This is a genomic window from Xanthomonas sp. 3498 (assembly GCF_014199795.1).
GTDB classification, from domain to species: Bacteria; Pseudomonadota; Gammaproteobacteria; order Xanthomonadales; family Xanthomonadaceae; genus Xanthomonas_A; species Xanthomonas_A rydalmerensis.
On record NZ_JACHOH010000005.1, the window covers coordinates 1 to 55,087 of the forward strand.

Here is a 55,087-nt window from a genome sequence, read left to right on the forward strand (position 1 = left end):
TTTTTCGCCGGCACATGGATGTGCCGTCGAAAAATGCCCGTCGTGGCTGCGAACCCGGAGCGCGTAGCGCGGAGGGCGCGCTGCGGGGTGTGCTTGACCAGCCTTCGGCTGTGGTGAAGCGCTTCTTTTGGTTACTTTTCTTTGCACAAGCAAAGAAAAGTGACTCGCCGCCAGGCGAAAGCCTTTGTTGTTGCTTTCAAGCTTCCAAACGCAGCAACCACATCAACGACAACAGCAGAAGCAAAGCTTTCGCCCTTGCGGGCGAGTTACTTTTCTTTGCTCGCGCAAAGAAAAGTAACCAAAAGAAAGCGCGCCCTGCCTTCGCGCCCTCCGCGCTGCGCGCTCCGGGTCCGCGTCCATCACGGGGATCCGCGGAAGGGGCATCCTGCCCCTGCCGCGGACGGCGTACATCCATGTACGCCGCCCTTCGGGTTTTTCCCCGCGATGGCCGCCGCTACGGAAGGGAACCGGCAAGTCAAAAGCAACAGCCAAGGCCAAAGCAACAGCAACAGCAACAGCAACAGCAGCGGCAGCGGCAGCGGCAGCGGCAGCGGCAAGCATGGAGCTGCAAGCCTCGCATGGAATGCTAGCCCCTCTCCCCTCGGGAGAGGGGTTGGGGTGAGGGTGCGGAGCGAAGCCCTCAGCTTCAGCCGCGATAGACGACGCCGAAAATCACAAGAGCACCGACAACGTCTCGGCTCGGTCAACACCGATCTGCAAGCCCGAACGACGCGTCCAGCTCACAGGAGGCGCCTCTCGGTGTCGAACGCAGCGCGCCATTACCCCAGCGCCGCGTCGATCGCCGCGCGCAGGCGCGGATCCTCGGCGGTGACGTCCGGGGCGAAGCGGCCCAGCACCTCGCCGTCGCGGCCGATCAGGAACTTCTCGAAGTTCCACAGCACGCCCGGCGCCGGATTCGGCTCGATACCGTAGCCGGCCAGCTTCTCGCGCATCGGGCCCTCGCCCTCGGTCTGCGGCTGCGCGGCGATCAGCGCGCGGTACAGCGGATGCGTGTCCTCGCCGGTGACGGCGATCTTGGCGAACATCGGGAAGGTGACGTCGTAGGTGAGCTGGCAGAACTGCTGGATCTCCGCCTCGCTGCCCGGCTCCTGGCCCTTGAAATCGTTGGCGGGGAAACCGAGCACTTCCAGTCCCGCGGCCTGCTTCTCGCGGTACAGCGCTTCCAGGCCGGCGTACTGCGCGGTGAGGCCGCACTTGGAGGCGACGTTGACGATCAGCAACACCTTGCCGGCGAACTCGGCGAGGGTGGCCGGCTGGCCGTCGATGCGGGTCAGCGGGATGGCGGTCAGCGACTCGGACATGGGGCATTACCTCGGTCGAAAGGGAGCGCCAGCATAGTCGCTGCCGATACCGCCGACAGGGCATCGCCCGCCCTCCGCTCAGCCCGCCGACAGCCGGATGCGTGCCTGCCTCTGGCGGCGTGGTAGGGGTGGCAACGCGCACGCGGCAGACGTTCGCGTCGCGACAGCGCAGGCCCAGGATGCGTCTCCCACATGCCGCGCGCTCTGCGACACGCTTCGATGCGTCTGCGCGACGCTGGCTGCACCCGCGCCGGCGACGCTTAGCCTGCCGGAAAGCCTCCCTGGTCGGCGCGAGCACCATCAAGGCGCGCAGTGCTGGCTCCGCGAATCCCCGGCCTGTCAGCAGCAGAATGACTGATCATCCCCAATCCCGAATGCCCGATACCGGCCGCGCAACGCGCGGCCCTCACCCCTGCTCGTCGCGCGACGACTCCTCCACGTCGGTGTCGGCCTCGGCATCGTCCAGCGGCAGCGACAGGTCCAGCAGCGGCGCGGCCTGCGCGTCGGCCAGGGTCTCGACGCCGCGCAGGCGGCGTTCGATGGTGCGGGTCTTGCGGCTGGCCTCGCCCAGGCTCTTGCCGACGGTGCTGATCTGCTTCTCGGCCTTCTCCAGGATGCCGGCGAACTTGCCGAACTCGCTCTTGACCGCCGCCAGCACGCCCCATACCTCGCTGGACCGCTTCTCGATGGCCAGGGTGCGAAAGCCCATCTGCAGGCTGTTGAGCAGGGCGGTGATCGTGGTCGGTCCGGCGACGACGATGCGGTGTTCGCGCTGCAGCAGGTCGGCCAGGCCGGGGCGGCGCAGGGTCTCGGCGTACAGGCCCTCGGTGGGCAGGAACATCACCGCGAAGTCGGTGGTGTGCGGCGGGGCGATGTACTTGTCGCCGATCGACTTGGCCTGCACCCGGATCGCGCGCTCCAGCTGCACGCCCATCGCCTGCACCAGCTCCGGATCGCCCTGCTCCTGCGCGTCGAGCAGGCGCTCGTAGTCCTCGCGCGGGAACTTGGCGTCGATCGGCAGCCATACCGGCGTGTCCTCGTGGCCGCGGCCGGGCAGGCGCACGGCGAAATCGACCATCTCGTTGCGCTCCGGGCGCACCCGCACGCCGCGTGCGTACTGCTCCTGGGTCAGGGTCTGCTCAAGGATGTTCTCCAGCTGCACCTCGCCCCAGCCGCCGCGGTTCTTGACGTTGCTCAGGACGCGCTTGAGGTCGCCGACACCGGTGGCGAGCTGCTGCATCTCGCCCAGTCCTCGCTGGACCTGCTCGAGCCGTTCGGAGACCAGCTTGAACGAGGCGTCCAGGCGCGTGTTGAGGGTGGTCTGCAGCTTCTCGTCGACGGTGCCGCGCATCTGCTCGAGCTTGGCCGCGTTATCGGCCTGCAGCTCCTTCAGCCGCTCTTCCAGGGTGCCGCGCATCTCACCCAGGCGCTGCTCGTTGCGCTGGACCAACTCGCTCAGGCGCTGGCCGAGCGCGTCGGCGAAGCGCTGCTGCGCGTCCGCGCCTTCCTGGCGGCCCTTGCGCGTGTCCTCGAGCAGGGCCTCGCGCAACGCGCCCAGTTGCGCGTCGATGCGCGCGATCAGTTCGGCCTGCTGCTGGCCGAACTGGGCCATGCGCGCGTCCTGCTGCTGGCCGAAGGCATCCAGCTGGCCGCGGATCTCGACCAGGCGCTGGCTCAGCAGTTCGGCCATGCGCTGCTGCGCGGCGCCGGCCTCGACCCGGCCACGCCGTGCGTCCTCGGTCAGCGCTTCGCGCAGCAGGTCCAGGCGCTGGTCGGTGCGGGTGGAAAGATCCGCCAGGTTGCGGGCGAAGCCTTCGCTGCGCGCGTCCTGCTGGCGGGCGAGGCTGTCGAGTTGCTCGCGCAGTTCGCCGCGGCCGCTGCGCTGCTCATCGCGCAGGGCCGCCTCCAGCGCGGCGTGGTTGCTCCGCCGCAGCAGCACGGCCAGCAACAGGACGATGACGGCGCACAACAGGCCGGCGAGGATCAGGAAATGGGCATCGTTTTGCATGCGGCCAGTGTAGCCGGCCGCGTCTCAGTCGCTGCGCCACGCGCCGGTAGGCGGACGGGGCCGGGATATACCTTGGTATCGCCGCCATGGCCTCATGCAGGCTGGTGCGCCCAGATGCCCCATGCCAAGCTTTGCGCCACCCGCTCCTGGCCCGGCCAGTGGGCGGCGCCGCGGCATCAGGCCGCGCCAGACCGTCGCGTACCGCGCGATCCGTTCCCCTGACACCGGAGGCGAGCATGGACCCCGATCCGCATCGACGCGGCGTCAGCGCCGCATTCCACTGCCATTCCCCCCGCCTGGTCGCTGCCTGGCGCTGAGCCGGAAGACGCCCGCCGCCCGCACGCCGCGACGTCCTTGCCGGCCACGCGCCGCAAGGAGGTCGTCATGTTCGCGTTCTCGCTGTTTTCCCGCCGTTTCCGTCTGCAGCGCGGCCTGCAGCGCGCGCTGCGCGCCGCGGTCGCCATGCGCCGCACCGAGGCGCTGCGGCATCTGCTCGCCGCCCACGGCCCCCGCGCCTTCGCCCTGGCGCTGTCCGCACAATCGCCGCGGGTGATGGCCGACGCGCTGTCGCAGCTGCCGGTCGCAGACCGCATCCGCGTCCGCGCGCGCCTGCCGCATGCGGCGCAGCGGCGCCTGCACGAGGCCGGGGCCAGCGCCCCGGCTGCACACTGGCTGCATGTCGCGCTCGCGTGGTGGCCCGGGGTGCGCTGAGCCGCGCGCGCCTGAGCCGCGGTGTTGGATGCCATCTTGCCCCGGCATCATGCGCTCCCCTGCATCCGCTCACTCCCTTTCCTGGAGCCGCCATGATCGCTCCCCTCGCCTACCGGAACGCGCCCTGATGGAAGCACTGCGCCTGTTCAATCTCGGCTCGCTGCTCGACACCCTGGTGAGCCTGACCGCCGCCTTCGTGCTCGGCGCGATCATCGGCTTCGAGCGCCAGGTGCGCCAGCGCACCGCCGGGCTGCGCACCAACACCCTGGTCGCGGTCGGCGCGGCGATCTTCGTCTCGCTCGGCGACCGCCTGTTCGAAATCCACGGTGGCACCCAGGGCGCGGTGCAGGTGGTGGCCTACGTCGTCTCCGGCATCGGCTTCCTCGGCGCCGGCGCGATCATGAAGGAAGGCGCCAACGTCACCGGGCTCAACACTGCGGCCACGCTGTGGGGATCGGGCGCGGTCGGCGCCTGCGCCGGTGCCGGGCTGGTCGCCGAGGCGGTGCTGGCGGCCATGTTCGTGCTGCTCAGCAATACCCTGCTGCGACCGATGGTGAACCGGATCAACCGGCATCCGCTGAAGGAATCCTCGCTGGAAGCCACCTACATGTTCTACGCGATCTGCGCGCGCGAGGTGCACGGCGACGTGCGCGAGCGCCTGATCGAGCTGCTGGAGGAAGCGCATTACCCGGCGCGCGAAGTCGAGCAGCATCCGTTCGGACAGAAGGACGTGGAGATCGCCGCCACCCTGTACGCCACCGCGGTGCGCGCCGAGGAACTGGATGCGGTGGTGCAGCGCCTGGAGGGCGAACCCGGTGTACAACAGGCGTTCTGGAACGCCGGCGTCGAAGGCTGAGCCGGCCATGTCCCTCCCCGCGTCCTCCCTCACCCTGCGCCGCCGATGATCGTCTGGTTCAAGCCGCTGCCACCGCACCGCCGCCTGCTCGGCCTGACCGCGCTGGGCCTGGCGCTGGGCGCGATCTTCGTCGCCGACACGGTCACCGACTACGCGGTGGCCGCGGCGCTGTTCTACACCGTGGCGATCCTGGGCGCGGTGCGGTTGCTGGCGCCGGCCGGGCTGGGCGTGCTGGCCGGCATCTGCGTGGTGCTGGTGGTGCTCAGCTTCCATCTCACCCACGCCGGGGCCTATCACGTGGGCGTGATCAACTCGGCGATCAGCATCGTGGTGGTGGCGGTGACCGCCTCCATCGCGGTGCGCATGGAGCGCGCCAAGGCCGCCGCGCACGCGGCGCAGGCGCAGTTGCTGCGGCTGGCGCGGGTGCGCAGCCTGGGCAGCCTGACCGCGTCGATCGCGCATGAGGTCAACCAGCCGCTGGCGGCCATCGTCACCAGCGGCAACGCCTGCCAGCGCTGGCTCGACCAGCAGCCGCCGAACCTGGACAAGGCGCGCGCGGCGCTGGCGCGCATCCTCGCCGACGCCGAACGCGCCGGCGAGGTGATCGCGCGGGTGCGCAGCCTGACCCGGGGCGAAGCGCCGCAGCAGCGCGTCTTCGATCTCAACGCCGCGGTGAACGAAGTCCTGGCGCTGTCGCAGGGCGAACTGGAACGCAGCGCGGTCAGCGTGCACACCGAGCTGTCGGCGCTGCTGCCGCCGGTGTCGGCCGACCCAGTGCAGATCCAGCAGGTGATCGGCAATCTGTTGCTCAACGCGATCGAAGCGATGGCCGCCACGCCGCCGGCGCAGCGCACGCTACGCATCGTCACCGCGCGCGAGGACACGCGCTCGGTCCGGCTGAGCGTGGCCGACAGCGGCGAAGGCCTGTCCGCGCAGGCGCAGGCGCATCTGTTCGATGCGTTCTGGACCACCAAGCAGGGCGGCATCGGCATCGGCCTGAGCATCAGCCGCAGCATCGTCGAGGCCGGCGGCGGGCGGATCTGGGCCGAACCCGGGCGGCCGCGCGGCGCGGTGTTCTGCGTGTGCCTGCCCACCGCCGGCGGAGCCAAGTCATGAACGCCGACGCGACCGCGCGCCCGGTGGTGTACCTGATCGACGACGACGCCTCGATCCGCGCCGCCCTGGAAGACCTGTTCGCCTCGGTGGACCTGCAGGTGCACGCCTTCGCCTCGACCCGCGACTTCCTGGCGCATCCGCGCGCCGATGCGCCGAGCTGCCTGGTACTGGACATCCGCATGCCCGGGCAGAGCGGCATGGATTTCCACCGCAACATGCACGAGGCCGGGCTGGCGCTGCCGACCATCTTCATCACCGGCCACGGCGACATCCCGATGAGCGTGGAGGCGATGAAGAACGGTGCCATCGAGTTCCTGACCAAGCCGTTCCGCGACCAGGACCTGCTCGACGCGATCGGCCAGGGCATCGCCCGCGACCGCGCGCGGCGCGCCGCCGATGCGGCGCAGGCGGAACTGCAGGCGCGCTGGGCGCGACTCAGTGGCGGCGAACGCGAGGTGGTGGAGCTGGTGGTGCAGGGCCTGTTGAACAAGCAGGTGGCAGCGCGGCTGCAGCTCAGCGAGATCACGGTGAAGGTGCGCCGCGGCAATGCGATGCGCAAGCTGGAGGTCGGCTCGCTGGCCGAGCTGGTGCGACTGGCGGAGCGGTTGGGGCGGTAGTCGGTTGCAAGAACCCACGGTTGCCGCGCGCGGCGCAACACGTTCTGACGCACCGGTATTTCATAGAAACGGCTTCAGCCGCGACGGGCGTCATCGGGAACGCTCGTCGCGGCTGAAGCCGCTCCTACGAGAGAGCGGTCTCGGCTCGATATCGCCGAACGCGCGCTTCGCTGGGCTGGCCGCGACCCGCACGAGCGCCGCGCCGCAGGCATAGCTTTGCTGCACCGCATTCGGCGACACTGCCGGGCTTGTCATTCCAGCACCCGAGGCCCGCATGTCGTTCCTGTTCCGGCGCAAGTCGCTCGACCTGGTCACCGTCCACGAGGCCGGCCGCCGGCTGGTGCCGTCGCTGAGCTGGCCGCATCTGGTGGCGCTGGGCATCGGCGCGATCGTCGGCACCGGCATCTACACCCTGATCGGCGTCGGCGCGCAGCTGGCCGGTCCGGCGGTGCTGGTGTCGTTCGCAGTGGCCGGGGCGATCTGCGCCTGCGCGGCGCTGGCCTATGCGGAGATGGCGACGATGATGCCCGCCGCCGGCAGCGCCTACACCTACAGCTACGTCGCGCTGGGCGAGGCGATCGCCTGGGTGGTGGGCTGGAGCCTGATCCTGGAGTACTCGCTGGTGGTCAGCACGGTGGCGGTGGGCTGGTCCGGCTACTTCGTCGGCTTCCTGCACTGGGCCAGCGCGCAGACCGGCATGGACCTGAACCTGCCGGCGGCGCTGACCGCCGGGCCGCACGCCGGCGGCATCGTCAACCTGCCGGCGGTGCTGATCACCTTCGCCGTGGCCGGCCTGCTGATGGCCGGCACCAAGGAGAGCGCCACGCTCAACGCGGTGCTGGTGGTGTTGAAGCTGATCGCGCTGGGCATCTTCGTGGCGGTGGCGCTGCCGGCGTTCAACAGCGCCAACCTGCATCCGTTCATGCCCTACGGCTTCCCCAAGACGGTCGGCGCCGATGGCGCCGCGCACGGGGTGATGGCGGCGGCGGCGATCATCTTCTTCGCCTTCTACGGCTTCGATGCGATTTCCACCGCCGCCGAGGAAACCAAGAACCCCAAGCGCGACCTGGCGATCGGCATCGTCGGCTCGATGATCGGCTGCACCCTGATCTACATCCTGGTGGCGCTGGCCGCGGTCGGCGCGATGCGCTACGACGTGTTCGGCGCCAGCGCCGAGCCGCTGGCGCTGATCCTGCGCGAGCTCGGTCACGGCAAGGCGGCGGCGGCGATCGGCGTGGTGGCGGTGATCGCGCTGCCCACGGTGCTGCTGGCGTTCCTATACGGGCAGAGCCGGATCTTCTTCGTGATGTCGCGCGACGGCCTGCTGCCGCGCGGACTGTCCAAGGTCAACGCACGCACCGGCACGCCGGTGGCCACCACCCTGTTCACCGCGGCGCTGGTGGCGGCGCTGGCCGGCGTGGCGCGGCTGGACGAGATCGCCGCACTGGCCAATGCCGGTACCCTGGCCGCCTTCATCGCGGTGGCCGCGTGCATGCTGGTCCTGCGCCGCCGCGAACCCGGCCGCACCCGCACCTTCCGCACGCCGCTGGCGTGGGTGGTCGGGCCGCTGGCGATCGGCGGCTGCCTGTACCTGTTCTGGAGCCTGCCGCATACCACGCAGATCTGGTTCGCACTGTGGAACGCGCTGGGCGTGGTCGCCTACCTGCTGTACGGCCGCCGCAACAGCCTGCTGCAGCGCGCGCCGCAGACGCCGCGATGAGTCCGGCCTTCCAGGCGGCGCTGGCACAGCACATCGGCAGCGCCTACGCCCGCCAGCAGGCGCTGGCCGACGTGCTGGGCGAGCGCGACTGGCGCGTGGACCTGGGCGACGGCCGGGTGCGCTTCGGCGAGGATCTGTCGTTTCCGATGCAGCTGCTGGGCACCGCCGCCGAGGCCAGCGCCAGCTGGCTGTGGGCCTGGGCCAATACCGCCAGCAACCTGCCGCCGGCCTTGCTGACCGAAGCGCAAGCGCTGCGCATGCACGGCGAGCGCGAAGGCATCGAAGAACTGGCCACGCCGTCCTCGGCGCTGGACGAGGACGGCGGCCACCACATCGCCCTGCTTGCCGGCGCCCTGCGCGGGCGCTGCTACTACCGCGCGCCGTACGATGGCGGCGCGCTGTTCTTCCTGCTCGAGGACGTGCCGGCCACGGTGTTCGCGCCTTGCGACGACGCCCGCGTGCTACGCCTGCTCGGGGAACTGCCGATGCAGTTCACGCTCAACCACCGCGTCATGAGCGAAGGCCTGCTCGGCGATCAGGGCTATGCGCTGCAACGCGACGCCGCGCAGACCGTGGCGACCCGCGGCAACACCCGCATCGTGCTGGAGTTCGATGCGCAGGCACGGCTGACCCGCGTGCAAGGCCAGCTGGCCCCGCCGCCGGCCACCGCCGTGGTCACGCCAACGCCGGTACCGGCCTGGCAGTTCTGGAAACGCAAGCGCTGAACGCGGCGGCGGCGCATCGCACCTGCGCGCCGCCGCGCCCGGCCATTACCACCAACGCACGCCTTCGAACGGGTTCCAGCTGACGCTGCCCTTGCGCTGGTCGAGGTAATAGGCGTAGTTGGCGGCCATGCCGACCAGCACCGAGTAGGCGAATCCCAGGCCGCGACCGACTGCGTCGGGCAGGAACGCCGCGATGATGCCCACCGCCAGCGAGATGCAGATCAGTCCCAGCGCCTTGCGCCACATGCCGAGGATGAAGAAGTAGATGAAGCCGAAGAACAGCGCGAAGAAATTCATGTTGATCTTCAGCCGTTCCATGAACGGCAGCGCCTTGAACGCGGCCTTGTACTCGGGCGTGGACGGTCCGCCGTAACGATCGAAGAAATCGAAGCGGAACTGCCACTTCGGGCTGAGCGGGGCGCGTTGCGGGAGATTGGGCGTTTCCATGGTTATGAGCATCCGTGTTGTAAACGTTTTCAGTTTACCTGAACGGGGCAGCGCGCGCCAAATGGGCGCGGACTGGAGCACCAGTTTGGTGCAGGCACGATTGCCCGGGATTCGGGATTCGGGATTCGGGATTGGCAATAGCGGGCTGGCGCTGCCATGCCTGGCCCGGGGACCTGCTTCTCTGCGCGCATTGGGCCGCCGCCTGTCATCGCGTCGGGACTGAACCTCCCACAAGGCTTGCCCGCGCGTGATGCATCCGCTGGCGGGGACCCACGTGTGGGAGCGCTTCAGCCGCGACGCGCGGGGCAACAGCCGCGCGGGGGCCCTGCGGCAATCACCGGTCATCGGGTCGGGACTGAAGTCCCTCCCACAGGGGCTGACGTACCGCGAGCCAACGCCGCGGATTCCAGCGCGCCGCCAAGCCGAGCCTATTGCGCAGGCCGCTATTGCGCCCGGGAGCCGCCCAAGCGCTGGCCCAGCGCGATCGCCGCGGCCACGTTGCGCGCCGCCTGACGTAGCGCATCCGAGGCGTCGGCCAGGGCGGCCTCGCGCGTGGCCACCCGCTGCACCGCGCCGAACAGCGCGTCGATCCCCTGCGCATGCAGGTCCGCCGCGCCCTCGCCCAGGCCGCCGGCGATGGCCAGCACCGGCACGCCATGGCGCCGGGCGATGCGGGCGAGGCCGACCGGGACCTTGCCCTGCGCGCTCTGCCCGTCCAGACGGCCCTCGCCGGTGACCAGCAGGTCGGCGCCGTCCAGGTGCGCTTCCAGGCCCAGTGCCTGCGCGACGATCTCCACGCCCGGCCGCAGGCGCGCGCCGAGAAAGGCGACCAGGGCCGCGCCGATACCGCCGCCCGCGCCGGCCCCGGGCAGCTGCGCCATCGCCACGCCCAGGGTGCGTTCGATCGCCGCGGCGTAGTGCAGCAGCCCGGCGTCGAGCTGGGCGACCATCGCCGGCGTCGCGCCCTTCTGCGGCCCGAACACCGCCGAGGCGCCGGTCGGCCCGGTCAGCGGGTTGTCGACATCGCAGGCGACTTCGATGGTGCAGTCGCGCAGCCGCGGGTCCAGCCCTCCCATCTCGATGCGCGCCAGCGCACCCAGCGCCGCGCCGCCAGCCGCAAGGTCGCGGCCATGCGCGTCCAGCAGGCGCACGCCCAGCGCCTGCACCATGCCGGCGCCGCCATCGTTGCTGGCGCTGCCGCCGATGCCGATCAGCAGCCGGCGCGCGCCGGCATCCAGGGCGGCCAGGATCAGTTCGCCGACACCGCGGGTGCCGGTCAGGCGCGGATCGCGCTGCGGCGGCGGCACCAGCATCAGCCCGCTGGCCGCCGCCATCTCGATCAACGCGGTGCCGCCATCCTCGCTGAGGCCGAACTGCGCCGCGACCGGCGTGCCCAGCGGACCGGTCACCGTACAGGCGACCCGGCGTCCACCGCCGCCGGCGACCAGCGCGTCCACGGTGCCCTCGCCGCCGTCGGCGAACGGCAGCAGCACGTACTGCGCCTCCGGGAACACGCTGCGGAAGCCGGTCGCGATCTGCGCGGCCGCCTGCGCCGCGGACAGGCTTTCCTTGAACGCGTCCGGGGCGATGACGATTTTCATGCGCGGCGCGCGGTCGTCAGCGTCGCGCGCACCCGCACCGGTGCGCTGCGCAGGAACCGCCGCTCGGCCCGGCACATGCGCCGCGCGCTAGTCCAGCACGCGGCAGAACACCGCCTTGAGGTAGCGCGATTCCTGCACGTGGGCCATGAACGGGTGGTCGGCGCCGGCGCCGGCCACCTTCAGGATCTGGATGGTGCGGCCGGAGAAATAGGCGGCGCGGCGCAGCATGTCCAGGAACTCGTGCTCGGCGACCAGGCCGGTGCAGGAGAAGGTGGCGAACAGCCCGCCCGGCGCGACCACGCCCAGCGCCAGCTTGTTCATGTCCAGGTATTTCTTCAGCGCCGGGATCACCTGATCGCGGTCGCGGGTCATCTTGGCCGGGTCCAGGATCACCACGTCGTACCGGTCGCCGCGCGCGGCGGCATCGCGCAGGTACGGGAAGATGTCGGCCTGCACGAACTTGGGCCGCACGTCGTTGAGGCGGGCGTTGCCCTTGGCGATCTCGATCACGTCCTCGTCGATGTCCACGCCGACCACCTCGGTGGCGCCGCGGACCTTGGCGTAGACCGCGAAGCCGCCGGTGTTGCAGCACAGGTCGAGCACGCGCTTGCCCTCGACCTGCTGGCTCAGCCACTGGCGGTTCTCGCGCTGGTCGGCGAAGAAACCGGTCTTGTGCGCGCCGGCCGGATCGGCGCGGAAGCGCACGCCGTATTCGCTGATGATCGCCGGCTCCGGGCGCTCGCCGCTGCTGGAGACGGGCCGGTAATCGAAGCTCTCCTGCTTCTGCACGTGCTCTTCGGCGAAGCTGTAGAAGCGCGCGCCGGGGAATTGCGCGCGCAGCGCGGCGTAGATCCACTCGCGGTGGCGGAACATGCCGGCGCTGAAGAACTCCACCACCAGCAGGTCGCCGTAGCGGTCCACCACCAGCCCGGACAGGCCGTCGCCCTCGGCATGCACCACGCGCCAGGCATCGCTGACCGCGTCCAGCTTGAGCACGTCACGGCGCAGCGACACCGCCTCGGCGATCTTGCGCGCGAACCAGGACTCGTCGACGGCGATGTCAGGATTGGTCTCGAGGATGCGCACGGCGATGCGCGAGTGGCCGTTGTAGAAGCCGCGGCCGATCCACTCACCGTCCACCCCGACCACGTCCACCAGCGCGCCCGGCTTGGGCTTGGCGGCGGGTTTTTCGACCAGTTTCTGGAAGATCCAAGGGTGGCTGGAGCGCCAGGCGTTCTTGAGGCGGACAACGGGCAGGGGACTATTCATGAATGCCATTGTAGCCGCCCCGATTGACGGCACCGCCGGCAGCGGCAAGAATGCGCGCAGAAGGGGAGTAGCTCCCGACGTTGTCGCCGTCAATTCGAGCCCGCGGGCTCCGGTGCAACGGCAGCCGGTTCATCGGCTGCGAGCGAGACCTTCGCCGCAGTGGCGAAGGCACCCTCTGGACGACATCCGTCGTCTCCGTCCGGAACGCCTCCGCCACCGCGGCCCCGAGGTTCCCTGTTCACTGACGGAAAATTCCCAATGGAAACGATAGGCAACGTGTGGTTGTGGGGCGGTTTCGCGATCGTGGTGGTCGTGGCGCTGCTGGCGGACCTGGTGCTGATGCGCCACGGCGGTCCGCACAAGGTCACCTTCAAGGAAGCGCTGTGGTGGAGCATCGGCTGGATCGCGCTGGCGCTGGCGTTCAATGGCGGCCTGTGGTGGTACCTGCGCGAGACCATCGACGTGGCCGCGGGCAACCGTCTGGGGCTTGAGTTCCTGACCGGCTACCTGGTCGAGAAGTCGCTGGCGGTCGACAACATCTTCGTGTTCCTGATGATCATGAGCTACTTCGCGGTGCCGGAGGAGCAGCGCCAGCGCGTGCTGGTGATCGGCGTACTCGGCGCGATCGTGCTGCGCGCGGTGATGATCTTCGCCGGCTCGGTGCTGCTGACCAAGTTCCACTGGCTGCTGTACGTGTTCGGCGCGTTCCTGCTGCTGACCGGCATCAAGATGTGGTTCTCGGCGGGCAAGGAGCCTGACCTGGAAGCCAACCCGGTGCTGCGCTTCATGCGCAAGCATCTGCGCCTGACCCCGCAGTACCACGGCAACGCGCTGAGCGTGACCCAGGAAGGCAAGCGCTGGTTCACTCCGCTGTTCGCGGTGCTGATGCTGATCGCGATCACCGACGTGATCTTCGCGGTGGACAGCATCCCGGCGATCTTCGCGATCACCACCGACCCGTTCATCGTGCTGACCTCCAACGTGTTCGCGGTGCTGGGCTTGCGCGCGATGTTCTTCCTGCTGGCGGGCATGGCCGACCGCTTCCACCTGCTGCCCTACGGCCTGGCGATCGTGCTGGTGTTCATCGGCACCAAGATGCTGATCATCGACCTGTACAAGATCCCGGTGCTGGTGTCGTTGCTGGCGGTGGCGGTGGTGATCGGCGCGACCATCGTGCTGAGCCTGCTGCGCCCGGCCAAGCCGGCGCACTGACCCGGCGCTGGCGCCGCGGCCGCGGATTGTCCCGCGGCTGCGGCCAGTCCCTCCCATCGGCGGCGCCTTGCCTTGCAGGCCGGGCGCCGCCATCCAGGGAGCATGGACACCTCTTCGCTCCCCTCGCCCGCGCCCGAGTCCGATGCGCAGGGCCGCTTCGACCGCGCGCGGATCCTGCGTGCGTTCAATGCCAGCCTGGCCTTTGTGGCGGTACTGGTGGCGGTGTTCGCCAGCCAGGGCCTGTTCGACTGGCGGCCCTGGGCGGTCGCGCCGCACACGGCCGCCGGCCTGCTCGGCGTGCTCACCGCGCCGCTGCTGCACGGCTCGCCGGAGCACCTGGGGGCCAACGCCGGCGCGCTGCTGATCCTGGGCACCCTGGCCGGCAGCGTGTATCCGCGCGCCACCCTGGCCGGGCTGCCCTTGCTGTGGCTGGGGTCGGGCCTGGGCGCCTGGTGGCTCGGCGACCCCGGCAGCCATCACCTGGGCGCCAGCGGCGTCGCCCACGGCCTGCTGTTCCTGGTGTTCGTGCTCGCGTTGCTGCGCCGCGACCGCGCCGCGATCGCCGCCAGCATGATCGCCTTCCTGTTCTACGGCGGCATGCTGGTGACGGTATTGCCGCACGAGGACGGGGTGTCGTGGCAATCGCACCTGGGCGGTGCGGTGGGCGGCGTGGTCGCCGCGCTGCTGCTGCGCCATCGCGATCCGCTGCCGCCACGCAAGCGCTACAGCTGGGAGGACGAGGACGACGCGGACGAGATCCTCGTCGCCGACGACGAACTGGAACCGCCGCCCCCGACCCAGGTGCCGGTGCTGTGGCAACCGCCGCAGGCTTCGCGCGGAGTGGTGCTGCGCTTCCCGCCGCGCGAGGAGCGTGACGGGGGATGAGCATGACAATGCATAGGAGCGGCTTCAGCCGCGACCGGACTTGCCGCGTGGAACCCGGTCGCGGCTGAAGCCGCTCCTACAGCAAAGCGCGTCCAGCGAAGGACACCGTCGCAGGCGACGCTCGCCCCGCCACGCGCCGTACACTGACCGGTCCGCCGTCGCTGTCCGAGTTCGCATGCCCGTGTCGCCCGCCTGTCGTGTCCGCTTCGCCGCTACCGTGCTGGCGCTCGCCCTGGCCGCGTGCAGCGGCCCCGCGCTGCGTGCGCCATCGCCTGCAGCGGACAAGGCCGTGGGCTATCTGCCGGCCACCGCGGTCCCGGACAGCCTGCAGCTACTGCCGGCGCCGCCGGCGGCCGGCTCGCCAGGCGAGGCGCTGGACCTGGGGGTCAACCGCGAGGCGCTGGCCCTGCGCGGCAGCGCGCGCTGGCAGCAGGCCGCGCGCGATGCCGATCTGAGCTTCCCGAACGGCGCCGGCCAGTTCGCCTGCGCGCTGGGCGTGGCGATCGATGCGCAGCACACCCCGCACCTGTACACCCTACTGGAGCGCAGCCGCATCGACGCCAGCGCCGCCACCAAGGCGGCCAAGCGCCAATACCAGCGCGCGCGGCCGTTCCTGCGCAACCAGCAGGCGGTGTGCACCCCGGGCGATCTCGACGACCTGCGCCAGAGCGGCTCCTATCCGTCGGGACACAGCGCCATCGGCTGGGCCTGGGCGCTGATCCTGAGCGAGATCGCGCCCGAACGCGCCGATGCGCTGATCGCGCGCGGCCGCAACTACGGCGAGAGCCGGCTGGTGTGCAACGTGCACTGGCAAAGCGACGTGCTCGCCGGCCGCTTCATGGGCGCAGCCACGGTGGCGCGGCTGCACGACGACCCGGACTTCCGCGCCGACCTGGCCGCGGCACGCGGCGAGATCGCCGCCGCGCGCGCGGCCGGGCGCGCGCCGGCCAGCGACTGCGCCGCGGAGGCCGACGTCCTGCAGGTGCGCCCGGCCAGCGCGCTGTAGCAACGCCTATCGGTGCGCGCCCGCGCGCCGAAGACGCATCCATGGACGATCCGCCTGACAGGCAGCGTGTGCATCCGGCCACCGCGTCGAGGTGACGCTTGCCCCACGCCTGCGCCCGCAGCGGCCACCGGGCGCTGCCTGCGCGGAGCCACGCTGCCTGCGCCGCGCCGCTGCGGCCCCCTGCCTTTGGACAGATGCGAACGGTCCGGGACGGCAGGCTAGACTCGCCGCCACTACCCGCCAAGGACCTGCACCCATGACCCAGTGGTACTTCCTGACCGGCAGCGAACAGACCCGCTCCGGCCCGTTCGACGATGCCGACGCAGTCGCCTTCGCCCGCAACAACCCCACGGCGCTGGCCTGGTGCCAGGGCCAGAGCGGCTGGCTCCCGGTGGCGCAGATCGCCGCGCTGCAGGGCGGCGCGGCATTCCTGCCGCCGGGCCTGCCGCCGCCGCCGGCCGCGGGCGGCCGCGCCGACGAGATCGACTACCGCATCGTCGGCCACGAGATGCAGTTCGTGGAGATCGAGCTGGACCCGGGCGAGAGCGCGGTGGCCGAGGCCGGCGCACTGATGTTCAAGGACGCGGCGGTGCAGATGGACACCGTGTTCGGCGACGGCTCCGGCGGCAACCAGAGCGGCCTGATGGGCAAGCTGTTGTCGGCGGGCAAACGCCTGGTCACCGGCGAGAGCCTGTTCACCACCGTGTTCACCCACCAGGGCCAGGGCAAGGCCAAGGTCGCCTTCGCCGCGCCCTACCCCGGCACGGTGCTGGCGATGAAGCTGGACCAGCACGGCGGCCGCCTGATCTGCCAGAAGGACAGCTTCCTGGCCGGCGCGCGCGGGGTGTCGCTGGGCATCCACTTCCAACGCAAGATCATGACCGGCCTGTTCGGCGGCGAAGGTTTCATCATGCAGAAGCTCGAGGGCGACGGCTGGGTGTTCGTGCACGCCGGCGGCTGCGTGATCGAGCGCGAGCTGGCTGCCGGCGAGCGGCTGGACGTGGACACCGGCTGCGTGGTCGCGTTCCACTCCTCGGTGGACATGGACGTGCGCCCGGTCAGCGGCATCAAGAGCATGTTCTTCGGCGGCGAAGGCATGTTCCTGGCCACCCTGACCGGCCCCGGCAAGGTATGGCTGCAATCGCTGCCGTTCTCGCGCCTGGCCGGGCGCATGTTCGCCGCCGCGCCGCAAGGCGGCGGGCAGAACCGCGGCGAAGGCTCGGTGCTGGGCGGCTTCGGCCGGATCCTGGACGGCGACAACAACTTCTGAGGCGGCACACTTAGCCCCTCTCCCCCCGGGAGAGGGGTTGGGGTGAGGGTACGGGCGCGAAGCGCCTCGCAGCATCAGGAGCACAGGCGCCCACACCTCCGCTGAAGCGCAAGAAGCACCCGGGCATGACCTCCGGTCGTGGGCGGTGCAGGAGGATGCGGCTATGCTCGCGCCGGCTCCTTCCTCCTGTCCGCGACGCTTCCATGACCGTGTTCCGTTCCCCGCGCCTGTTGCTGTCCCTGTCCCTGTTCGGCCTGCTTGCCGCCTGCGGCGGCGAACCCAAGCCGGCGCCGCCGGCCCCGGTGGTGAACGGACCGGCCCCGTCGCCAGCGGCCAAGCCGCTGCGCATCGGCATCGCCCTGGGCGGCGGCGCGGCCAAGGGTTTCGCCCACATCGGCGTGATCAAGATGCTGCAGGCCAACGGCCTGGAGCCGACGGTGGTGTCCGGCACCAGTGCCGGCAGCGTGGTCGGCGCGCTGTACGCCAGCGGCATGGACGCGTTCCAGATGCAGCAGGCGGCGGTGGCGCTGGACGAGAGCAGCATCCGCGACATGCGCCTGTTCTCCGGCGGCCTGGTGCAGGGCCAGGCGCTGCAGGACTATGTCAACGCGCAGCTCAAGGGCAAGCCGATCGAGAAGCTAGCCAAGCCGTTCGCCGCGGTCGCCACCCGCCTGGAAGACGGCGAGCGCACCGTGTTCGTGCGCGGCAACGCCGGCCAGGCGGTGCGCGCGTCCAGCAGCATTCCCGGCGTGTTCGAGCCGGTGGCCATCGGCAAGTTCCACTACGTGGACGGCGGCGTGGTCAGCCCGGTACCGGTGGACGCGGCGCGCCAGCTCGGCGCCGACTTCGTCATCGCCGTGGACATCTCCAGCAAGGCCAGCGGCAAGAATCCAGGCAGCATGCTCGGCACCGTCAACCAGTCGATCGCGATCATGGGCCAGCGCCTGGGCCAGCAGGAACTGGGCCGTGCCGACATCGTGATCCGGCCCAAGGTCAACGACATCGGCGCGGCCGACTTCGCCCAGCGCAACGCCGCGATCCTGGAAGGCGAGAAGGCCGCACTGGCGGCGATGCCGCAGATCAAGGCCAAGCTGGCGCAACTGCAGCAGCAGCACGCGGCCGCCGCAGCCGCGGCGGCAAAGGCCGCGCAACCGGCGCCACCACCGTGCGAACCGCCATCGCGCCTGGGCCGCCTGCTGCGCCGCGACGATCCCTGCAAGCCGAAGGACTGAGGCTTCGCTCCCCTCTCCCACCGGGAGAGGGGCCGGGGGTGAGGGTCCGGGCGCCAGGGGCCTCTACACGAACGCCCCTCGCCGGCTCATCCAACCTGGGGCTCATGTCGAGGCCACAGGTACCTTCAGCCAACCGCGCTGCGGACCTGATCGCAGCGCCACAGGGTTCGCTTCGCTCAGATCCGCGGCACCGCCGCACTCTGCCGCTGCGCGTCCTGCTGGTGTACATCCTGCTGCATCGCGACTTGCTGCGCCTGGACCAACGCCTGCTGCCGATCGAACTCGGCAAGCCGCTCAAAGGACTGCGCTACCGGCGTGCGGATCGCTTCTTCGGTGGACATGTGGGCGCGCACGTGCGCCGGATCCTTCGGATCGCCCTGCACGACGAACACCCGCTCGCCCGGCTGCGCCGTGCGCCCTTGCTCGCTCAACAGCACGTGATCCACTCGCTGCAGACCGTTGCGTGCGGCCAGGTCGGTGACGCTGGCCGCCATGCAGGCGCTGTCCGCATCGGGGCTGCGTCCCAACTGCCGGTCCAGCGCCTGGGTGCCGGCGGCACACTGCTGGTACAGCGCATGGCGCGGATGGCCCGGCTCGGTGGGATCGGACATGTGCGCGGCCTGCGCGACCGCCGGACCCGCCTGGACCGGATCGGCCTCGGCCAGCGTCTGCGGGCTGCGCAGGATCGGCTGGTGGCGATACGGATCCTCGGGATGGAACTGCTCGCGCAATTGCTGGCGCTCCAGGCGCAGCGCACGGGTCTCGTCGAGTTCCCGGATCTGCTGCGGGTCGCGCACCGGCTGGGCGATGGTCTGCTCGCCACCGGACACCCAATTGGTCCACTGCCCGGTTCGCGCATCGCGCTCGTAATAGAAGCTCTGTGCACCGATCCGGTCCGGATCGGTGATCGGCCGCGCTTCGTGCGCGAGTAGGCGCGCGGCGGTCATGCGTGTGGTGTAGGACACCACATCGAGTTGCGCGTCGTCGTACTTGCGTACGTCGTTCAACGTGGCGCCTGCACGATCCAGGCCCAGCGCGGAGTTGTCGAGCATCATCGACCAGACCTTTTCCGCCTCGGGCTCACCGCCATGGCGGCGCGCGGCGTCGAGCAGCTCGCGTGGCGTCCAGCCGTTGGGATTGATGTGGTGCTTCTGAAAGGTGGCGTCGTGGACGGCTTCGACGTCCTTGACTGGAAGATTCAGTGCTTGTGCGGGCTGGTCATTGTCAAAGTAGCTTCGCCGACTCTCGAAGTCGCGCTTCATCAGATCCACGCCGAATTCGTTCCACTGCCGTTCGCTCATTGCGACGCCATCGCTGCGTGCCTGGCTTTCGGCGAACGCGTTTGCGGTGGCGCCTGGCGCGTTATCGTTACGGACTACGCCGAGCGCGAGCAACCCATAGCCATCGTTGCCTTGCTTGTTTGCAAGGTAGTTCCAGTAAAGCTCCCGATTCCCCTGCCCGGCGTAGTAACCGAGAACCTCGATATCGCGCTTGTCCAGACCATTCATTTCCAGAGCTCCTTTGCCCTACGCCTGCAGAACTACCTGTTCTGCGTCTTATCCCGTGTCACCATGAACTTATCTAGATAGCTGCGGGCTGCATCCTCTATTCGTTTCCAGTCCGGCAATGCGGCGCGCACGTAGCGCACCTCCACGAGCGTACTGATCTCGGGAAGCGCGAAGATATGATGGCACTCTGGAAGTTCGGCGTCCTTGCTGCGCACCAGCTTGCCGTCTCGATACTCGACACCGGTTTCGGCGACCACATGCGAGGTACAGTTGATGAAGGTACGGATTTCGCCATCCGCATCCCGTTCGACATACCAATCGTCGTGTTCCTCCGCTTTGAACACGGGCGCCGACGCCTGGTATCCCTTTGCCTGGTAGTAGGCAAACACTTTCGGCAGGTCCGCATAGTAGGGGGTCAGCCCATACACCGGTCTTTGTTCGAGACGGCTTTCCAGATGCTCTGCCGGATTGTCCTTGTCTGCGGAATAGCCTGTATAGCGCCTGCGTAGCGCCTCATGGACATTCACCCGATCCAGATAGTGATACCCGATATCGACCGTCCGCGTCGACACATCCAGGCGCAGATGCGTGCGTTCGCCCGGCGCGAACGGCTGCAGCGACGGGTATTCCAGGTACAGGCCGAAACTGTCGTCGAAGTTCGGCCCCATCTGGTCGCCGAAGTAGTTGGCCGGAATGCGTAGCTTGTACGGACCCAGGCATGCCTCCATCAGTGGCGGCGGCGTCTTGAACGGATCCTGTGGGCCGAGCTGGCGCTTTCGCACGCAGCCCTGGGCATTGGTGGAGGTGGACGCCGGCGTGTCGGCAGAGCCAGACTGGGCGCACCCCGCCAGGGGCAGGATGCCGGCAAGCAACAAGCACTGGGCCAAGCGCGTGGCGGGTCGCATCTGCATCCTCCGATAATGGCGGCGGCAGTATAGACGCGCGGTGCCGGCCATCGGCACGCATCGCCACAGCGGCCACCGCCGCAGCCATATCAGGCTGTGCGACGGGCGTCCTTGCCCGCCATGCGCCGGCGCTCAGTACCGCCAGCGCAACGTAAAGCTGACGAAGCGCGGTTCGCCGTAGTTCTGGTAGTCCAGGTTGGCCCAGTACTTCTTGTTCAGCGCGTTGGTCACCGCCAGGGTCGCGGTCCACTGCGTGCTGAGCTGGTAGTTGGCATTGAAATGCACCAGCGCGTAGGGATCCTGCACCACGGTGACCGGGCGCGTGGCGGCGCTGCCGTCGCCGACCGGACGCTGGATGTTGTAGCCGCGCACCGCGCTCTGCCAGCTCACGCCGCCGCCCAGGCTCAGGCGCTGCCAGGCGCCGGGCAGGCGCACCTGGGTGGACAGCTGCAGATAGTCCTCCGGCAGGTTGGCGTAGATCGCGTCGGTGGGCGCGCGGGTGACCTTGGCGTGGGTGTAGCCGGCATTGAGCGTCCAGCCCGGGCGCAATTCGCCGTTGTACTCCAGTTCCCAGCCACGGCTCTTGGTGCCGTCGACGCCGATGTAGGCCGAGCTACCGTCGGGCAGCGAGGCTTCGGGCTGGGTCATGTCGCGCACCGCGTAGTTGTCCTGCTTGGCCTCGAACACCGCGGCGCTGAATAGCCCTCGGCCGTCGGCCAGCTGCGCCTTGATGCCGGCTTCCAGGTTGGAACCCTGCACCGGCGCCAGCAGGTTGTTGTCCTTGTCCTTGTAGTTCTGCGGATTGAAGATCTCGGTGTAGCTGGCGTAGGTGGAGATGGCCGGGGTGATGTCGTAGACCAGGCCGACGTAGGGCGTGACCTCGTCGCTGACCCGGTAGCGGCCGCTGGTGCCGGTGTAGCTGCCGTCGGCGGCGAAGGCCTGGGTGCGGGTCTGCCAGGAACTCAGGCGCGCGCCGGCGATCAGCGACAGCGGCTCGGCCAGGCGCAGCCGGGTCGAGGCGTACACGCCGCGCTGGGTGGTGCGCGCCTCGCGCCGCGCACCGGTGCGGGCCGTGGTGATCTGGCCCACATCGCCCTGCCAGTCGTAGACGTTGGGGATGTAGTAGCAGCGCTCGCGGCCGCAGGTGGTCCAGTCGCCCGGATAGCGCAGCGCCAGGGTCGGCGTGTTCGACTGCAGGTCCTGCCAGCTGCCGCCGACGACCACATCGTGGTCGCGGCCGAACAGCGGGAAGCTGCCGGACAGGTACACGTCCAGGCCGTCGCGGGTGTCGGTGGTCTGCCCGGCGGCGGCGCGCAGGTAGATGCCGCTGCCGTCGCGTTGGGGATAGCCGCTGCCGTAGACGCGCAGGTTTTCGACCTCGCCCTCGGTACGCGCCAGGTTGACCTTCAGCAGCCAGTTCTCGCCGAAGCGCTGTTCCAGGTTGGCGAAGGTGGTGCGGGTGTTGCGCTGCCAGCGCGCCCACTTCGGCGCCAGGTTGGTGGAGCTGGGCAGGTCGGCGAAGCCGCCGTCGGCGAAGAAGTACGGCACCGTGCCCCAGGTCGAGCCGACCGGGTCGTTGTCCTGGCGCTGGTAGCCGACGGTGACCGTGGTGGTGTCGGTCAGGTCGCCTTCCAGCACCGCCATGCCCGACATCTTCTGCTCGGTGTAGTGTTCGTAGTAGTAGCCGCGGTCCTGCCAGGCGGCGACGAAGCGGCTGCGGAAGCGGCCGTCGGCGGTCAGCGGCGCGGTGACGTCGGCCTGGGTGCGGCGGAAGTCCCACGTGCCCAGCGAGGCCGCGAACGACGCATCGAAGGTCTTGCCGGGGCGCTTGCGCAGCAGGTTGACCGTGGCCGAGGGAATGCCGGCGCCGCTGAGCAGGCCGTTGGCGCCGCGGATCACCTCGACGCGGTCGTAGAAGACCATGTCGTATTCCTGGTTGGTGGAGCCGCTGTAGGTGGGCAGGCCGTCGACCTGGAAGTCGGTGATCTGGAAGCCGCGCGCGAAGTACAGCGGACGCTGGGTGTCGAAGAAGGACACGTTGACGCCGGTGACGTTGCGCATCACGTCGTTGATGCTGAACAGCGATTCCTCTTCCAGCCGCTGCTGGCCCAGCACGCTTACCGATTGCGGCGTCTCCTGCAGCGTCAGCGGCAGGCGGGTGGTCGTCGACGGCTGCGCACGGCTCGGGCTGCCGCTGACCTCGACCTTGTCCAGCGTGGTCGGCTGCACGTCGGCGGCGACCTCGGCCTCGGCGGCGAACAACGGGGCCGAAGCGGCGGAGAGCGCGGACAGCACGGCGAGGGACAGCAGGCGGCGTGGAGCGGAGGGAAGCATGGATCGATCTCGCGGGGTGGGCGCGGCGGCGACACGGTCGCGCCGCGGGTGGAGGAAAGGACAGGCGCAGCCGCGCTCCACGGCGGGGAATCCGGCGTGGCTGGCCCAAGAGGGCTGGCGGAGGGGCTGTGGCCATGGATGGCCGTCGCAGAACGCAAATGTAAATCGTTAGCAACAACTTAACAAGGGCTGCCATGCGCCGACACGCAGTGGCACACCCGGGTTCGGTCGCTAGCCGCGCGGCAACGGCAGGCCGGCGAAGTCCTTGACGGTACGCAGCACGAAGCTGGAATTGACGTCGGCGACGCCAGCGGCGTTCAGCAACTTGTCCAGCAGAAACGCGGAGAAGTGCGCCAGATCGCGGACGTAGACGTGCAGCAGGTAGTCCATGTCGCCGGTCAGCGCATGGCAGGCGACGACCTCGTCCCAGCCCTGCACGCTGTCGGCGAAATGGGCGATGCCGCTCTGGCCGTGCTTCTCCAGCTGCACGCGGACGAAGGCCTGCAGGCCCAGGCCGATCGCCGCCGGCACCAGCCGCGCGGCGTAGCCGACGACCACACCCTCGGCCTCCAGCCGCTGCACCCGGCGCAGACAGGCCGAGGGCGACAGGTTCACCTGCGCCGCCAGCTCGGCATTGCTGGCGCGGCCCTGCCGCTGCAGCAGGGCGAGCAGGCGCAGGTCGGTGCGATCGAAGGTCGGTGTTCCGGTCATTTATTGCTCTGCAACATGGAACCTACGCAACAATCTTGCGCGCAGCGCGCGGATCCGTGCAACTTCGCAAGCTCATTGCGTGGCTGCGCGCCTACCATCGTGGCATCCCTTTCCGGAGCGTCGACCATGGACACCGCACCGCGCCGCGTCGAACACCAGCAGACCGACAAGGGCTACGTGCCGGTCTACACCACCGCCGTGGTGACCCAGCCATGGGACAGCTACAGCGCCGACGACCACGCCACCTGGGGCACGCTGTACACGCGCCAGCGCGAACTGCTGGTCGGCCGCGCCTGCGACGAGTTCCTGCAGGCGCAGGACGCGATGGGCATGAGTCCGCAGGCGATCCCGCGCTTCGACGCGCTCAATGCGGTACTGCAGGCGACCACCGGCTGGACCCTGGTCGGCGTCGAGGGGCTGCTGCCGGAACTGGACTTCTTCGACCACCTGGCCAACCGCCGCTTCCCGGTGACCTGGTGGATCCGCCGTCCCGAGCAGATCGACTACATCGCCGAGCCGGATCTGTTCCACGACCTGTTCGGCCACGTGCCGCTGCTGATGAACCCGCTGTTCGCCGACTACATGCAGGCCTACGGCCGCGGCGGGGTGAAGGCGCATGCGATCGGCCCGGAGGCGCTGCAGAACCTGACCCGGCTGTACTGGTACACGGTGGAGTTCGGCCTGATCGACACGCCGAACGGCCTGCGCATCTACGGCGCCGGCATCGTCTCGTCCAAGGGCGAATCGCTGTATTCGCTGGAGTCGGACGCGCCCAACCGCATCGGCTTCGACCTGCAGCGGATCATGCGCACCCGCTACCGCATCGACACCTACCAGAAGACCTACTTCGTCATCGACAGCTTCGAGCAGCTGATGCAGGCGACCTCGCCGGACTTCACCCCGATCTATGCGGCGCTGGCCGACCAGGCGCAGCTGCCGGCCGGCCAGGTGCAGCCGCAGGACCGCGTGTTCCATGCCGGCAGCGGCGAAGGCTGGGCGGACGGCGGCGACGTGTGAGGTGCGGCCATGCCCGTCTCCGCCGAACCTGACGGAGACCGGGCGTGGCGCAGGGTCAATCGGTGCCGTACTTCGGGTTGTAGGGCCCGTACAGCAGACCGCCAGGGTGGCCGGCGGACAGCAGACGCTGGCTGGCCACGTTACCCATCTGATGCCCCTGGTCGGTGACCTGGTTGACGACCTGATTGATCGCAGCGGTCACCAGCATCCCGACCAGGCCGCCACCGGCGTTGTTCTGATTTTCGCCGCTCGACGCCTGCGCCTGGCCTTGCCACAACACCGTCCCGGTGCGCAGATCCACCAGCTTGGCGTTGGCTGAAACCACCACCACGCTGTTGATGATCTGATACACGGCCCCGTACTTTTCCACGGTGATGTACAGGGCCGCGTCGGCTCCGAAGATCTCGCGCAGCTTCTCCGGCGCGACCGCCTGCGCCTCGTCGGCCACCGTGATGCCGTTCTGCTTGAAGGTCTCGTAGACCGGCGCCACCGGCAGCACGTAGTAGCCGGCTTCGGCCAACGGCAGCGTGGTCACCGACAGCACGCTCAGGTTGGCGTTGACATCCGGGGCATGGCTGACCGGCGGCAGGACCAGGATCGACCGCGGCTTGCTGGCCTTGTACGCGCTGTAATCGCGGGACATCGGCTGCGTCGCGCAGGCGCTCAGCAGCAGACCGAGCACGGCCACGCAGGCCATTCTTGCGACGTTCTTCATTGCGCGCTCCTCGCGTTGCTGCCGTTCTTCAACAGCAGATCGATGTACGTGGTGGACTCGGGGTACTGGGCCTTCTCGGCGAGGAGCTGTTGCTGGGACTTGGCATCGTTGCCGGTTTCCGCGTACAGCATCCCCAGGTGCGCCTGCAGTCCGGGCGGCGGCCTGCGATTGGCGGCCTGCATCACCTGCAGGTCCTTTTCCAGCGCCTGGATCTGCTGCTCCGGGCTATCGCCCTTGAAGTGGCTGTAGACCTGATCCTGGTAGCTGCCCCACTGGTAGAGCGATGCGTTCTGGTGAGCGCAGCCGACCAGCGCGAGCATGGCGCAGGCGCCGAGCCAGATCCGCTTGCGGACGTTGATGGTGTTCATGGGCGAGGGTCCGTTGCGAGTCACTTGACCGGCTTCCATGCGCCGGCGTCGACCGCGGCGGTGAGATTGTTGACGGCCTCGCGGATCGCCAGATCCAGGACTTTGCCGTTGAGCGTGGAGTCGTAGCTGGAGGTCCCGCCGAAACCGACGATCTCGCGATTGGACAAGGTGTACTCGCCACCACCCTGCACCGAATACACCACTTCGGACGTCGCGCTATCGACCACGTTCAGGCTAACCTTCGCATAGGCCTGCTGCTGCTTGCCGCGACCGAGAATGCCGAACAGCTGCGTATCGCCGGTCTCCTTGCGGCCGAACTCGGTCACGTCGCCGGTAATGACATAGTCGGCGCCCGTGAGCTGCTGCGCCTGCCCCTTGATCTGGGCTTCCTGCTTGATCTCGCCCATGTTGTCGCGATCCAGCACGCGGAAACGATTGGTCTGTTGCAGGTGGGTGATCAGGATGGTCTTGGCCTGGCTGCCCAGACGATCCGCGCCATCGGAAAACAGGCCGCGCATGAAGGACGAGCGATTGTCGAACTTGCCCACCGCGATCGGCGCGCGTGCGCCGGCGTAAGGCACGCTGGCCGCCGCCACGGTCTGCGGTTTGACGCTCTGATGGGTTTCGGTCGCGCAAGCCGCCAGGCCCAACGCAAGCGCCAACCCCATGGTCCCCTTGATCACACTGTCCTTCATCGACTACCCCTTGTTGATACAGCTACGAAAAAAATGCATCGCCAGCGGCTCTGTCCCTGCCCAGCGTCGCCGCATGCCACACGCATGCGCGCACCGCGTGCATAGGACGCGATGCGTGCCATCGACGAGAGGGAGAGAACAGGCACAGCGGAAGATTGGTGTCGCTCCATGACCCTCCTGCGCAGGGCAGGGAAAGAAAAATCCATGTCGTCCCGCGACGCAGCGGGACCCAGCTAGGCGTTCGGTATCGGCGGGGTCACCTGAAACTTTAGGTGTGTTTTGCAGACGCGTCGCGATGCCCAGGACACGGACAGCGCGTCCTCGCGCCGCCGCACAGTCAGGCCGGGCCTCTGCGGCGGCTGGCAGCTGCGACAAACTGCACCGCGGCAGAGATCGGACGGTCCACGTCGGCAAATGGGCAATGCGCCGATCCCGGCGCCACCGATGGCGAACCTACGCTGCGCAGCGAGCGAGATCGGTGCGCCACGACGCGGTCACCCCGGATTTCCGGACGCTCCCGCCCAACACGTGTTGGCGGTCCTGTGCGTCGGGAGACTCCTCATGCTCATTTATGTCGGCCTGGACGGCGATCAGGCGGATCAGCGCGGCGCCAAGCTGAAGGCCTTGCAATCCCACTTCGGCGAAACCCAGTCGCACGCGTTGACCATGCTCGACGCGACGTCGCTGTCGCCCAGCAACAAAACCCGCGGCAAGCGCCTGGTGATCAATTCGCACGGCAACGTCAACGTCTTTGCCGGGCTGACGCCGGAGGCGTTCCTGCAGCAACTGCTGGCCAAGGGGCTGGGCAGGGAGTCGTTCGAGGAGATCGTGCTGATGGCGTGCCAGGTCGGTGCGCAGAGCCAGACCAACTCCATCGCCAACAACTTCGCCAAGGACCTGAAGCGGCTGCTGGTCGGCCACGGCATCCTGGCCAAGCTGTACGCGCCGCGCGGCACGCTGACCTACCTGGTGCACACCGAGCAGAAGCTGGGCCAGACGTTCTACGTGGTGGACAGCATGCATATCGCCTGCCCGGAGCGGAACTATCCGCTGGCGGAAGGCCTGCTGCTGGTGCAGTAAGTCCGCATGCAAACGCCCCGCAGGTGCGGGGCGTTTGGCGGACACGCGACCGGGCGAATGCGCCCGAGTGTCTCTGCGACCTCAGGCCGCGGCCGCGTCGGCCTTGCCCAGCACGCCAGCGACGAAGGCGCGCAGGTCGGCGTCCTTGGCGTTGTCGAAGAAGCACTGCTGGAAGCGCGCGCCGCCCACGGCCTGCTTGACCAGTTCCGGGTCCAGCGCACGCAGGCCGTCCAGGTAGGACTTGGCCAGGGCCTGCTTGACCTGGGTCAGGATGCCGGCGTTGGCCTGCTGCGATTCGCGACGCTCGGCCGGGTAGCCCATGCCGCGCTCGCCGCTGAAGGCCTTCTCGAAGATATAGCGCACGTTGATCTCCGCGCCCCAGCCGTAGCCCTTGGCGAAGGCCAGCGCCAGCGCGTTGCCGTTGTTGACCTGGGCGAACAGGTAGGCGTCGGTGGGTTCGATGCAGTAGCCGCAGAACACGCCCGGGTGCGCGTTGAGCGACATCATCGCGCCCTGGCCGGTGCCGCAGCCGGCGACCACGAAGTCCACCGCGCCGGCGTTGAGCAGCAGGCCGGCGCAGATGCCGAGGTGGATGTAGGTCAAGCGATGGTCGGCGTCGCCGTCCATGCCGACGTTGAACACGCTGTGGCCCTGCGCGGCGGCGACGTCGTTGAGCTGCTGCAGGATCACCGGGTTCTTGGCGGCCTGGCTGAATTCGTTCATTAGAGCGATTTTCATGGGGGTCCTTTGGTGGGGGATTCGGGTGATGGGGAGATTTGGCTGGGATGGGTCGGCGGTGGGCGTACCCCCATCCGCCCTGCGGGCACCTTCCCCCGGTGGGGGAAGGGAAAGGCCACGCGCTCTGCTTAGCGGGCGAGCCAGCCGCCGTCGACCGGGATCACGGTGCCGTTGACGTAGTCCGAGGCGCTGCTGGCCAGGAACACCGCGGTGCCGCCCAGGTCTTCCGGCACGCCCCAGCGGCCGGCCGGGATGCGGTCCAGGATCGCCTGGTTGCGCGCGGCGTCGGCACGCAGCTGCGCGGTGTTGTCGGTGGCCATGTAGCCGGGGGCGATGGCGTTGATGTTGACGCCCTTGGCACCCCACTCGTTGGCCAGCAGGCGGGTGATGCCGGCGATGCCGGACTTGCTGGCGGTGTAGGACGGCACGCGGATGCCGCCCTGGAACGACAGCATCGAGGCGATGTTGATGATCTTGCCGCTGCCCTGGGCGATGAAGTGGCGGCCGGCCGCCTGGCACATGAAGAAGGCGGACTTGATGTTGACGTTCATGACGTCGTCCCAGTCCTGCTCGCTGAAATCCACCGCGTCGGCGCGGCGGATCAGCCCGGCGTTGTTGACCAGGATGTCGAGGCGGCCGAGGCCGGCCAGGGTCTCGTCGAGGATGCGCTGCACCGGCGCGATGCTGATCAGGTTGGCCTCGATGGCGAGGAAGCGCCGGCCCAGTGCGGTGACCTTGGCCTCGGTCTCGGTCGGCGCCTGGATGCCGGCGGCGGCGATGTCGGCGCCGGCCTGCGCCAGGGCCAGGGCGATGCCTTGGCCGAGGCCGGTGTTGGCGCCGGTGACCAGGGCGACCTTGCCTTCGAGACTGAACGGATGGGTCATGCGGGGGCTCCTAGAGGATGCGAACGGCGGGGACGGTGGCGGGGCACGGCGCGGACGGCGGCCTACTTGAGCTGGCAGATGTCCAGCACGTGCATGTCGGTGTAGTCGAGGTTCTCGCCGCCCATCGCCCAGATGAAGGCGTAGTTGGCGGTGCCGGCGCCCATGTGGATCGACCAGGGCGGCGACACCACCGCCTCGTTGTTCTGCACCACGATGTGGCGCTGCGCGTCCGGCTCGCCCATGAAGTGGTACACGCGGTCGTTGGCGCCGAGGTCGAAGTAGAAATAGACCTCGCTGCGGCGGTCGTGCAGGTGCGGCGGCATGGTGTTCCAGACGCTGCCCGGCTTGAGCACGGTCAGGCCCAGCAGCAGCTGCGAGGACTGGCAGGTGGCCGGCACGATGTACTGGTAGATGGTGCGTTCGTTGCTGGTCTCCAGCGCGCCGCGGTCCAGCGCCACCGCCTCGGCGATCGACAGCCGCTTGGTGGCGAAGCGCGCATGCGCCGGGGTGGAGGCCAGGTAGAACTGCGCCGGCGTGGCCGCGTCGTCGGAGGCGAACACCACCTCGGCGCTGCCCATCGCCACGTACAGGCCGTCCTTCGGCCCCAGCGGATACGCGGTGCCGTCGACGGTGACGGTGCCGCCGCCGGCGCCGACGTTGATCACGCCCAGCTCGCGCCGCTCCAGGAACGGGTGGCCGGCGGCCGAGGCCGGTTCGGTCTGCGCCGGCAGCGTCAGCGCCCGTGTGCGCGGGGCGGCGCCGCCGAGCACGAAGCGCTCGTAGTGGGTGTACTTCAGGGTCACCGCGTCGTCCACGAACAGGCCGTCGAGCAGGTACAGGTCGCGCAACTGGTCGTTGCTGGCGCCCTTGATCGCGTCGGGATGGGTGGCGTAGTGGGTCTTGCAGTACAGGGACATGGGCTTCTCCAGTGCAGGCGACGGCATGCGGCAGCCCGCCACGGAGGACAGTCTAGCGGGTCTGGTAAACCGGTGTCATTCCGCAGTGCACGAAGGGCCGGGATTGGGGATTCGGGATTGGGGATGGAAGGCACTGCGCCGCCGGGCGGCGCAGCGGCTCAACGCGGCAGCGGCTGGCCGACGTCGATGCGGTTGCCGTCGGGGTCGGCGAAGACGAAGCAGCGCAGGCCGAAGTCGGCATCGCGGATCGCCTTGATGATGCGCACGCCCTGCGCCTGCAGGTGGTCGTGCAGCGCCGCCGCGTCGTCGACCAGCAGATGGGCGACGTTGCTGGTGCTGCCGCGGTGGCCGGGACGCAGGGTCAGGTGCAGCTCGGCGTCGTCCTTCTTCAGGATCACGAAGCCGACCGGGCTGCCGTTCTGGAACACGCTGCGGAACCCCAGCCGTTCCGTGTAGAAGGCGACGGCGCGGGCGATCTCGGCGACGGGCACGGTCGGCGCCAGGCGGCCGAAACGGACCGCGACGGCGGCAGGGACAGGGGACGACATGGCGAAGGCTCCTCGCAGGAAGGCCGCGTGGGTCCGCCCGGGCGGTGCCGGAACGGAACGGGCCTTCGATGGGCGGAGCGGTGTCCGCGCGGTCGGCGGACAGTCTACACCCGCCACGCCGCCGCGCTCAGTCTTCCGGCGGCTGGCAGGAGTCGCGCACGATCAGGTGCGGGCGCACGCTGGCCACCGCCAGCGACGGCGTGCCCTCGGGCTGGATCAGCATCGCCGCGGCGGTGCGGCCGGTGTCGCGGGTGTGGCGGCGCACCGAGGTCAGCGAGGGCCACAGCCGCGAGGCCAGCGGGCTGTCGTCGTAGCCGATGATCGACAGCTGGCGCGGGATGTTGATGTTGGCGCGCAGCGCGACCTTGTACACGCCGGCGGCCATTTCGTCGTTGCCGGTGAAGATCGCGCTGGGGCGCTGCTTGCCCAGCAGCAGCTTCTCCGCCGCGGCCACGCCCGACTCGAAGGTGTAGCCGGCCTCGACGATGCGCGCTGGCGGCAGTTCGATGCCGCGCCGGGTCAGCGCGTCGATGAAGCCGGCGGTGCGCTCGTGCGCGGAGCGGTAGGCGCTGGGGCCGGTGATCAGGGCGATGTCGCGGTGGCCCAGCGACAGCAGGTAGTCGGCGGCCTCGGCGGCGCCGTCGCGGTCGTGGGTGACCACCATCTGCGAGGTGTCGTCCAGCGGCAGCGAGGCGATACGGGTGTAGCGCACGCCGATGCCGGCGAGCATGTCGGCCAGGGCCTGGTCCTCGGAGGCGCGCGGCACCAGGATCACCCCGTGCAGCTTCTGCTGCTGCACGAAGCGGCGCACGCCCTCGATGTAGCCGGGGCTGCGGCTGTCGCACGGGTGCACCACCAACTCGAAGCTGGAACCGCGCAGCGCGTCCAGCGCGCCGTACTGCATGTCCACGATGTACTGCGCGGTGGGGTTGTCGTAGACCATGCCGATCAGGAACGAGCGGCGGAACGCCAGGCCGCGCGCCAGCGGGTCCGGCGCGTAGCCGACCTCGCGCATCAGCGCCTCGACCTTCTCGCGGGTGTCTTTGCGCACCAGCGGCGAGTTGTTGATGATCCGCGACACGGTCTTCTTCGACACCCCGGACAGGCGCGCGATGTCGTTGATCGTCGCGGCCTTGCCGTGGGCGGAAGCGGGAGCATCGGCGGGACGGGGCTTGTTCGGCGCCATGGACGGAAGACCGGACGAAAGAAAGGGGATTCTACTGGGTGTCATGCTCGCTCCAGCGTACGGTCACGCAAGCGGTGTAGGCGCACCATGCCGGGACCCGGGACCCGGGACCCGGGACCCGTGGGCCTGCGCCGGCAGCGGCGATCGGCGCGCACGGCCCGCGGTCAGCCGCCTGGCGCGAACCGGCGCCGCCGGGCCGGCTCAGGCGCGCAGCGCGCGCGGCAGCCACAGCGACAGTTCCGGGAAGAACGCCACGATCAGCAGCACGCACAGCGCCGCCAGCCAGAACGGCCAGATGGTGCGCATGCTCTGGGCGACGGTGATCTGCCCGATCGAGGTGCCGATGAACAGCACCGAGCCCACCGGCGGGGTGATCAGGCCGATGCCGCCGGCCAGCACCATCACCAGGCCGAAATGGATCGGGTCGATGCCGTAGGCCTTGGCCACCGGCAGGAAGATCGGCGTGCAGATCAGGATCTTCGGCGCCAGGTCCATGAACATGCCCAGCAGCAGCAGCATCACCACGATCATCAGCAGCACGGTGTGCTGGCTGTGGGCGATGGACTGCAGGAAGTGCACCGCCGCCGTCGGCACCTGCAGGTAGGCCAGCAGCCAGCCGAACACCGCCGCGGTAGCGATCACGAACAGGATCACGCCGGTGGTGCGCGCGGCGTGCGTCACCGCGGCGAAGAACTCGGCCCAGCGCAACTGCCGGTACAGCAGCGCGGTGACCAGCAGTGCGTACACCACCGCGATCGCCGCGCTCTCCACCGCGGTGAAGATGCCGGCGCGGATACCGACGAAGATCAGCGCGACCAGGCCCAGGCCCGGCAGCGCGCCGACCAGGCGCAGCGCCACCGCGCGCCAGCCCGGGAACGCCTCGGTGCCGTAGCCGCGCGAGCGCGCCACCGCGTAGCCGGTGAGCATCATCGCCGCGGTCATCAGCAGCGCCGGGACGATGCCGGCGGCGAACAGGTCGGCGATCGACAGGCCGCCACCGGCCGCGGCGGAGAACAGGATCAGGTTGTGCGAAGGCGGCACCAGCAGCGCCACCAGCGCCGCGGTCATGCTCACGTTGACCGCGTAGTCGCGGTCGTAGCCGCGGTTGATCATCTGCGGAATCATGGTGCCGCCGACCGCCGAGACGTCGGCGATGGCCGAGCCGGAGACACCGCCGAAGAACAGCGAGGACAGCACGCTGACCTGGCCCAGGCCGCCGCGCATGCGCCCGACCAGCGAGGAGGCCAGCGCGATCAGGCGGTCGGAGATGCCGCCGCGCAGCATCAGCTCGCCGGCGAAGATGAACAACGGGATCGCGATCAGCGACGCCGAGCCGCTGCCGGCGGAGATCTGCTGCACCAGCACCACCGCCGGCAGGTCCAGGTACAGCAGCGTGGCCAGTGCCGCCGTGCCCAGCGCGTACGCCACCGGCACGCCGATCAGCAGCAGCACCACGAACAATCCCAGCAGGATGGCGATGGCCATGCTCAGTTCCTCCCCATGGTGGTGCCCGGGCGCAGCACCCGCCAGGCCTGATACAGCGCGAACACGCTCATCAGCGCGCCGCCGATGGACAGCGGCAGGTAGTTGATGCTCTGCGGCATCCGCGCGCCGGCGATCTTGATGTCCAGCCCGTCCAGCAGCAGCACCGCGCCCCACCACGCGATGACTGCGCCGATGGCGGCCACCAGCAGCGGGCGCAGCAGGTCGATGACGCGGCGCAGGGTGGCGTGCAGCGTCTCGGCCAGCAGGAAGAAGCCGAAGTGGCGGCGCGTGTGCACGCCGGCGGCCGCGCCCAGGCTCATCGCCGTGCTCAGCAGCAGCAGCGTCACCGGCTCGGTCCAGCTCGGCGAGTCGTTGAGGACGTAGCGGGTGAACACCTGCCAGCCCTGCACCACCACCAGCCCGAGCAGGGCCGCGGCGGCGATGCCGATGGCGAGGTTGGCGATGCGGTCCAGCAGCCGCTGCAACGGCGGCACCGGGAGGGCGGGGTCGTGGTCGGTCATCGGCATGGACTCAGGCGAAATCGCGGATACGGCGGTACAGGGCTTCGATCTCCGGCTGCTGCCGGTACTCGGCCAGCAGCGGCGCGGCGGCCTTGCGGAAGGCGGGCATGTCCACCGCGTTGATGGCCACGCCGTAGTCGATCACCTGCTGCCGCGCCTGCGCCTCGGAGGCGTCCCACAGCCGGCGCATCACCGTCACCGATTGCCGCGCGGTCTCCAGCACCAGCGCGCGCGCGTCCGGCGCCAGCGCTTCGAAGCTGCGCCTGGACATCACCAGCACGTCCGGCGCGTAGGAGTGATCGCTTTGCGACCAGTAGTGCGCGGCCTCGAAGTGGCGGCTGGACTGGAAGCTGCGCATGTTGTTCTCGGCACCGTCGATCATGTGCGTCTCCATCGCCGAGAAGGTCTCGCCCAGCGACATCGGCGTCGGGTTGGCGCCGAGCATGCGCATCAGCTTGAGGAAGATGTCCGAGGACGCCACGCGCAGCTTGAGCCCGTGCAGGTCCTTGGGCTGCCGCAGCGGATGCTTGGTGTTGTAGAAGCAGCGCGCGCCGGAGTCGTAGATCGCCAGCCCGACCAGGTCGCGCTGTTCGAAGCTGTGCAGGATGCTGTCGCCGACGTGGCCGTCGATCGCGCGGCGCAGGTGCGCCACCGAGTCGAATACGTACGGCAGGCACAGCGCCTGGGTCAGCGGGAAGGCGTTGTTCAGCGCGCCGGAATACACCCGGGTGATGTCGATGGCGCCGAAGCGCGCCATGTCGATCGCCTCCGCCTCGCGGCCGAGCTGGCCGGAGTGGTACTGGCGCAGGCGCAGGCGGCCGCCGGTCTTCTGCTCCAGGGTCTGCCCGAACCAGCGCACCGCCTCCACGGTGGGGTAGTCGGCCACATGCACGTCGGTGGCGGTGAGCAGGCGCGTCTGACCGCGTTGCGCCAGCGCGCCCAGCGGCACGCCGGCCGCGGCCGCCGCGGTCAGGCCCGCGCCCAGGAATCGTCTACGAGTGATCATGCTGCGCCCTCCCGCGCGTCATTACCGTCGCAGCCTGGGCCGCGACCGCCCTGCAGTGAAGTTCGCCGTAGCCGTCGAAGCGGATCGTCGCCTGCTGGCCGATGGCGATGTCGTGGATGCCGGTGGCGTTGCCGGTGGCGATCAGCTCGCCGCGGCGCAGCGGCCGCCCGCGCCTGGCCGAACGCGCCAGCGCAAACGCGAACGCCGCACGCAGGCCGCCCGGCAGCAGGGTGGCGCCGCCGCTGCCCACGCACTGCCCCTCGATCCAGGTCTCGGCGCGCAGCGCGGTCTCGTCCAGCGTGCTCCAGTCGGGCACCTGCGGCCCCAGCAGCAGGCCGTTGTTGTTGCCGAAATCGGAGATCACCACGCGCGGCCCCAACTGGTTGATCGTGGCCAGCGGGCTGCTGGCCACTTCCACGCCGATGAACAGCGTGGATGGGACCTGCGCTGCCTGTTCCGCGGTCCAGTCCAGTTGCTCGGCCGGCACGTCCGCATCCAGACGCAGTACGTACTCGGCCTCGACCGCGCCGAAGCCGCCGTCGAACACCGGGATGTCCGCTGTTCCACCGGTAGCATTCCACAGCGCAGCGGCGAAGATCGGGCCCAGCAGACGCTCGTCCCCGGAGTGGTCGCGGCGCTCGGGCGCGATGTAGCCGACCTTCCAGCCGACCACGCGGTCCGGCCATTGCGCGATCGCCAGGTCCTGCACGCGGTAGGCGGTCTCCAGATCGTCCGGGATGACGCCGGGGAAATCAGGCAGCGCGCGGCCCTGGCGGCGGGCCTGGACGAAGCGGGCCGCGATGTCGGCCAACGCGGGCGGTGGCGTCTGCGACGGGCCGGAAGGAAGGCTCAAGGGCATCTCCGCAAGGATGGGGTCGGGGAATTGCTGCGCCGCGCATCGACAGCGCGTTGCGCCGTTGTATATGGTAAACCGGTGTCATTGGCAATGTGCGGTGCGGCAAAGAGCCGGGAATCGGGAATCGGGAATCGGGAATCGGGAATCGGGAATCGGGAATCGGGAATCGGGAATCGGGAATCGGGAATCGGGAGTCGGGAGTCGGGAATCGGGAGTCGGGAATCGGGAATCGGGAGTCGGGAGTCGGGAGTCGGGAGTCGGGAGTCGGCAACGGCAACGGCAACAGCAACAGCAACAGCAACACAGCGTCATGCGTTGGCGCAGGCCACGCGCACACTGGGGCCACCGCCCTCGTCGGTCGCGCGCCACGCGGGTTTCTTCCATCCACGACGGAGATCTCGACGATGTCGGCCCTGCTGCTCCCCACCCGTCTACGCCCCGCCGAACCGTTGTCCCCGCGCCGGTCCCGTCCCTGCATCGCGGGGCTGGCGGCGCTGGGCCTGCTGCTGGGTGCCCTCGGCGCGGCCGCGGCGGCCGAGCGGCCGGCCAGCGAGAGCGCCGCCGAGCTGGCGGCGCGGCTGCCGCTGTGGCCAGGTCCGGCGCCGGGATCGACGGCTGGTCCCGATCAACCGCACTTGGTCGAGCGCAGCGACGACCCGGCCCTGCCCGATCGCGCGCTCAGCGGCCGCTACCAGCCCTACCTGGTGGTGTACCGGCCGAAGACGCCGAACGGCAGCGCCCTGCTGGTTGCCCCGGGCGGCGGCTATGCGCGCGTGGTGCTGGACAAGGAAGGCACGGCACTGGTGCCGATCTTCGCCGAACAGGCCGGCATCACCCTGTTCGTGCTGCGGTACCGGCTTCCCGACGCGGCCGCCGATGGCGCTACGGCGCGCGACCAGCCGCTGGCCGACGCGCAGCGCGCGCTGCGCCTGATCCGCGCACATGCCGCCGACTACGGGGTGGACCCGCACCGCATCGGCGCGATCGGCTTCTCCGCCGGCGGCCACGTCGCCGCCAGCCTCGGCACCCGCTACGACGACACGGTGTATCCGGCCCGCGATGCGATCGATCGGGTCAGCGCACGCCCGGACTTCCTGCTGCTGCTGTATCCGGTCATCGACATGGGCAGCGGCACCGCGGCGCACACCGGCTCGCGGCTACGCCTGCTCGGCCGCCACCCGGACGCGGCGACCATGGCCGCCTACTCGCTGCAGAACCGCGTGCACGCCGGCATGCCGCCGACCTTCCTGGTGCACGCGCAGGACGACCGGGTGGTGCCGGAGGAGAACAGCCTGCTGTTCTACGAGGCGCTGCGCCAGGCCGGGGTGCCGGCCGAGCTGCACCTGTTCGCGCACGGCGGCCATGGCTTCGGCACCCGCGGTATTGCCGGCCTGCCGTTGGCGGCGTGGCCGCAACTGGCGCTGAGCTGGATGCGCAACGTGCAGGACGACCCGAGTGCTCGTGCGCCGATCGCGCCGCCGGCAGGCACGCCGTGAGCCTCGCCGTGGGCACCGCCTCCATTACGCGGCGATGCCCGCCCCGCCCACACCCATCACGCGGCGGGGTCGCCGGCAGTCGCACCCCCTGCCGCTTGCCACTCCTTCCACGTCCCCGATCGCCTAGCCAGGACCCCATCCACGCATGACCGCCCGCCCTCGCCTGCCCGCCCCGCCCTCAGCCGCGCCCGACGCGGCGATCCCCGACGACCATGGCCGCCGCCGCTTCCTGCGCGACGGCGCGCTCGGCGCCCTGGTCTTGAGCGGCGCGCTGCCCGGCCTGGCGACCGCGGCGGTGCCGACGCCGGCTGCGCCGCTGGCACGCACCCGCAGCGGCCGCATCCGCGGTGTGCGCGATGAGGGCGTGTGCGTGTTCAAGGGCATTCCCTACGGCGCCGACACCGCGCCGCGGCGCTTCCAGCCGGCGTTGCAGGAACAGCCGTGGCACGGCGTGCGCGACTGCAGCGCCTATGCCGCGTCGGCGCCGCAGCGCGGCGGGTCCGAGCCGGTCAGCGAGGACTGCCTGTTCCTCAACGTCTGGACCCCGGCACTGCGCGACGGCGCGCGGCGCCCGATCCTGTTCTACATCCACGGCGGTGCCTACAACAACGGCTCCGGCAGCGACCCGCTGTACGACGGCGTGCGCCTGTGTCAGCGCGGCGACGTGGTGGTGATCAGCGTCAATCACCGCCTCAACGCGTTCGGCTATCTGTACCTGGCGCCGTTCGGCGGCGACGCCTATGCCGCCTCAGGCAACGTCGGCCAGCTCGACCTGGTGCAGGCGCTGCAATGGGTGCGCGCGCACGCGGCCGAGTTCGGCGGCGATGCCGGCAACGTCACCGTGTTCGGCCAGTCCGGCGGCGGCGCCAAGATCGCCACGCTGATGGCGATGCCGGCCGCGCAAGGCCTGTTCCACCGCGCCTGGACCATGAGCGGGCAGCAGGTCACCGCCGCCGGGCCGCGCGCCGCCAGCCAGCGCGCGCAGTTGCTGCTGCAGGCCCTGCAGCTGAAGCCCTCGCAACTGGACACGCTGCGCACGCTGCCGCTACAGCGCGTGCTCGAGGCCACGCGCACGCCCGACCCGTCGCGCGCCGAGACCACCGCGCTGTACCTGGGCCCGGTGCTGGATGCGCAGGTGCTGCACCGGCATCCGTTCTGGCCGGACGCGCCGCCGCAATCGGCGCGCATCCCGATGGTGATCGGCAACACCCATGACGAGACCCGCGCCTTCCTCGGCCACGATCCGGCCAACTTCGCGCTGAGCTGGGAGGCCCTGCCGGACAAACTGGCGCAGGAGCAGTTCGTGGACCTGTCGCCGCAGGTGGTGATCGCCGAGTACCGGCGGCTGTATCCGCACTACACGCCGAGCGAGGTGTTCTTCGCCGCGACCACCGCCGGCCGCTCCTGGCGCGGCGCGGTGGAGGAAGCCGAGGCGCGCGCGCGCCAGGGCGCACCGACCTGGGTGTACCAGCTCGACTGGGGCTCGCCGCTGGACGGCGGCAAGTTCGGCGCCTTCCACACCCTGGACATCCCGCTGGTGTTCGACAACATCCGCCAGCCCGGGTCGCGCACCGGCGACGGCGCCGACGCGCAGCGCATGGCCGATGCGATGAGCGCAGCCCTGCTGGCCTTCGCCCGCCATGGCGACCCCAACCACGCCGGCCTGCCGCGCTGGGAACCGTATTCGCTGGCCCAGCGCGAAACCCTGTTGTTCGACACCGACAGCCGCCTGGCGCACGACCCGCGCGGCGGCGAACGCCGGCTCTACGCGCAGGTGCCGTTCGTGCAACGTGGGACGTTCTGAGCGTCCGTGCGCCGCCTCGCATGCGTGACAACGTCGTAGACACACCGCCCACGATGCGCACAGCATGCGCGGCGTCATGTCCACGATCGCGCAGTGTCCGCGACAATCCCCGCTTCTGCGGGCGACTTACACGCACCCATGCCGCCTTCCGATCGCCAACTGATCTTGCTCGCGCGCATCGACGACTGCTATCGCGCGCTCAGCGGTCACCGGCTGTATTGCCCCGACACCATCGCAGATCGCTATCGTTGGCTGCACACGCATGCGCCGTACGCCATCCTCGCGCATGACGCCGGCACCGATCCCGTGTTCTTCTACGCCAATCGCTGCGCCTTGAACTGCTTCAAGTACAGCGAGCGCGAGATGCTCTCACTGCCGTCCCGCCTGAGCGCCGGCCCATCCGATCGCGCCGAACGGCAACGATTGCTCGAGACCGTCACGCGCAACGGCTTGACCGGCGGCTACAGCGGGCCACGCGTCGACAAGCTGGGCAACAGCTTCCTCATCCATGATGGCGAAATCTGGCAGTTGGGCTTCGGCAGCGCCGCGGGGTGGGGCCAGGCCGCCCTGTTCTGGCCAAGCCCTCGCCAGACCGTGGCGCTGGACTAGTACGCCAAGTACGGGTTCCAGCCTTGGCGCCCGAGGGCGAAGGGATGGCGCTGGCTGGAGCGCGGCGACGTATCGCGCGTTGCGCCCACCGGTGTCACGATCAGCGGAGTGAACGTGCGCCGGCAGCGCCGGCGATTGTCGCCGCATCCGGCACCGCGCACGCGCGCGCATCGCGCGCTACCAGCCGGTGTCCTCGGCCAGCACCACGCGGTTGCCGACGGCGCGCGCGGAATCCAGCAGCGCCTCGGCGCGCTGCATCAGCGTGGCCGGCGTGTCCTCGGGCGCGGCCAGCAGCGCGCCGACGCTCACCGTCAGCGGCCGCGCGTCCGCCGTCTCCTGCGCGATCGCCATCACCTCGACCATGTCGCGCAGCGCCGGCGCCACCTGGCGCAGATGCGCACCGCTGGCGTCGTACAGCACCAGCGCGAAGCGGTCGGCGCCGATGCGCATGGCGACATCCAGCGGACGCAGCAGGCATTGCATGGCCTCGGCCACCTCCAGCACCGCGCGGTCGGCGGCACCGGCACCGCTGCGCTGCGCCAGCGCGGCGAAGCCGTCCAGCTCGACCAGGATCAGCGCCAGCCCGCGCTGCAGGCGCCCGCGCTCGGCCAGCGCCACCGCCAGGTGTTCGTCGAAGCGGCGGCGGTCACCAAGCCCGGTGAGCGCGTCGCGCAAGGCCTCGTCGTCGCGCACCCGCCGCTGCAGGAAGCCTTCGCGGCGCGAGTGTTCGCGCAGGTAGCCGCCGACCGCGCCGACCGGCACCGCCGTCCACAGCAGCCACTGCAGGCGCAGGTAGGCATCGTGCGCCGCGCCGTCCAGCAGCAGGTGGCCGGACACGGCGCTGATCGCGCACAGCAGCAGCGCCACCGCCACGCTCTGCCACAGCGCCATGCCCAGCGGAAAGAAGCCGGCCACGATCACCAGGGTCATCACCGCCGCCGCATAGCGCAGCTCCTGCGGCGGGTAGCCGATGCTCGACAGCACCAGCCCGGTGCCGCCGACCAGCAGCAACAGCGCGGCACGGCCGGGCCCGTGCGTGTCGGCGCGGTGGATCGCGGCGGCCACCCACAACAGCGCCAGCAGGGTCGCTGCACGCACCGCCACCGCATAGCCGGGCAGACCGCCGCCGCGCCAGCCGAAATGCACCGCGTCCCAGCCCAGCAACAGCAGCGCGATCAACACGCCCAGCGACGCGGCCACACGCTGCGCGAAGCCCAACGTGGCGGCGGTGTAGTGGCGATACGCCCGTTCCAGCGGAGGATCGAAACGCAGCCCGGCGAATCCCTTGCGCAATTGCGCCGCGTAGGCCTCGCCCGGCGGCGCGTCGTTTGGCTCCTGGTAACGCTCGTGCATGCAGTCCCCTGTCGACGGCAACGCGGCGCGAAGTGCGGATCAGGTCACATCACATCGTGTCACCCGATTCGGTTTCGCGCGGACGCTGCGGTGCCCACGTCGCGACCATGAAAAAGCACCGGCGCGTGATTGTCCACTTTTGGGACGATCGGTTGCGTGACAGTGGCGCCCTGCCGCGCCGATATGGCGCGGCAGGCCGAGCGTCAACGCGGCGGCGGGAACGCCCACACGCTATGCGGATCGCCGCCCTGCCCGCGGCGGTACGCGGCGCGCGCCATCTGCCAATAGGCCCAGGCCAGCACCACCGCACAGGCGTCGATCGCCAGCAGCGTGCCGCTGCTCCACGGTGCCACCCAGCCGGTGGCGCCGCGCAAGCCGGCCAACGGCACCAGTGCAGTCAGCACCGCGCAGGCCAGCAGTAGTTCGTAGGCGCCACGCGCGGTCGGCCGCAGCAGCGCCCAGGCCACACCCAGCGCGAACACGGCGTAGTACGCACCGCGCTCCATCCCCGGCGGCAACAGGCGCGCAGCCACGAACAGCGCCGACACCCCGGCCACGCAGCCCAGGCACACGCCGGTGGTGAGCCGTGCCATGACGTGGGTGCGCAGCGGCTGCGCGTGCTGGCGGCGCTTGCGCCGCGCCTCCACCCACAGCAGGTTGCCGCTGTAGAACAGGAACGCACCGCCGAGCCCGAGCAGGAAGTACAGCCACTGCAGCGGCCAACGCCCGTAGTTGCCGAAGTGCAGGGTCTGCAGGCCGCGCAGCGCCGCCACGCCCGGCGACATGGTCTGCGGCGACAGCACCCGCAGCACCTTGCCGTCGGCCGCGCGCAGGGCGACGCCGGCCAGCGTATTGAGCCGGCGCTGGTCCTGGTGGCCGTAGAGTTCCACCTGCGCGTTGGCGTCGCCGGCATCGTGGAAGGACAGGCTCTCCGGCACGAAGCCGGGATTGGCCGCGCGCGCCCGCGCCACCAGCTCTGCCACCGTGAGCATCCGCGCAGGCACGTGCGCAGGTTGCACGTGCGGGGCCAGTTCGAAGTCCGGCTGCAACACCTGCATCAGCTTGCCGTCGAACACCAGGTACTGGAACGGCGCCAGCAACAGCACGCCCAGGGTCAGCACCGCGCCGGACCAGGCGAAGATCACGTGGAACGGCAGCGACAACATGCCGATGGCGTTGTGCGCGTCCTGCCACAGGCGCTTGACGTTGCGGCCGCGGCGCAGCGCGAACAGGTCCTTGAGCAGCACCGGCGCGTACAGCACCACGCCGCTGACCAGAGCCAGCCCGTACAGCAGGCAGACCACGCCGAACAGATAGGTGCCGAAGGTGCGCGGCAACCCGGCGGTGAAGTGCAGGTCGTACAGGAAGTCGACGAAACCACTGCGCTGCGGCAGCTGCACCGGTTGCCCATCGGCACCGGGCTGGAACTGCACGATGCCGCCGAAGGCCTGCTGCGCGGCCGGGCCGAACGCATAGAACTGCGGCAGCGTGCGGCCTTCGCCGGGCAGCATCAGCGTGTAGGACTCGGCCAGCGCCGGATGCCGTGCCAGCACCGCATCGGCCAGCGCCTGCGTGGCCTGTTCCGGCGGCAGCGTCGGCGCGCGCACCGCTGGCGGCCGCGGCCACTGCTCCAGGTCGTGGGTAAACACGTTGATCGCCCCGGCATAGAAGGCGATGAACAAGGCCATGCCGGCGAGCAGGCCCATCCAGCTGTGCGCCGACAGGAACTGGCGCAGGGTCGCGGCCTTCATGGGGTCACCTGCACGAGATGACTGGCCTTGAGCAGGAACAGCGCCACGTAGCACAGCGCGGTGGCCGTCCCCAGCCACAGCCACGCGCGTGCGCCGCTGCGGAACACGAAGGCCAGCGACATCGCACCGATCCATGCCGGGAACACCAGCAACAGCCACGGCAACGTGTGCACCTGCAGGTTGCCCGGCCACAGCAGCACGCACAGCCCGATGACGCCCACCGCCAGCGGCAGGCCGAGCACGATCGCCGCCAGCCACCTAGCCCACATCGGCATCGCCTCCGTGCAGGTGCCACCAGGCATCCAGGTACGGCAAGGCCACCGCCGTCAGCATCGTCGCGCTCAGCGCGGCGAAGACGCCGGCCCACACGCCCAGCGCGACGATCGCCGCGCCCAGCGCCACCACGCACAACAGCGTGCCGGCCACGCGCAGCGCGCGTGCGTGCCGCCGCCACGCCGGACACAGCCGCTGGTGCGCGGTGGCCAGGTAGAACGCCAGCGCCGCCAGCGCGGCGGCCAGCAGATAGCCGGCGGTGGCAACGGCGGGCATCACCAGCGCGCCTCGAAGCCGATGCCGACCACGCGCGGCGCGCCCAGGATGGCGATCGGATCGTTGGCCCAGCGGTACTGCACGTAGTGGCGGTCGAGCAGGTTGTTGGCGAAGATCCACGCGCTCCAGTCCAGGGTCTCGTAGCCGAACTTGGCATTGACCACGGTGCGCGAGGCCAGCTGCACCGCGCCGGCGCCGACATCGGTGTAGACGCGGTCGCGAAAGCTGGCATTGAGGTTGGCCAGCCAGCCGTCGGCGAAGCGCCAGTTGGCGCCCAGCGCCGCGGTCCAGCGCGGTGCGTAGGCGAACTCGCGGCCGGCGTAGTCGATGATCGAGGCGCCGGCGACGGTGGCGAAACTGTCGTAGCGGGTGCGCGCGTAGCCCAGCGAGCCGTACCAGTCGAACGCCTCGTTGGGCCGGTGGCTGGCCTCGAGCTCGGCGCCGTACAGATGCGCGCGGCCGGCGTTGACGGTGTTGTAGTCGAAGCTGTTGAGGCCGAAGTAGGCGGTGGTCTGCTTGTCCTTCCAGTCGATGTAGTAGGCGTTGGCGTTGAGGGTCAGGCGCCGGTCCAGCCACTGCGAGCGCAGCGAGGCTTCGTAGTTCCAGGTGTATTCCGGGTCGTAGGGGAAGGCCTGGCTGCGCGCCGAGTTGAAGCTGGAACCGCCGGAGCGGTAGCCGCGCTGCACCACCAGGCTGGTCGACAGGTCCGGACTCCAGTCGTAGCGCGCGCCGAGCTTGGGCAGCAGCGCATCGAAGTCGCGCGTGTTCCATGCCACTTCGCCGTTGGCCGAGCGCACGATGCCGGCCACGCCCTGGTTGATCGCGACGACGGCGCGGTACAGCGCAGTGCCGCTGGCGGCGAAGGCGGCCGGGTCGGGATAGCGGCCGGCGAAGGCCGCGGTGGTGTCGGAAGCCATGGCGTAGCGCTGGCGGTCGTAGCGCAGCCCGCCCAGCAGCGAGAAGCCGCTGCCGACCTGCCACTGGCCATCGGCGAACAGCGCGCGGTTGCTGGAGCGGGTCGGGCTGGCGCTGACGTAGTCGACCGGAATCACCGGCAAGGCCTGCGCGTAGCGGGTGGCGATCGCGGTGGCGGTGGCGGCCGGGAAGCCGGCGCCGCGCAGCAGGCCGGCGATGGTCGTGGTCGGCGTGGCGACGTTGTTCAGCAGTTGCGCGTCGTTGTCTTCCACATGCCGCGCCCAGTACGCGCCGATCAGGCCCTGCACCGAGGCGCTGGCGTAGTGCAGGCGCAGTTCCTGCGAGGCAGTGGTGTCGTCGAGCTGGCGCTGCGCGTAGCCGGCGTTGTCCGGGCCATGGTCCATGTCCCAGATGCTGGACGAGGTGACCTTGTTCCAGGCGCTGACCGAGGACAGCGACCAGGCGTCGGAGAGCGCGTAATCGGCCTGCAGGGTGACGATGTCGCTGTCGCTGCGGGTGCGGTCCGGGGTGTTGTTGGTGGCGTAGCGGTGCTCGGCATAGTCGGGCAGGTCGGTGCGCACGTAGCTGTACATGTATGGGCCGGTGCGGTGCGAGCGGGTGTAGCCCAGCTGCACCTTCAGCCCCGCGATCGCCGACGGCGTCCACAGCAGCTTGCCGCGGTAGATCGCCGAGACCTGCGCATCGTCGGCGGCCTGGCGGGTGAGGTTCCAGTTGTAGCCGTCGAAGCTGCGCTGCTCCACCGAGGCGCGGAACGCCAGCTCGTCGGCGACGATCGGGCCGCCGACGGCGCCGGCCAGACTGCGGTCGGACGGATCGGAGGCCAGGACCCGCAGCTTGCCCTGCCAGTCCATGGTCGGCTCGGCGGTACGCAGGACGATCGCGCCGGCCAGGGCGTTTTCGCCCTGCAGGGTGGACTGCGGACCGCGCAGGACTTCCACCTGCTGCAGGTCCCACAGGCTCAGCGGCGCCCAGCTGATCGCCTTCCACGGCAGTGCGGCGCCGTCCAGGTAGATGGTGGCCAGCGGTGCATCGCTGCCGCCGTCGATGTTGCGGATGCCGCGGATGCTGAAGCCGGCGTCGCCGTAAGTCTGCGCCATGTTGGCGGTGCGGTTGAACACCTCGTAGGCGTTCTGCAGGTTCTCCTGCTCGATGCGCGCTTCGGTGGTGACGGCGACCGAGCTGGTGGTGTCCTGCACGCTGCGGCCGCTCTTCTCGCCGGTGACGACGATCTGGTCGAGAGTGGTGGGATCAGGGGGAGGTGCGGCATCGGCGGCAGCCGCGCGCGTTGGCGGCGACAAGCCGAGTAAGACGGACACCACAGACAAGGACAACACCGACCGCGCGACGCGCATGCACCACTCCCCCCGAAAGACTCACGGATGAAGGCATGGCGGCGGCTGTGCCCGGCTGCCGGACCCGGCAGCGCTGGGCGCGGACTTTAGCAGAGCGGGGGCGAGGCCGCTATGGGATTTGGGATGGGCAGCAGGTTTGCCTCGGGCCTTGGAGTTGGGCCTTAGGGTTGGGCCTCGGGGTCGCGGGGGTCGCGAGCGGTCGTAGGAGCGGCTTTAGCCGCGACCGGGCTTTACCGCGAAGGTCGCGGTCGCGGCTGATGCCGCTCCTACGGTCATTCTTTTCCGACAGTCATGTCAAGCAAAAGCAAAGGCTTTCGCCCTTGCGGGCGAGTTACTTTTCTTTGCTCGCGCAAAGAAAAGGTAACCAAAAGAAAGCGCGCCCTGCCTACGCGCCCTCCGCGCTGCGCGCTCCGGGTTCGCGTCCAGCCCGGGGATTCGCGGAAGGGGCATCCTGCCCCTGCCGCGAACGGCGCACATCCCTGTGCGCCGCCCTTCGGGTTTTTCCCCGAACTGGCCGCCGCTTCGGAAGGGAACCCGGCAAATCAAAAGCGACAGCCAAAGCCCAGCAACAGCAACAGCGACGGCAACGGCAACGGCAACGGCAACGGCCAGGGATATGGCTGGGGCTACAGCTACGGCAACATGCTTCTGAGAAACGCAAACGGGCGGGAGGACTCTCGTCCTCCCGCCCGCTGGCGCCGGCAGGTGCTGCCGACGTGGTGCTACGACGCTCTGCGATCAGTGCCAGTGCAGGTTGAACGAGACGCCGACGATGCGCGGTTCGTTGTAGACGGCCGCCATGTAGTTCTCGATCACGCCCTTGAGGTTCTTCTCGTTGGTGATGTTGCGGGCGAACGCGGCCACTTCCCATGCGCCGTAGTCGCCGGTATAGCCCAGCTTGAGGCCGCCTTCGAAGTTGCCGTCGGAGGTGAATTCGGTGGAGTCATACAGCACGAAGCTGGTGTAGCCCTGCTTGTTCCAGTCGGTGGCGACGAAGAACGCGCCGCCGTCGTTGACCGGGATGTCGTAGCGGGCGGCCAGGTTGACGTTGTACTTGGGTGCGTTCGGCAGCGGGTTGCCGTCGATCTGGGCAAAGGTGTTGCTGCCGATGCGGATGGTCGGATCCTTCACCGTGCACACCACCACGCCGTTCAGGCCGCACACCTGCGCGTATACGCGCTTGTCCTGGATCTCGCTGTGCAGCAGGCTCAGGCCGGCGGTCAGCGACAGGTTGGGGATCGGGCGCCAGTCCAGATCGGCTTCCATGCCGTAGGCCTTGGCTTTGTCGGCATTGAACAGCACGCCGTTGCCGTTGGAGTCGTTGCCGTTGAGCTGGATGTCGTCGACGGTGTAGGTGAAGCCGGTGACGTTCAGGCGCAGGCGGTTGTCGAACAGGTTGCTCTTGATGCCCGCTTCCCACGACAGGATGGTTTCCGAATCGGCGGTGGTGAAGTCGGAATTGAACACCGCCGAACGGCCCTGGATGGTCGGGCCACGGAAGCCGCGGGCAACCTTCGCGTACACGTTGACGTTCGGGTTGAGCTCGTACATCGCGCTCAGGTCCCAGCTCGGCTGGGTGTCGGCCAGGCGAACGTCGCGGCGGCCCTTGTAGGTGACCACGCCGGCCGCGGTGTCGGCGGTCTTGAGCAGCTTGGTCTCCTTGCTGTCGCGGGTCTGGCGCACGCCGGCGGTCAGGGTCAGCGCGTCGGTGACCTTGTAGGTCAGCTGGCCGAAGCCGGCCCAGGAGGTGTTGCTGTTGTGCAGGCGCACCCAGTTGTTGGGATTGCGTGCGGCGGTCTGCAGGAAGTAGGCGCGCTGGTAGAAGTCGGTGGTGTCCTTGCCGTCGAAGTAGAACGCGCCGGCCTGCCACTGCAGCGGGGCGTCGCCTTCGCTGGCCAGGCGCAGTTCCTGGGTGTACTGGTCCAGGTCGCGCACCTGGCCCATCGACTGGCCGTAGCCGTTGGGCACGCCATTGACCGGGAAGTTGGCCGCGGCGCCGCCGTCGGTGTCGCCGCGGCTGTAGCCGGAGGTGGTCTCGTAGGCGCTGATCGAGGTCAGCGAGACGCCGCCGAAGTCGTAGATCGCCTTCAGCGAGGCACCGTGGGTCTTGTACGCCTGCGGGTTGTCGTGGGCTTCGTCGTAGGCCACCTGGTCGCGCGGCACGTCGACCTTGTTGGAACCCTTGGTCAGCGCGCCGCGCAGGAACAGGGTGGAGGTGCCGTCGTAGTCGCGGGTGTGGAACGAACCCAGCAGCGAGACGTTCTCGCTCGGCTTCAGCAGCAGCTGCAGGCGCGCGTTGCGGTCGTCGTAGCCGCCCATCGCGTCCTTCTTCGGGGTGACCGTGCCGTCGGCGCTGGGGCCGTTGTAGGTGTTGTCCACCCAGTCGTCGCGGTGCTGGTACAAGGTGGACACGCGGAACGACAGCACGTCGTTGATCGGGCCGCCGATGCCGCCGTCGACCGAGACCGTGTTGTAGCTGCCGTAGCTGGCGGTGACGCGGCCGGTGTAGTCGTCGCTGGGCTTGATGCTGTCGAACTTGACGATGCCGGCGGTGGTGTTGCGGCCGAACAGCGAGCCCTGCGGGCCGCGCAGCACTTCCACCTGGTCCACGTCGTAGACCGGGTTGGACTTCAACACCACGTGCTCCAGCACCACATCGTCCTGGATGATCGACACCGGCTGCGAGGCGCCGAGGTAGAAGTCGATGTTGCCCAGGCCGCGGATATAGAAGCGCGGGAAGATGCGGCCGGTGGTGGTTTCGGCGTAGAAGCTGGGCACCCGGCCGGACAGCGCCAGCAGCGTGTCGTCGCCGCCGGCGGTGAAGTCGCGCATCGCCTCGCCCTGCACCACGCCCACCGACACCGGTACCTCCTGCAGGTTCTGCTCGCGGTGCTCGGCGGTGACGATGATGGTGTCCAGCGAGGTCGCCGCATCGCCATTGCCGGCAGCGTTGGCCGGCCGCGTCTCGCTGCCGGCCAGCGACGGCGCGCTGTCCTGCGCGGCGGCGGCGGCGGCGACCGAGGCCAGCACCAGGGCGGCGCAGGCCTGCGCCAGGCGGGTACGGGCCGGCGCGGCGCGCGCGGTCAGCGGCCGCGGGGAGAGTTGGGGATGCAGCATGTCGGATCCTTGTGAGCGCGCAGAATCGAGTCCGTTCGGCTTGCGCAGCAGCCCGCGACGGCATGCGCCATACGGTGGCGCAGCGCGGCACGATATGTCGTTTGTGTTGCACCGCCATTGCAATGGCGGCGCCAGGGCCGCGACGCGACGACGCGTGAGCGCTTCACGTCGCGCCACGCCGCCGCTGCGGACATCCGAGGACCGGCGCCACCGCGACCTGATCAGGCCTGCGCATCACCACAGCGCGCAGACACCCCGGGCACGGACGCCCCCGCCCGCGCCAGTGGCCATCAAGGCGTGCAGCGCTGCGCGGCGAATTCGGCCAGGCGCCGGGTGAGCGTTCCTTCCTGCCAGGCGATGTCGAGAATCACCCAGCGATCGTCCTGCCGGCCGAGCACCACCGTGTCCGTCCACTGCAGGCTATCGACGGCCAGGCGGGCGCGCACCCGGGCGGTGTCGCCCTTGACCTGCGCGATCGTCGAGACAATCGCGGTGGGCTGGTCCGGCCACAGGAAGAACGGACTCTGGTCCAGCATGTGCGGCTTGACGTCTGCCTGCACTTGCCTGGCGCAGGCTGCCTCGTAGGCGCGCTGCGCCTCCAGCGCCGCGAACAATTCCCGCCCCAGCAGATGCCGTACCTGCGCAACGTCGCCGTCGGCATGCTCGGGCGCGATCGCCCAGGCATAGAACGTCTGGACCGTACTCACCGGCGACTCGCCCGCGATCGCGGCGAACGCGCTCAGCCACAGGCTCATCGCACACAGGAACCGCATTCCCCTCATGGATCGCCGACCCCTTGGGCCGCCAGGCGCGGCCCGGCGATCCTCGACCAGGCACTGCGCGCCGTCAATGCGGGCGCGGCCGCGCGTGCCAGCACCTCATCAGGGCGTGCCTCAATCGCTGTCCACTCCGAGTACGCTCAGGCGCAGCGGCGGTGCGTCCGGGCCGGCCGGCGCATGCGCCAACCGTCCCGTTACCCGTACTACCTGCCCGGCACCTTCCTCGCGCAGATGCGCCGCCTGGTCCGCGGTGACCGCCAGCCGCAGCTGACGCACCTGCTCGTGCCGCGGCTGGCGTCCGTCCGCCGACGCCGCCACGCACAACGTCTGCGGCAGGATCAGCACCTCTTCCTGGGTGGCTGCCGCACCGGCATCGGCATGCGTGTGCGCATGCGGCGCGGCGGGTTCGACGGACGACGGCGCCAGCGTGCCGGACAAGGTGACCTGGGTCGGCCCGTACGGCAGGCAATGCTTGGGCGCTGCCATCAGCACGGGCGCAATGCCGATCAACAGCAGTGGAAACAGCGACAGGGTTCGGATCGGCATCGTGGCACGCGGATGGAGACGGGCCGCCGAGCATACCCAAGCGCGATGGCGAGTGTGCTGCAACCGGCGGCATCATCTTGGGGCAGCGTACAGCGATGCCACGGAGACGGCGGCGGCCGTCAGGGTTCGCGCTCCACCGTCAGGTCGGTGAACCGCGGTTCGGCCGCGATCAGCGCATGCACCCGCGCAAAGCACGGATCGTCGTCGGTCATCGCATGCCGGCCGAGGATGCGCTCCCAGAACGAACGTTGCTTCTCGATCTGCAGCATCCAGGTGTGGTTGCCGTCGACCTCTTCCTCGGCGAAGGCGCCGACCAGGTAGGTGCGCCCCTGGCATTCCGCTTCGGAGGCCCAGCCCCAATCCTCCGGATCCGGTTCGGACAACGCCATGGTGTCGCCCACGCGCACGCGCAGCCAGTCCAGCAGCGAACTGCCGCGGATCGGATTGATCGGATTCTCCGGCTCGGCGCTGACTTCAAGCAGGCGGGAGCGGAAGTGAATAACGGGATGCATGCGGCAACTTGACTCTCTAACGATCGGATGGCGGACGCCCGCATCGGCGCGGCATGCGTCACAGCATGCACGGATGGGCGGTTCCGGAGGGTAAACGCATGCGCGTCGGTCCAGGTGGACAGCGGCGCCGCACGTCATGCAGACCTGCGACACGCGGAAGGCAACCGCCGCGGGCGCATGCGTCGCTTGCAGCGACAGGTCCACCGGATCCGGACCCGCCGCGCCGCAACGGGCCACATCGATTCCAGCACGCCTGCATGACAACTCATCGCATCCTGCGTAGACAGGCACGCGCACCCGGATATGCCCAGATGCCGATCGCAGCGGCGAGCCACACGCTGGCGAGCTTGAAGCGGGCCGAGGCGAAGGCAGGGTCGCCGGATGAGCATGCTGCAGTGGCGCCGCGCCCTGGCGTTGCCAGAACGTCCGCCATGCCTCGACGCCGCGCCACAGCGGCAGCACCCAACCGGCGGACAGCAGCGCGACCGCGAGGGTGAGTACCCGCTGCCTCATCGCGTGCCGTTCTGCGCCGGCGTCGCCACGCGCCGGCAAAGACCTGGGATCCGTTTGGCGAATCCGCAACCTCGGCAGGAGCCCGCAGGGAGGTCCACCGCCGCGGCTGCCCTGAAGCGGTCGCGGCGACGCGGCGGCGGCACTGGGTCACGGTGTTTGCTCCGGCTCCAGATCCGGCTCGAACGGACGATCGGGCAGTCGCTGCCCGCACCACGGGCAGAACTGCACGCAGATCGCGTCATTGAGGTACCAGGTCGGATCCTCGCCACGGAACAACTCGAACCCGATCCGCACCACCCTGTCCGGCTTGGTCACTGCCTCGAACATGCTGAAGCAGCAATAGCGAGCGACGCGCTCGCGCCACGCCCCGCTCTCGGGAAACTGTGCCTCCAGCCAGAGCGCGCTCCAGGCCTGGCAAGCGCTACACCGCGTCAGATGCGACAGCGCAGCGTAGGTCGGTGGATCAGGGAAGTGTTCCTCTTCTACCTCGATCAAGCCTTCGAGCGCCATCACCAGTTCGGGTCTTTGGTGAATCTGATCGCGCAGCGCCGACAGCGTGTATCGCGTGATGAAGCAGGTGCCGGAATGCGGCATAGGTGCAATCCATTGCAGTCCAAGGCCAGAAAGCGTAGCGCGATGCAGCCGCTTCGAGGTTAAGCGCCCGCCGCGCTCCACAGCGCATAACCCAACAGCCCCAATCCCACCAGGGCGAACCCACCCCAGAAGGCCGCCGCGTCGGCCGAGACCACGCGTGGGGCCAGATAGGCGCTACGCTTGCCGGATTTGCTGCGCCGTTTGCTGCTCCACGGTTCGACGCTGTAATAGCCGAACGAGAACGCCGGCACCACGAGCATGCCGACGAGATAGCACAGGCCGTAGAGGACGATCTCGAACAGTGGGCGCAGGACGACCTCGGTCAGCAGACTTGCGGGCATGGTGTCACCTGATCCAGACAGACGTGATGTGCGGCGCCGGCCACGCCCCGTTGAACCTGCATGCGATGCTCGCCGAGCGGCAAGTGCCCGTCAACGGCCGGTGCCCTCGATCACCGGCTGTCGCTGAGCAGTCGTTGCACCAGCTCGAATCCGAGCACCGACATCGACGGATAGCGAGCGTACTCGTCCACCGACAACATCCGCACGAAGGTATCGCCCTCGTGCAAGGCGCCGGTGATGTGGAAGGTCAGCCGTTCCCTGGCGTCGCTGGGCAGCGGCGCGTGACCGATGAGTTGCCATTCGCCACTCTGAGCTTCTGGGCGCCTGTAAACAGCAATCGGATGTCCTTGTCGCCATCGCGCACCGGCAGCGGCCGTGCCGGCGACGGACCAAGCGTCGGGGCCGAGGCCTGATGTTCCAGCACACAGAAGCCGACCACCTTGCGATAGTCGCCCTGCGGCGCCCACAGCACCTGGCAGAGCGCATACACCGCCGTGTCCAAGGGACCGCGAAGACATCGCCCGCCCGGTACTTCACTGCCATGCCACCACCCTCTTGCGTCTGAAGCCTGGATCGACGCAAGGCTATCCCGCGGTGTGCCTGATGGCATCCACCTTACAGTCCGAGGCGTTCGCCGGCGTCGATGCCGCTGGTCGACGCGCATGACGTGCGATGAGCCGTGCCGCGCGCCACAGCGTCATGCCGGCCAGACGCCGCCACCTCCTCGCCCATCGTTCGCTCGCCACCGGTTCACCCCCGGTGGCCCACACTGTCTCCCCACCTTTGGAGCGACTCTGATGCACAAGACCTGGCTGCTCGCCTTGTTGGCGGTTCCCGCACTGGCCCACGCTGCCCCGGACGAGGACACCGCGATGTGCCGCAACGGCGGCTTCCCCATGAGCACGGCCGGTTTTTCGCTCGCCAAGGTCGCGGTGCCGCGCCTGTACCTGCTCAACGACGACGACGGCTGCCCGGCCAAGGGCGAGGCCGCGTGCCGGCAGCGCGCCTATGTGGTCAAGGACGACACCGTGATCCTGGCGCAGCGTCAGGGCGGCTTCGTCTGCGCGTTCTACCCCAATAAGGTCGGCGGCAGCGCCGGCTGGGTGGCGGCGTCGAGCGTGCAGCCACTGCCGGCGACGGCCGCCCCGAAGCCGCAGGCCTGGGTCGGTCAATGGCACGACGGCGACAACGAACTGCAACTGATCGCCAATGGCGACGGCACCATCACCGCCAACGGCGATGCCTACTGGCCCAGCGCCAACCCGAGTCCCGAGGAAAGGCCCGGCGGCCCGAACCTGGGCGCCGTCACCGCGCGCGGCTTTCCCGAAGGCAATCGGCTGGAGCTGAGCGAGGACGACTGCAAGGTCCGCCTGCAACTGCTCGGCGACCTGATGGTCGTCTCGGATAACCTGCAGTGCGGCGGAGCCAATGTGAGCTTCAATGGTGTGTACCGGCGCAAGGCCGCGAAGCACTGAGGCGCAGCCTCTGCGGTTCCCTCGTTCGGTGTGGTCCAGGCGGCGATCCGGTGCCGCCTGGGTTTTCTTTAGAAGATCGCGCCCCGCGGTGTGATTCCAGTTTGCGTCACAAACCCACGCTTTGCGCGACGAGGTCAGCGAACACCCACACATCGCCCTTGTCGTACGTTTCAGGTGCCTCCGTTCCGCCCAGCGTCGGATAGGGCTGCGGGATATAGATCTGTCCAGGCTTCAACGGGCCGAGACGCGCAGCGATTTCCCGTACGTGGTCGCCGCGTAGCACGTACTCCTCAAAGCCCGGATCGCGCAGGATGGCCGCCTCGAACGCCGCGGTAGAGGCATGCGCGCCATACGACTTGCCCGCGGCCTTGAACGGATGCAACACCGCGTAATCCTGGCTGGCCGGATCATGCAAAAAGAAGTGGCCGAGACTCGAGTAGCCGACGACGACAGTGTACGCCGGGAACGCGTCCGCCCAGGGGCCGAGCACCTCGTGCGATTCCGGCGTAATCAGGTAATACAGCGGGACGTTCGTCGCGTCACCACGCTCTGTACTCTCGCTCATTGGACACCTTGCTGCGATGGCGGCTTAGGATACCAAGGCACGCGCGTCCGCCTGCGTTCATCGTGATCACCTAGGCCTTGGCGACAGCTCCGTAGCACTTGGCAGAGCCATCCAGAAAGAACTGCACGTCCCGCGCCTGGCACCAGGCTTCCAGCTCCGCCTTGAACACCGGCCACAGGTCGCGCGCCCATGCAGGTGCGCTCTGCGCCCACGCGTGCTCGGTGGGGACGTAGACCGTGGGCACGCCCATCGGGAAATCCAGAACGAATTCGCTGCCCGGGCCGGTGCAGACGAGTTCCTCCTTCCAGCGGGGTTGGAATTGGAATGTGGTCATGGGGGATGGCGACCTATGAATGCTGTGCTGATGGCGCGGCGAGACGCTAAACGAGTAGCTTGCTTCAGGTGGCCCACCAGAGGTGTGCGGCCTTGAGAAAGCAGAACAATGCGGCAGGCGCGGTGATGTAGATGCCAGCACGCACGCCCGAAAGATGCGACGCGCGATCGACGGTCGGACGCATCACCCTGATCCACGTCCGCTCGTTCGCAGCAAGACGCCAAAACGACAATGCTGATAGAGCAAGAACAACACCGGCAACGGCCAGCGACACCGGCGTAGCGAACTCGCCGCTCCGGCTATCGAGATAGCCGGCAAAGCTCAGCCCCGGGATCCAAACCAGAAGAACGGCCAGGGCGAACCTCGGTCGGAGCAAGCCGAGGTGAAATGTGCTGGGCCACTTCCAATTTGAGGGCATGCGCGTAAGGAGGATTCGTTTCAATGAAACCAGGCCGGCGGGAAGAACGGGGTCAGGTTCACTTCCTACACGCCGACACGGCGATGCCTGACAATTGTCACGGAGCTTGCTCGATGTCGGTGATAGCGATCGGTGACCATGCTTGCCGGCATGGCTCGTCTTCCTCGCCTTGATCTTCCTGGCATACCCCAACACATCGTACAGCGCGGCAATAATCGCCTTCCATGTTTTCTGGATGACAGCGACCGCATGCGCTATCTGCACATGTTGCGTGATGCCCTGCACGCCACCGGCTGCCAGCTACATGCCTACGTCTTGATGGACAACCATGTGCACCTGCTTGCCACACCGCCGGAGGCTGGAAGGGTCGGACAGCTAATGCAGCGACTCGGTCGTCACTATGTCGCCATCTTCAATGGCCGTCACGGCCGTATCGGCACGCTCTGGGAAGGGCACTACACGTCATGCCTTATGGACAGCGCCGACTATGTGTTGCGCTGCTATCGCTACATCGAACTCAACTCGGTACGCGCTCGTCTCATCGAGGATCCGACCGCGTACCGCTTGTCTAG

53 protein-coding genes and 1 pseudogene are annotated in these 55,087 nt (G+C 69.2%); 18 read left to right on the forward strand and 36 right to left on the reverse strand.

Annotated features, from left to right (window positions below):
* Positions 1–779 precede the first annotated feature (779 nt).
* Together GGR66_RS14670 and rmuC are read right to left on the reverse strand one after the other, a co-directional pair.
* Positions 780–1,322, reverse strand: a complete 543-nt coding sequence (locus GGR66_RS14670; RefSeq protein WP_184448762.1) for a glutathione peroxidase — start codon at positions 1,320–1,322, stop codon at positions 780–782.
* Between the two features lie 406 nt (positions 1,323–1,728).
* Positions 1,729–3,330, reverse strand: coding sequence for a DNA recombination protein RmuC (gene rmuC / locus GGR66_RS14675; protein ID WP_184448763.1), 1,602 nt, complete (start codon positions 3,328–3,330; stop codon positions 1,729–1,731).
* Positions 3,331–3,714: 384 nt separating this feature from the next.
* Here rmuC and GGR66_RS14680 point away from each other — a divergent pair, with 384 nt between their 5' ends.
* From GGR66_RS14680 to GGR66_RS14705, 6 genes are all read left to right on the forward strand, one after another.
* Positions 3,715–4,041: a hypothetical protein gene (locus GGR66_RS14680; protein ID WP_184448764.1), complete on the forward strand. Its 327-nt coding sequence runs from the start codon at positions 3,715–3,717 to the stop codon at positions 4,039–4,041.
* A gap of 127 nt (positions 4,042–4,168) precedes the next feature.
* Positions 4,169–4,897, forward strand: a complete 729-nt coding sequence (locus GGR66_RS14685) for an MgtC/SapB family protein (RefSeq protein ID WP_160968553.1) — start codon at positions 4,169–4,171, stop codon at positions 4,895–4,897.
* A gap of 45 nt (positions 4,898–4,942) precedes the next feature.
* On the forward strand, positions 4,943–6,013 hold the full coding sequence (locus GGR66_RS14690) for a sensor histidine kinase (protein WP_184448765.1): 1,071 nt from the start codon (positions 4,943–4,945) through the stop codon (positions 6,011–6,013).
* The gene (locus tag GGR66_RS14695) at positions 6,010–6,630 is read left to right on the forward strand and encodes a response regulator (protein ID WP_184448766.1); all 621 of its coding nucleotides are present in this window, start codon (positions 6,010–6,012) and stop codon (positions 6,628–6,630) included. The genes GGR66_RS14690 and GGR66_RS14695 overlap by 4 nt, the downstream gene beginning before the upstream one ends.
* Before the next feature lie 274 nt (positions 6,631–6,904).
* Positions 6,905–8,350, forward strand: coding sequence for an amino acid permease (locus tag GGR66_RS14700; protein ID WP_160968559.1), 1,446 nt, complete (start codon positions 6,905–6,907; stop codon positions 8,348–8,350).
* Positions 8,347–9,075, forward strand: a complete 729-nt coding sequence (locus GGR66_RS14705) for a DUF6882 domain-containing protein (protein ID WP_184448767.1) — start codon at positions 8,347–8,349, stop codon at positions 9,073–9,075. Before GGR66_RS14700 ends, GGR66_RS14705 begins: the two co-directional genes overlap by 4 nt.
* A gap of 45 nt (positions 9,076–9,120) precedes the next feature.
* On the opposite strand, the gene GGR66_RS14710 is transcribed toward GGR66_RS14705, so the two are convergent.
* The 3 genes from GGR66_RS14710 to GGR66_RS14720 all read right to left on the reverse strand — a co-directional run bounded on the left by GGR66_RS14710 (position 9,121) and on the right by GGR66_RS14720 (position 12,392).
* The gene (locus GGR66_RS14710; RefSeq protein ID WP_184448768.1) at positions 9,121–9,522 is read right to left on the reverse strand and encodes a DUF2628 domain-containing protein; all 402 of its coding nucleotides are present in this window, start codon (positions 9,520–9,522) and stop codon (positions 9,121–9,123) included.
* 443 nt (positions 9,523–9,965) lie between these two features.
* On the reverse strand, positions 9,966–11,123 hold the full coding sequence (locus tag GGR66_RS14715) for a glycerate kinase (RefSeq protein WP_184448769.1): 1,158 nt from the start codon (positions 11,121–11,123) through the stop codon (positions 9,966–9,968).
* Positions 11,124–11,210: 87 nt separating this feature from the next.
* Positions 11,211–12,392 (reverse strand): class I SAM-dependent rRNA methyltransferase, encoded by a 1,182-nt coding sequence (locus tag GGR66_RS14720; protein WP_184448770.1) that lies wholly within the window; start codon positions 12,390–12,392, stop codon positions 11,211–11,213.
* 258 nt (positions 12,393–12,650) lie between these two features.
* On the opposite strand from GGR66_RS14720, the gene GGR66_RS14725 reads away from it, so the two are divergent.
* The 5 genes from GGR66_RS14725 to GGR66_RS14745 all read left to right on the forward strand — a co-directional run bounded on the left by GGR66_RS14725 (position 12,651) and on the right by GGR66_RS14745 (position 17,997).
* On the forward strand, positions 12,651–13,604 hold the full coding sequence (locus GGR66_RS14725) for a TerC family protein (RefSeq protein WP_184448771.1): 954 nt from the start codon (positions 12,651–12,653) through the stop codon (positions 13,602–13,604).
* A 102-nt stretch (positions 13,605–13,706) separates the two neighbouring features.
* On the forward strand, positions 13,707–14,489 hold the full coding sequence (locus GGR66_RS14730; RefSeq protein ID WP_184448772.1) for a rhomboid family intramembrane serine protease: 783 nt from the start codon (positions 13,707–13,709) through the stop codon (positions 14,487–14,489).
* Between the two features lie 175 nt (positions 14,490–14,664).
* A complete protein-coding gene (locus GGR66_RS14735) occupies positions 14,665–15,495 on the forward strand; it encodes a phosphatase PAP2 family protein (RefSeq protein ID WP_184448773.1) in 831 nt (276 codons plus the stop codon).
* A gap of 256 nt (positions 15,496–15,751) precedes the next feature.
* Positions 15,752–16,765 (forward strand): TIGR00266 family protein, encoded by a 1,014-nt coding sequence (locus tag GGR66_RS14740; protein WP_160968576.1) that lies wholly within the window; start codon positions 15,752–15,754, stop codon positions 16,763–16,765.
* Positions 16,766–16,968: 203 nt separating this feature from the next.
* On the forward strand, positions 16,969–17,997 hold the full coding sequence (locus tag GGR66_RS14745; protein WP_184448774.1) for a patatin-like phospholipase family protein: 1,029 nt from the start codon (positions 16,969–16,971) through the stop codon (positions 17,995–17,997).
* Positions 17,998–18,173: 176 nt separating this feature from the next.
* Here GGR66_RS14745 and GGR66_RS14750 read toward each other — a convergent pair whose 3' ends face one another.
* From GGR66_RS14750 to GGR66_RS14765, 4 genes are all read right to left on the reverse strand, one after another.
* Positions 18,174–19,505, reverse strand: coding sequence for an XVIPCD domain-containing protein (locus GGR66_RS14750; RefSeq protein ID WP_255421711.1), 1,332 nt, complete (start codon positions 19,503–19,505; stop codon positions 18,174–18,176).
* A 32-nt stretch (positions 19,506–19,537) separates the two neighbouring features.
* The gene (locus GGR66_RS14755) at positions 19,538–20,410 is read right to left on the reverse strand and encodes a hypothetical protein (RefSeq protein WP_167088077.1); all 873 of its coding nucleotides are present in this window, start codon (positions 20,408–20,410) and stop codon (positions 19,538–19,540) included.
* Between the two features lie 132 nt (positions 20,411–20,542).
* The gene (locus GGR66_RS14760) at positions 20,543–22,744 is read right to left on the reverse strand and encodes a TonB-dependent siderophore receptor (RefSeq protein WP_184448775.1); all 2,202 of its coding nucleotides are present in this window, start codon (positions 22,742–22,744) and stop codon (positions 20,543–20,545) included.
* 231 nt (positions 22,745–22,975) lie between these two features.
* Positions 22,976–23,455 (reverse strand): Lrp/AsnC family transcriptional regulator, encoded by a 480-nt coding sequence (locus tag GGR66_RS14765; RefSeq protein WP_184448776.1) that lies wholly within the window; start codon positions 23,453–23,455, stop codon positions 22,976–22,978.
* Between the two features lie 126 nt (positions 23,456–23,581).
* On the opposite strand from GGR66_RS14765, the gene phhA reads away from it, so the two are divergent.
* Complete coding sequence (gene phhA / locus GGR66_RS14770; protein WP_184448777.1) at positions 23,582–24,472, forward strand: phenylalanine 4-monooxygenase; 891 nt, start codon at positions 23,582–23,584, stop codon at positions 24,470–24,472.
* 55 nt (positions 24,473–24,527) lie between these two features.
* Here the strand turns inward: phhA and GGR66_RS14775 are convergent, their stop codons facing one another.
* Genes GGR66_RS14775 through GGR66_RS14785 form a run of 3 tightly spaced genes read right to left on the reverse strand, consistent with a single transcriptional unit; the run spans position 24,528 to position 26,250 of the window.
* Positions 24,528–25,187 (reverse strand): DUF799 domain-containing protein, encoded by a 660-nt coding sequence (locus GGR66_RS14775; protein WP_184448778.1) that lies wholly within the window; start codon positions 25,185–25,187, stop codon positions 24,528–24,530.
* Entirely contained in the window at positions 25,184–25,555 is a 372-nt protein-coding gene (locus GGR66_RS14780; protein ID WP_184448779.1) for a DUF4810 domain-containing protein, read from the reverse strand. The genes GGR66_RS14775 and GGR66_RS14780 overlap by 4 nt, the downstream gene beginning before the upstream one ends.
* Positions 25,556–25,575: 20 nt before the next feature.
* Complete coding sequence (locus GGR66_RS14785) at positions 25,576–26,250, reverse strand: CsgG/HfaB family protein (protein WP_184448780.1); 675 nt, start codon at positions 26,248–26,250, stop codon at positions 25,576–25,578.
* A 561-nt stretch (positions 26,251–26,811) separates the two neighbouring features.
* On the opposite strand from GGR66_RS14785, the gene GGR66_RS14790 reads away from it, so the two are divergent.
* Positions 26,812–27,330, forward strand: a complete 519-nt coding sequence (locus GGR66_RS14790; protein WP_184448781.1) for a hypothetical protein — start codon at positions 26,812–26,814, stop codon at positions 27,328–27,330.
* Positions 27,331–27,411: 81 nt separating this feature from the next.
* Here GGR66_RS14790 and GGR66_RS14795 read toward each other — a convergent pair whose 3' ends face one another.
* The 9 genes from GGR66_RS14795 to GGR66_RS14835 all read right to left on the reverse strand — a co-directional run bounded on the left by GGR66_RS14795 (position 27,412) and on the right by GGR66_RS14835 (position 35,468).
* Positions 27,412–28,068: an RpiB/LacA/LacB family sugar-phosphate isomerase gene (locus tag GGR66_RS14795; RefSeq protein WP_184448782.1), complete on the reverse strand. Its 657-nt coding sequence runs from the start codon at positions 28,066–28,068 to the stop codon at positions 27,412–27,414.
* A gap of 128 nt (positions 28,069–28,196) precedes the next feature.
* Positions 28,197–28,952 (reverse strand): 2-dehydro-3-deoxy-D-gluconate 5-dehydrogenase KduD, encoded by a 756-nt coding sequence (gene kduD / locus GGR66_RS14800; protein WP_184448783.1) that lies wholly within the window; start codon positions 28,950–28,952, stop codon positions 28,197–28,199.
* 62 nt (positions 28,953–29,014) lie between these two features.
* Positions 29,015–29,869, reverse strand: coding sequence for a 5-dehydro-4-deoxy-D-glucuronate isomerase (kduI, locus tag GGR66_RS14805; protein WP_184448784.1), 855 nt, complete (start codon positions 29,867–29,869; stop codon positions 29,015–29,017).
* A gap of 158 nt (positions 29,870–30,027) precedes the next feature.
* Positions 30,028–30,417, reverse strand: coding sequence for a VOC family protein (locus GGR66_RS14810; RefSeq protein ID WP_184448785.1), 390 nt, complete (start codon positions 30,415–30,417; stop codon positions 30,028–30,030).
* A 127-nt stretch (positions 30,418–30,544) separates the two neighbouring features.
* The gene (locus GGR66_RS14815) at positions 30,545–31,603 is read right to left on the reverse strand and encodes a LacI family DNA-binding transcriptional regulator (protein WP_010343057.1); all 1,059 of its coding nucleotides are present in this window, start codon (positions 31,601–31,603) and stop codon (positions 30,545–30,547) included.
* A 201-nt stretch (positions 31,604–31,804) separates the two neighbouring features.
* Positions 31,805–33,088 (reverse strand): TRAP transporter large permease, encoded by a 1,284-nt coding sequence (locus tag GGR66_RS14820; RefSeq protein WP_160968604.1) that lies wholly within the window; start codon positions 33,086–33,088, stop codon positions 31,805–31,807.
* A 2-nt stretch (positions 33,089–33,090) separates the two neighbouring features.
* Positions 33,091–33,609 (reverse strand): TRAP transporter small permease, encoded by a 519-nt coding sequence (locus GGR66_RS14825; protein WP_160968606.1) that lies wholly within the window; start codon positions 33,607–33,609, stop codon positions 33,091–33,093.
* A 10-nt stretch (positions 33,610–33,619) separates the two neighbouring features.
* Positions 33,620–34,615 (reverse strand): TRAP transporter substrate-binding protein, encoded by a 996-nt coding sequence (locus GGR66_RS14830; RefSeq protein WP_184448786.1) that lies wholly within the window; start codon positions 34,613–34,615, stop codon positions 33,620–33,622.
* Positions 34,602–35,468 (reverse strand): 2-keto-4-pentenoate hydratase, encoded by an 867-nt coding sequence (locus tag GGR66_RS14835; protein ID WP_255421712.1) that lies wholly within the window; start codon positions 35,466–35,468, stop codon positions 34,602–34,604. Before GGR66_RS14835 ends, GGR66_RS14830 begins: the two co-directional genes overlap by 14 nt.
* 407 nt (positions 35,469–35,875) lie before the next feature.
* Here GGR66_RS14835 and GGR66_RS14840 point away from each other — a divergent pair, with 407 nt between their 5' ends.
* The 3 genes from GGR66_RS14840 (at position 35,876) to GGR66_RS14850 (ending at position 39,380) form a co-directional block, all read left to right on the forward strand.
* A complete protein-coding gene (locus tag GGR66_RS14840) occupies positions 35,876–36,967 on the forward strand; it encodes an alpha/beta hydrolase (RefSeq protein WP_255421713.1) in 1,092 nt (363 codons plus the stop codon).
* A 145-nt stretch (positions 36,968–37,112) separates the two neighbouring features.
* Complete coding sequence (locus tag GGR66_RS14845) at positions 37,113–38,771, forward strand: carboxylesterase family protein (protein ID WP_184448788.1); 1,659 nt, start codon at positions 37,113–37,115, stop codon at positions 38,769–38,771.
* Between the two features lie 138 nt (positions 38,772–38,909).
* Positions 38,910–39,380 (forward strand): MEKHLA domain-containing protein, encoded by a 471-nt coding sequence (locus GGR66_RS14850; protein WP_184448789.1) that lies wholly within the window; start codon positions 38,910–38,912, stop codon positions 39,378–39,380.
* A gap of 177 nt (positions 39,381–39,557) precedes the next feature.
* Here GGR66_RS14850 and GGR66_RS14855 read toward each other — a convergent pair whose 3' ends face one another.
* From GGR66_RS14855 to GGR66_RS14910, 12 genes are all read right to left on the reverse strand, one after another.
* Positions 39,558–40,733, reverse strand: coding sequence for a GGDEF domain-containing protein (locus GGR66_RS14855; protein WP_160971029.1), 1,176 nt, complete (start codon positions 40,731–40,733; stop codon positions 39,558–39,560).
* 203 nt (positions 40,734–40,936) lie between these two features.
* On the reverse strand, positions 40,937–42,484 hold the full coding sequence (locus tag GGR66_RS14860; RefSeq protein ID WP_184448790.1) for a PepSY-associated TM helix domain-containing protein: 1,548 nt from the start codon (positions 42,482–42,484) through the stop codon (positions 40,937–40,939).
* Positions 42,481–42,753, reverse strand: a complete 273-nt coding sequence (locus GGR66_RS14865) for a hypothetical protein (protein ID WP_184448791.1) — start codon at positions 42,751–42,753, stop codon at positions 42,481–42,483. The genes GGR66_RS14860 and GGR66_RS14865 overlap by 4 nt, the downstream gene beginning before the upstream one ends.
* On the reverse strand, positions 42,743–43,033 hold the full coding sequence (locus GGR66_RS14870; protein WP_184448792.1) for a hypothetical protein: 291 nt from the start codon (positions 43,031–43,033) through the stop codon (positions 42,743–42,745). Before GGR66_RS14870 ends, GGR66_RS14865 begins: the two co-directional genes overlap by 11 nt.
* Positions 43,033–45,288, reverse strand: a complete 2,256-nt coding sequence (locus GGR66_RS14875; protein ID WP_326521037.1) for a TonB-dependent receptor — start codon at positions 45,286–45,288, stop codon at positions 43,033–43,035. The genes GGR66_RS14870 and GGR66_RS14875 overlap by 1 nt, the downstream gene beginning before the upstream one ends.
* A gap of 771 nt (positions 45,289–46,059) precedes the next feature.
* The gene (locus GGR66_RS14880; protein WP_184448793.1) at positions 46,060–48,438 is read right to left on the reverse strand and encodes a TonB-dependent receptor; all 2,379 of its coding nucleotides are present in this window, start codon (positions 48,436–48,438) and stop codon (positions 46,060–46,062) included.
* 290 nt (positions 48,439–48,728) lie between these two features.
* Positions 48,729–49,193: a nuclear transport factor 2 family protein gene (locus tag GGR66_RS14885; RefSeq protein ID WP_255421715.1), complete on the reverse strand. Its 465-nt coding sequence runs from the start codon at positions 49,191–49,193 to the stop codon at positions 48,729–48,731.
* A 138-nt stretch (positions 49,194–49,331) separates the two neighbouring features.
* Positions 49,332–49,763, reverse strand: coding sequence for a hypothetical protein (locus tag GGR66_RS14890; protein ID WP_184448795.1), 432 nt, complete (start codon positions 49,761–49,763; stop codon positions 49,332–49,334).
* Between the two features lie 119 nt (positions 49,764–49,882).
* Entirely contained in the window at positions 49,883–50,275 is a 393-nt protein-coding gene (locus GGR66_RS14895) for a hypothetical protein (protein WP_184448796.1), read from the reverse strand.
* A 660-nt stretch (positions 50,276–50,935) separates the two neighbouring features.
* Positions 50,936–51,382, reverse strand: a complete 447-nt coding sequence (locus GGR66_RS14900) for a hypothetical protein (protein ID WP_184448797.1) — start codon at positions 51,380–51,382, stop codon at positions 50,936–50,938.
* Between the two features lie 59 nt (positions 51,383–51,441).
* Positions 51,442–51,723, reverse strand: coding sequence for a hypothetical protein (locus GGR66_RS14905; protein ID WP_184448798.1), 282 nt, complete (start codon positions 51,721–51,723; stop codon positions 51,442–51,444).
* 247 nt (positions 51,724–51,970) lie between these two features.
* Entirely contained in the window at positions 51,971–52,225 is a 255-nt protein-coding gene (locus tag GGR66_RS14910; protein ID WP_255421716.1) for a hypothetical protein, read from the reverse strand.
* Positions 52,226–52,520: 295 nt separating this feature from the next.
* Between GGR66_RS14910 and GGR66_RS14915 the strand changes: the two genes are divergently transcribed.
* Positions 52,521–53,198 carry a hypothetical protein gene (locus GGR66_RS14915; protein ID WP_160967250.1) on the forward strand — a complete coding sequence of 226 codons (678 nt, stop codon included), beginning with the start codon at positions 52,521–52,523 and terminating at the stop codon, positions 53,196–53,198.
* 106 nt (positions 53,199–53,304) lie between these two features.
* Here GGR66_RS14915 and GGR66_RS14920 read toward each other — a convergent pair whose 3' ends face one another.
* From GGR66_RS14920 to GGR66_RS21215, 3 genes are all read right to left on the reverse strand, one after another.
* Positions 53,305–53,763 carry a T6SS immunity protein Tdi1 domain-containing protein gene (locus GGR66_RS14920; RefSeq protein ID WP_255421718.1) on the reverse strand — a complete coding sequence of 153 codons (459 nt, stop codon included), beginning with the start codon at positions 53,761–53,763 and terminating at the stop codon, positions 53,305–53,307.
* Positions 53,764–53,833: 70 nt separating this feature from the next.
* Entirely contained in the window at positions 53,834–54,097 is a 264-nt protein-coding gene (locus tag GGR66_RS14925; RefSeq protein WP_184448799.1) for a hypothetical protein, read from the reverse strand.
* 64 nt (positions 54,098–54,161) lie between these two features.
* Complete coding sequence (locus GGR66_RS21215) at positions 54,162–54,800, reverse strand: hypothetical protein (RefSeq protein WP_255421719.1); 639 nt, start codon at positions 54,798–54,800, stop codon at positions 54,162–54,164.
* Between GGR66_RS21215 and GGR66_RS21220 the strand changes: the two are divergent.
* A pseudogene (locus tag GGR66_RS21220) lies at positions 54,765–54,971 on the forward strand (transposase); the annotation flags it as partial. The gene GGR66_RS21215 and the pseudogene GGR66_RS21220 overlap by 36 nt on opposite strands.
* Positions 54,972–55,087 lie beyond the last annotated feature (116 nt).

What these genes read in the sequence shown, in the direction of transcription:
- GGR66_RS14775 (WP_184448778.1), bottom strand. Translation starts at nt 25,187, where the DNA reads ATGAAGAACGTCGCAAGAATGGCCTGCGTGGCCGTGCTCGGTCTGCTG.
- GGR66_RS14840 (WP_255421713.1), top strand. Translation starts at nt 35,876, where the DNA reads ATGTCGGCCCTGCTGCTCCCCACCCGTCTACGCCCCGCCGAACCGTTG.
- GGR66_RS14740 (WP_160968576.1), top strand. Translation starts at nt 15,752, where the DNA reads ATGACCCAGTGGTACTTCCTGACCGGCAGCGAACAGACCCGCTCCGGC.
- kduI (WP_184448784.1), bottom strand. Translation starts at nt 29,869, where the DNA reads ATGTCCCTGTACTGCAAGACCCACTACGCCACCCATCCCGACGCGATC.
- GGR66_RS14855 (WP_160971029.1), bottom strand. Translation starts at nt 40,733, where the DNA reads ATGCACGAGCGTTACCAGGAGCCAAACGACGCGCCGCCGGGCGAGGCC.
- GGR66_RS14670 (WP_184448762.1), bottom strand. Translation starts at nt 1,322, where the DNA reads ATGTCCGAGTCGCTGACCGCCATCCCGCTGACCCGCATCGACGGCCAG.
- rmuC (WP_184448763.1), bottom strand. Translation starts at nt 3,330, where the DNA reads ATGCAAAACGATGCCCATTTCCTGATCCTCGCCGGCCTGTTGTGCGCC.
- GGR66_RS14870 (WP_184448792.1), bottom strand. Translation starts at nt 43,033, where the DNA reads ATGCCCGCCGTTGCCACCGCCGGCTATCTGCTGGCCGCCGCGCTGGCG.
- GGR66_RS14820 (WP_160968604.1), bottom strand. Translation starts at nt 33,088, where the DNA reads ATGGCCATCGCCATCCTGCTGGGATTGTTCGTGGTGCTGCTGCTGATC.
- GGR66_RS14780 (WP_184448779.1), bottom strand. Translation starts at nt 25,555, where the DNA reads ATGAACACCATCAACGTCCGCAAGCGGATCTGGCTCGGCGCCTGCGCC.
- GGR66_RS14830 (WP_184448786.1), bottom strand. Translation starts at nt 34,615, where the DNA reads ATGATCACTCGTAGACGATTCCTGGGCGCGGGCCTGACCGCGGCGGCC.
- GGR66_RS14755 (WP_167088077.1), bottom strand. Translation starts at nt 20,410, where the DNA reads ATGCGACCCGCCACGCGCTTGGCCCAGTGCTTGTTGCTTGCCGGCATC.
- GGR66_RS14785 (WP_184448780.1), bottom strand. Translation starts at nt 26,250, where the DNA reads ATGAAGGACAGTGTGATCAAGGGGACCATGGGGTTGGCGCTTGCGTTG.
- GGR66_RS14680 (WP_184448764.1), top strand. Translation starts at nt 3,715, where the DNA reads ATGTTCGCGTTCTCGCTGTTTTCCCGCCGTTTCCGTCTGCAGCGCGGC.
- GGR66_RS14735 (WP_184448773.1), top strand. Translation starts at nt 14,665, where the DNA reads ATGCCCGTGTCGCCCGCCTGTCGTGTCCGCTTCGCCGCTACCGTGCTG.
- GGR66_RS14900 (WP_184448797.1), bottom strand. Translation starts at nt 51,382, where the DNA reads ATGCCGCATTCCGGCACCTGCTTCATCACGCGATACACGCTGTCGGCG.
- GGR66_RS14925 (WP_184448799.1), bottom strand. Translation starts at nt 54,097, where the DNA reads ATGACCACATTCCAATTCCAACCCCGCTGGAAGGAGGAACTCGTCTGC.
- GGR66_RS14825 (WP_160968606.1), bottom strand. Translation starts at nt 33,609, where the DNA reads ATGACCGACCACGACCCCGCCCTCCCGGTGCCGCCGTTGCAGCGGCTG.
- GGR66_RS14815 (WP_010343057.1), bottom strand. Translation starts at nt 31,603, where the DNA reads ATGGCGCCGAACAAGCCCCGTCCCGCCGATGCTCCCGCTTCCGCCCAC.
- GGR66_RS14745 (WP_184448774.1), top strand. Translation starts at nt 16,969, where the DNA reads ATGACCGTGTTCCGTTCCCCGCGCCTGTTGCTGTCCCTGTCCCTGTTC.
- GGR66_RS14725 (WP_184448771.1), top strand. Translation starts at nt 12,651, where the DNA reads ATGGAAACGATAGGCAACGTGTGGTTGTGGGGCGGTTTCGCGATCGTG.
- GGR66_RS14720 (WP_184448770.1), bottom strand. Translation starts at nt 12,392, where the DNA reads ATGAATAGTCCCCTGCCCGTTGTCCGCCTCAAGAACGCCTGGCGCTCC.
- GGR66_RS14865 (WP_184448791.1), bottom strand. Translation starts at nt 42,753, where the DNA reads ATGTGGGCTAGGTGGCTGGCGGCGATCGTGCTCGGCCTGCCGCTGGCG.
- GGR66_RS14860 (WP_184448790.1), bottom strand. Translation starts at nt 42,484, where the DNA reads ATGAAGGCCGCGACCCTGCGCCAGTTCCTGTCGGCGCACAGCTGGATG.
- kduD (WP_184448783.1), bottom strand. Translation starts at nt 28,952, where the DNA reads ATGACCCATCCGTTCAGTCTCGAAGGCAAGGTCGCCCTGGTCACCGGC.
- GGR66_RS14700 (WP_160968559.1), top strand. Translation starts at nt 6,905, where the DNA reads ATGTCGTTCCTGTTCCGGCGCAAGTCGCTCGACCTGGTCACCGTCCAC.
- GGR66_RS14890 (WP_184448795.1), bottom strand. Translation starts at nt 49,763, where the DNA reads ATGCCGATCCGAACCCTGTCGCTGTTTCCACTGCTGTTGATCGGCATT.
- GGR66_RS14715 (WP_184448769.1), bottom strand. Translation starts at nt 11,123, where the DNA reads ATGAAAATCGTCATCGCCCCGGACGCGTTCAAGGAAAGCCTGTCCGCG.
- GGR66_RS14905 (WP_184448798.1), bottom strand. Translation starts at nt 51,723, where the DNA reads ATGCCCGCAAGTCTGCTGACCGAGGTCGTCCTGCGCCCACTGTTCGAG.
- GGR66_RS14710 (WP_184448768.1), bottom strand. Translation starts at nt 9,522, where the DNA reads ATGGAAACGCCCAATCTCCCGCAACGCGCCCCGCTCAGCCCGAAGTGG.
- GGR66_RS14915 (WP_160967250.1), top strand. Translation starts at nt 52,521, where the DNA reads ATGCACAAGACCTGGCTGCTCGCCTTGTTGGCGGTTCCCGCACTGGCC.
- GGR66_RS14795 (WP_184448782.1), bottom strand. Translation starts at nt 28,068, where the DNA reads ATGAAAATCGCTCTAATGAACGAATTCAGCCAGGCCGCCAAGAACCCG.
- GGR66_RS14880 (WP_184448793.1), bottom strand. Translation starts at nt 48,438, where the DNA reads ATGCTGCATCCCCAACTCTCCCCGCGGCCGCTGACCGCGCGCGCCGCG.
- GGR66_RS14695 (WP_184448766.1), top strand. Translation starts at nt 6,010, where the DNA reads ATGAACGCCGACGCGACCGCGCGCCCGGTGGTGTACCTGATCGACGAC.
- GGR66_RS14895 (WP_184448796.1), bottom strand. Translation starts at nt 50,275, where the DNA reads ATGCATCCCGTTATTCACTTCCGCTCCCGCCTGCTTGAAGTCAGCGCC.
- GGR66_RS14810 (WP_184448785.1), bottom strand. Translation starts at nt 30,417, where the DNA reads ATGTCGTCCCCTGTCCCTGCCGCCGTCGCGGTCCGTTTCGGCCGCCTG.
- GGR66_RS14920 (WP_255421718.1), bottom strand. Translation starts at nt 53,763, where the DNA reads ATGAGCGAGAGTACAGAGCGTGGTGACGCGACGAACGTCCCGCTGTAT.
- GGR66_RS14760 (WP_184448775.1), bottom strand. Translation starts at nt 22,744, where the DNA reads ATGCTTCCCTCCGCTCCACGCCGCCTGCTGTCCCTCGCCGTGCTGTCC.
- GGR66_RS14685 (WP_160968553.1), top strand. Translation starts at nt 4,169, where the DNA reads ATGGAAGCACTGCGCCTGTTCAATCTCGGCTCGCTGCTCGACACCCTG.
- phhA (WP_184448777.1), top strand. Translation starts at nt 23,582, where the DNA reads ATGGACACCGCACCGCGCCGCGTCGAACACCAGCAGACCGACAAGGGC.
- GGR66_RS14850 (WP_184448789.1), top strand. Translation starts at nt 38,910, where the DNA reads ATGCCGCCTTCCGATCGCCAACTGATCTTGCTCGCGCGCATCGACGAC.
- GGR66_RS14765 (WP_184448776.1), bottom strand. Translation starts at nt 23,455, where the DNA reads ATGACCGGAACACCGACCTTCGATCGCACCGACCTGCGCCTGCTCGCC.
- GGR66_RS14750 (WP_255421711.1), bottom strand. Translation starts at nt 19,505, where the DNA reads ATGAATGGTCTGGACAAGCGCGATATCGAGGTTCTCGGTTACTACGCC.
- GGR66_RS14730 (WP_184448772.1), top strand. Translation starts at nt 13,707, where the DNA reads ATGGACACCTCTTCGCTCCCCTCGCCCGCGCCCGAGTCCGATGCGCAG.
- GGR66_RS14705 (WP_184448767.1), top strand. Translation starts at nt 8,347, where the DNA reads ATGAGTCCGGCCTTCCAGGCGGCGCTGGCACAGCACATCGGCAGCGCC.
- GGR66_RS14690 (WP_184448765.1), top strand. Translation starts at nt 4,943, where the DNA reads ATGATCGTCTGGTTCAAGCCGCTGCCACCGCACCGCCGCCTGCTCGGC.
- GGR66_RS14885 (WP_255421715.1), bottom strand. Translation starts at nt 49,193, where the DNA reads ATGAGCCTGTGGCTGAGCGCGTTCGCCGCGATCGCGGGCGAGTCGCCG.
- GGR66_RS14845 (WP_184448788.1), top strand. Translation starts at nt 37,113, where the DNA reads ATGACCGCCCGCCCTCGCCTGCCCGCCCCGCCCTCAGCCGCGCCCGAC.
- GGR66_RS14790 (WP_184448781.1), top strand. Translation starts at nt 26,812, where the DNA reads ATGCTCATTTATGTCGGCCTGGACGGCGATCAGGCGGATCAGCGCGGC.